Raw genomic sequence first — 55,601 nt, 5'->3', positions numbered from 1 at the left:
GGTGCGGCCGAACCCCTCCTGCGACTGCCCCGGCAGCCCGTAGATCAGGTCCACGTTGACCGAGCGCATGCCGTGGTCGCGGCACGCCTGCAGGATGTCCAGCGTCTGCGCCACCCCCTGGATGCGGTTGATCGACGCCTGTACCTGCGGATCGAAATCCTGCACGCCCAGGCTCGCGCGGTTGAAACCCAGTGCCGCCAGTCCGGCCACATCGTCGCGGCTGACAAACCGCGGATCCAGCTCGATGGAGAAATCCCGGGCCGCGGAGGCGCTGAAGGTGAAGCGCTGGCGCAACCCCTCGACCAGCGCGGTCATGGCCTCGAGGGTGAGGAAATTGGGCGTGCCACCGCCCAGATGCAGCTGGATCACCTGCCGCCGCCCGTCCACGTGCGAAGCGAGCAGGTCCGCTTCGGCCAGCACGCGCGCCACATAGCTCGCGCCGCGGCTGTGATCGCGCGTGATCACGCGGTTGCAGCCGCAGTAGAAACAGGGGCTGCTGCAGAACGGCACATGGACATACAGCGACAGCGCGCGGCCGCTGCGGTTGCTCGCCGCCAGCGCCTGGATCAGATCCCCCTGGCCAAAGCCTTCGTGGAAGTGGGGCGCGGTGGGATACGAGGTGTACCGGGGGCCGGGCGTGTCGTGGCGACGCAGGGTTTCGGCATCGAAGCACCAGGCCAGGCCGCCCTGCAGGGGAGAGAAGGTGTCCATGCGGCCAGCGTGGCGGTTGCCTGCGGGATCCGCCTTGACCGAGATCAAATCAGCCGGCGGACCCGATGACCGGCAACGCGACGGTGGGCCAGCGCAGCATCTGGTAGCGCTTCCAGAAGGTCCCGGCGATGCGCACGGCGATATCGTCGGCCAACCGCTGCATCTCCGTGTTACCGCACTCGGCGGTGGTCAGCAGGAACAGCGCCAGCCAGCGATCGAACAGATCGCGGTCCATCGCATCGATGGCCATGTGCTTGGACATCGGCGAGCCCTGGAAACGCCGCGTGCCGCGCAGCAGCGCGGACCAGAAATCGACCAGCTGGGCCAGGTGCCCGGGCCAGTCCGCCACATGTTCGGTGAAAACCGGACCGAGCCGTGAATCCTCGCGCACGCGGGCGTAGAAATCGTGTACCAGGCGCATCACCTCGTCCTCGCTGCACAGCGACGGTGAGGCCTGCGGCAGCGGCGTTGCAGGGGGGACAGGCAGGGATGACATGGCGTGATTATCCGCGGTCGCGTTGCAACCGTCGCTTGATCCAGATCAATGTCCGGGCCAGCCGCGCTGCCTAGATTGAACCTCCGCCACCGCGCGCGAGTGCGGCGGTGCCTCCGTCCCCCCTGCCCGGACCGGCCATGCTCCCGCCTCCCGCCGATGCCCTCGACAAACGCCTGCGACAACTCGAGCCATGGGGCGTGATCCTGTGGCCGAGCTTCCTCATCGCCGGCCTGGCCAGCGTGATCTTTTTCGCCTTCGTGGACCCGCTGCGCCTGCGCGATATCAGCTTCGCCGACATCGCACTGAGCCGCGGACTGGGCTACACGCTCGGCTTCTTCCTGTTCTGGGCGATCACCGCCGTCTCCAGCGCGGTGACCTGGTACCTGTTGCGCCCGCTGGCGCCCAGCGATGATGAGGAGCCACTTGGATGAGCCCCCACCCGGTATCTGCGGCCTCCGCGCGCCCCACCCTGCGCACCGTCACCACGCTGGGGCTGCTGCTTGGCTTCCACCTGCTGCCCTGGCTGCGCTGGGACGGCCGGCAGGCCCTGCTGCTGGACCTGTCGGCACGCCGTTTCGACCTGTTCGGCCTGACGCTGTGGCCGCAGGATGTCGGCCTCCTGCTCGGGCTGCTGGCCACCCTCGGCGCGGGCCTGGCGCTGTTCACCCACCTGTGTGGACGGCTGTGGTGTGGGCACGGCTGCCCGCAGACCCTGTGGAGCACGGCGTTCGGCTGGATCGAGCGGGCCACCCGCCGGCACCTGCCATGGCCGCCACTGGAGCGTGCCGTGCGCTGGCTGCTCTGGGGTGCGCTATCGGTGTGGACGGCGATCACCTTCGTGGGCCTGTTCGTGCCGGTCAGCGATCTGGTCGCGCGCGCCACCACCCTGCACTGGACGGCCTGGGAAGGCTTCTGGGTGCTGTTCTACAGCGTTGCCACATGGGGCAACGCGGGGTTCCTGCGCCGCCAGGTCTGCCGCGTCCTTTGCCCGTTCGCGCGCGTGCAACCCTGGCTGACCGACGGCCACACCCCCCGGGTGCTCTACGTGGCGCCGCGCGGTGAACCCCGCGGTCCGCGCGCTTCTGGACAGGGCAGCGTAGCCACCCGGGGCCGCGGGCTGCTCGACGCCACCACCGCACAGGATTACGTGTTCCGCGCCGCCCATCCTGCGCTCGCCGGCCCGCTGCCACGCTTCAGCGCCGACCGCCTGGGCGACTGCACGGACTGTGCGGCCTGTGTCCGTGCCTGTCCCCTGCAGCTGGACGTGCGCTGCGGGCCCCATGCGGACTGCGTGGCCTGCGGCGACTGCATCGTGGCCTGCGACCGGGCCCAGCACGCGGCCGGCTTCGAGCCCGGGCTGCTGCGCTACGGCTCGCCGCAACGCGCGATGGGGGCGCGCGGACGCCTGCTCCGTCCGCGCACGCTGGTGCTGCTCGGCCTGTTCGGCGGGCTGCTGCTGGGGGGATGGTGGATGCTCTGACTCAGCGGTCCGTGGCGGTGTCCGCTGGCACCAGCTGCGCCTGGCGCACGATACCGAGTGACTGGATCATCATCGCCATGTCATTGGCCACCTGCGCCCGTTCCTGTCCCTCGGGGACGAGCCGTGCCAGCACGCGCTGGTACGTGTTCCAGAATTCCGCACCACATCCATGCTTGTGATAACTGTCCTCCAGTTCATCCCGAACCTGATCAGCCAAGCCATACGCGCCGTATTCCATACGACCTCCCTCAGACTTGTTATGAACCGTCGTGGTGCCGATGCCCCTTCATCGGGTGGGATTGCTCCTACACGAGGGTGATTACGCACCTTTGTGAATGACACGTCAATGACACCGCGGCGTTTTTTTCACACCGGCCCCCGCAGCACCGCCATTACGGTGTCCTCATCCCCTGTTCCATAGGCTGGAAACGACACGACACGGAGACCGACCATGGCCCTCACCGCCGACCAGCGCCGCATTCTCGATGACATCAACGCCACACGACCGGTCACCGAGCAGGAGGCCGCGTGGGCCGTTGAAGCGGGCTATGCCGCGCAGGCCGAGGACGGCGACATCGACCTGACCCAGCAGGGACGGCAGCTGGTGGATAGCACCACCCTGTAAGCCGCCCTACGGCCCTGCGCAGCGGGCCTTTCCTGCGGCAAGCGCCCGTTTCTCCCATGCGTCACCGCACCGGGCCGGGCGCGAGGCGCCGGGCCCGGGAAACGGCCGGCGCCACGACGAGATCTCGACACCGAAACCTTCAGTGGGCTGCGATCGCGTCTCCGACCTGGGCCACCACATCGGCAATTTCGTAGGGCTTGCTCACGAAGGGTGCCTTCTGGTGCAGCCGCGGCACGACCTGCTGGTACACCGCCGAAACGAATACGTACGGGACGTGGCGGTCCTTGAGCAGGTCGGCCACCGGGAACACGACACCATCGCCCAATTCCACATCGAGGACGGCGGCATCGAACGCCCCCTCCTCAAGACTGGAGAAGGCATCGGAGACCGAATAAGCACGGTCCACCGTATAACCTGCGTCGGCAAGAACCTCGGCGAGCAGGGTGGACAATTCCATGTCGTCCTCGACCAGCAGGACGCGGGGAACAGGGGCGGATGAGGCCATTGCTTGGCTGATCATGTCGATCCAGTTATGGAAATAAGGCTCACTGTGCCGCGCCGCGAGTGAAAATCCGGCATGTTTTGATGAAGGCGGGCCACGAAGCGGATGTCCAGGCGGGACAATGAACGCTTCATTCATCTGGCGGCCATGGATGTACCGGTGGTGAAAAACCACATTCCGTGCATGGACTCCCCCTTAACATTGGGCAAAAGGACTGCCAGACCGCCAATGCCCCAGACCCTCCAGGTCGCCGAAAGAATGACCACCGTCAGCAGCCTGCAGGCGCTCGATGCGCACGCCGGTGCCTCGCTGGACCGGATCACGCGGCTGGTCGCTTTCTCGATGCGCACGCCGGTAGCGTTCGTCTCCATCGTCGGCGTCGAGAACCAGCGATTCGTCTCACGCGTCGGGCTCGAGATGGGGAGCACGGACATCCGCTATTCGATCTGCTCCTACGCGATGGAGAGCCGCGATGTCTTCGTGGTGCCCGATCTTGCCGCCGACGCGCGCTTCAGCCAGCATCCGCTGCTCACCGGCACCACCCGCCTGCGCTCCTATGCAGGCGCCCCGCTGATCGCCAAGAACGGGGTACCCATCGGCGCGGTATGCGTGATGGACAAGGTGCCGCGCGAGTTCGATGCCAATGAGCGCGAGCAACTGCGCACGCTGGCCGAAATGGTGATGAACCAGCTTGAGCTGCGCACCATGGCCGGGCGCCAGGATCCGGTGTCCGGCCTGCCCAACCGCCACCAGTTCCACATCGATTACGAAGGCCACGTGGGCCGGATGAGCGGCCAGGCGCGCCTGTATGCGGTGATGCTCGACGTGCTGGACGTGCCCCGCTTCACCGAGGCCGGCCAGGCGCTGGGCATGCCACCGCTGGAGGCGATGATCCACCGTTGCAGCGTGCGCGTGCGCATGGCGCTGGAAGGCATCGCCGAGCTGTACCAGGTGGGCGTGAGCCGCTTCGCGTTCATGGCCGAGTTCGCCTCCGACGAGGACGTCAGCCGGCTGATGGCCGAGCTCAAGCGCCGTGTCGTACGCCCGATCATGGCCGCTGCCATCCCGATGTCGCCGCAGTTCCATGCCGGGGTGTGCATCGTGGACCCGGCTGAGGATGCCGGCGACGATATCATCCGCAAGCTGCTGGTGGGCCTGCAGGCCTCGATCAGCGCGCGCTCGGATTTCTGCTGGTATTCCGAGCGCCGTGACGAGCGCCTGCGGCGCGGTTATCGCCTCGCCGCCGACGCCGAACGTGCCCTGTTCCGCCAGGAGTTCAGCCTGCAGTTCCAGCCGCGCTTCGATGCGCGCACGCGCCGGGCGGTTGGCGCCGAAGCGCTGATCCGCTGGACCCACCCGCGCCTGGGCCCGGTAGGCCCCGGCGAATTCATCCCGATTTTCGAACGCACCGCGGTAATGCCCCTGGTCACCTCCTGGGTACTGGACCAGGCGCTGGACCAGCTGGCGCTGTGGCGCGGGCAGGCGCTGGACCTGCAGCTGTCGATCAACCTCAGCCCGTCCGACCTGGACCGGCCCGATGCGGCGCTGGAGATCCTGCAGCGCCTGGCCGACCGCGGATTGCCGACGGCCCTGCTGGAAGTGGAAGTCACCGAAGGCGAATGGGTGCGCGAAAATTCGCCCGGCACCGAGCAGCTGCGGCAACTGGCAGCGGCCGGCGTGCGCGTGGCCATTGATGACTTCGGCAGCGGGTACAGCAACTTCGGCTACCTCTCCAAGCTGCCTATTTCCATCATCAAGATCGACAAGTCCCTGATCGACGGCGTTGCCACGCATCCGCACGCGGTGCTCAAGATCAAGGCCATCGTGCAGCTGGCGGCGGGATTGGGTTATCGCACCGTCGCCGAAGGCGTGGAAACCGAAGCGCAGGCCGATGTGCTGACCGGACTGGGCTGCGATGAGCTGCAGGGTTACTTCCTGGCCCGTCCGATGGGCGGCGATGACATCGAGCGCTCGGTGCGGGACGCGGCCGGTTGAATGGTGCGTGGGTGGCGCTGCGGAAATGGCAGGCCTAAAAAATCCTGCGACATGCGCTGTTGCCATGCGCGGCCGCTTCTTCCATCTTCCCGTTGCCGGCTCCGACCCGCCCGACCTGGCTGAACTCGCCCCGGGCTTGGCCGAAATCCAGCCAAGCTTCAATTTAGCCCCCACCCAGCGCGCGGCGGTCATCTTGAACCGCGGCGAAGGCCGGCAGGTCACGCGGCTGGCCTGGGGCCTGCTGCCGTTCTGGGCCAAGGCCAAGGGGCTGCAGGGGTCCACCATCAACGCCCGCATCGAGACGGTGACCACAAAGCCGGCATTCCGCGCCGCGTTCAAGCGGCGCCGCTGCGTGGTGCCGATGGCCGGGTACTACGAGTGGTCGGTGAGCCCGGAAGACGGCAAGAAGGATCCGTGGTTCATCCACGCGGCGGAGCCGCTGCTGGCCGCCGGCCTGTGGGAGGACGCCAGCGCCCTTCTGCCTGACGGAAACCTGGGCACCTTCACCGTGATCACCGGCGACAGCAGCGGCGTGTCGGCCGACATCCACGACCGCATGCCCGTGTGGATCCCGGCCAGCCTCTTGGATGACTGGCTCGCGGCCGATCCGGACGAGGCCATGGCCATGTTGCTGGCGTCGCAGCCGCCGGCGATGGAGGCCTACCGCGTCAGCCGGGCGGTGAACGCGCCGCGCAACAACGCCTCAGAGTTGGTCCTGCCTCTCTAATCTCTGCGGAAGGTATGCTGTCGCTGACTGATAAGGCCACTGCAATGCATGACCAAACCATCGCGCTGCTAATCGAGCGCATAGAACGCTGTGAGATGGAGCTGCAGTCCGCCCGCGCTTACATCAAGGCGCTAGAGCAGGGTCTACACGCCGCGATCGTGACCCACAGTGACCCGCTCAGGATGGGGGAGTTGTGGGGCGACGTGCTGTTTGAAATCGCTGGGGGCCAAACTGACGGCCCGGAGACTGGTCCTGTTCCATTTCGAGCTTGTGTAATAGCCTGTTGCTCGAGGCAGCCGAGCGACGTAGGGCGATTGGCCACGCTGACCATGTACGCGCAGGCCTTGTAATGTCGTTCAACTTCTTCTAATGGGTTCCGGTCGAGCCGAGGCATGACCAGAAGTGGTATCAATGATGCTCAAAAATCAGCAGTCCGCTTATGATCGCGCCTTCGCATGACATCGTTGCTGGCCAGTTGTTAATTGCGAGCTGGTTTATCGCGTTCGCTCTTTCGATGCTGGACTGGACCCGTAGAGTTCCGAGGTATCCAGGGCGCGCCACTAAGTACGGGTCGATAGGAAGCCTGGTGGTCGGACTGGCGCTGGCATGCTTTCTACCGTCGTCTGGCTATATTTTGAAAATAACTGTCATGCTCGCACTATCGATCGGCCTAATCGCGTTAGGCCGGAAGTACGGGCTCGGCGGGAGTCTGTGGCGAGGGTTGGCACTATCGATCTTGGGCTACGCCGCCGTGGCATCCCAGTATGTACTGATGGAAATGGCCAGATAACCGTACCGCACTAGGCTCGAATTGCTCGTGCGCCGGGTCCGAGCCGCGCGTGAGCTTCGGGCGTCGCAGCCGGCAGCGCTGATTACCGCGGCCAGCGAGAGGGCCTGAATGGGTTTTTAGGCCCACATCGGCAGCTGGTCGTCCTCACACGACTTGATGATCAGCTCTCCCGACTCCCTCCCCGTGTGCTGACGGGCCATCGAGTATTCCAGCTGCAGCGGCACCAGCGGCAGGCTATGGAAGACGCGGCGGATATCGGGGTGGTCGTTGATCGACAGGACCGCCCTGCCCTTCATCGAGCGCATGAGGTCGGCCATCTGCTCGTACTGCTCGATGGCGAACGCCACCCCGTAGCCTTCCGTCTGCCAGTACGGCGGATCCAGGTAGAACAGGGCGCCGGTGCGGTCGTACCGCTGTAGGCATTCCTGCCACGGCAGGTGCTCGATCACCACGTTGGCGAGCCGGATGTGCACCGCGCTCAGCTCTTCCTCGATCCGCAGCAGGTTCAGCCGCGGGCCGCCGCTGGCCACAAGGCCGAAGGACTGCCCCTGCACCTTGCCGCCGAAAGCGAGCTTCTGCAGGTAGTAGAAGCGCGCTGCGCGCTGGATGTCGGTCAGGGTCTCCGGGCACTCCATCTGCGCCCACTCGAACATCTGGCGCGACACCGGCGACCAGCGGAACATGCGGATGAACTCGTCCAAGTGGTGCCACACGCACCGGTAGAGGTTCACCAAGTCCCCATTGATGTCGTCGAGGACTTCCATCCTGGCGGGGTGTGGGCGCATCAGCAGCGCAGCGCCGCCGCCGGCGAAGGCCTCGACGTAGGCGTCGTGGGCCGGGAAGTGGGGGTAGAGGTGTTTCACCAGGCGTCGCTTACCGCCCGGCCAAACAGTGATGGGTGCGGTCAGTTCTCAGAGTTTGCGATAGGTGCGGCCGACAATCGCCCTGCTCTCGCGAGAGCGGCGGGGCTTCGGCCAAGGCCAGGTGCCGAGACCACCTGTGTTGCGGCGGGAGCGGGATGCCTGCAAGCATCCTGCTCCCGCCCTGCTTCTGGCGGCGGTGCGGCCGTGGTTATTGCCGGTGTGCGATGTTCAGCGATTCACTGCCAGGGAGCGGTGCAGGCGCCGATGGCGGCTGAGCGACTACCGCCTCGGCATTCCACACGCGCTCGGTGGCCGCCTTGATCAGCACCCTCAGGTTCCAGCCAGGCTGGGTCAGCTGCTCGCCGGTGAACGGATCGGTGATGACGTACTGCCAATGTCCCAGCGCACCGTCCCCGATCAACCGATGCCTCCACGCGACGCACGTACTCACGTTGCACAACAGACGCGGCTACGATCTTCCACTGAGACAGTGGATCGAGTACTCGATCGCATCCAACAGGCATAAAAAAACCCTGACAGGGTCAGGGTTTTCAGATGGAGGCCTGGGTCGGAATTGAACCGGCGTACGCGGCTTTGCAGGCCGCTGCATAACCACTCTGCCACCAGGCCGGTGTACAGCAATCAGGAATGCGGATCCTGATCAAGACGGAACCCATGAGGACCCGTCTGGATTTGGAGCGGGAAACGAGACTCGAACTCGCGACCTCAACCTTGGCAAGGTTGCGCTCTACCAACTGAGCTATTCCCGCGTGAGCTCGACATACTACCGGATCGCCCGGAACCACGCCAGCGCTTTTCACGCTTGTGAACGCGTTTTTCTGCTGCCCTGCCATCGCCTGACGGCCGTGCCCCGCACTGCCGGTGCGGGAGAAAAACAAAGCCCCTTCCGGGGCCCGGTGACACTGGAGCGGGAAACGAGACTCGAACTCGCGACCTCAACCTTGGCAAGGTTGCGCTCTACCAACTGAGCTATTCCCGCATGCCCTTCGACCTGCGCCGAAGAAGCGATATTGTGTAGAAAAACCTTCATCCCGTCAAGCCTGTTCATGTCCGCGAAGACACTCTATGCGCAGCGCGCAGGGTACCTGGCGGGCAAAAAAAAAGAGACCCGCAAGGATCTCTTTTCTTCGACCTGGAGCGGGAAACGAGACTCGAACTCGCGACCTCAACCTTGGCAAGGTTGCGCTCTACCAACTGAGCTATTCCCGCTTGGGAGGCGGCATTCTACACGCTCGGCGGGCGCTGTCAAGCCCGCCCCTTGCGCACCAACCCGCCGCACATGAAAAAAAAGAGGCCCGAAGGCCTCTTTTTCAAATGCTGGAGCGGGAAACGAGACTCGAACTCGCGACCTCAACCTTGGCAAGGTTGCGCTCTACCAACTGAGCTATTCCCGCTTGGGAGGCGGCATTCTACCGCTCCGGATGACAGAGTCAATGCCTCAGCCGCCCTTTTTCAGCTGCGAACGCGCGCGCGCGGCGCGCTCGTCCTCGCGCAGGCTGGGCCATGCTGCGTGCAGATACTGCAGGCCGGACCACAAGGTCAGCACCGCGGCGATCGCCAGCGTCCAGTCGCCGATATGGAAGACCTCCAGGCCCATCCAGATCTCATCCACGCGCATGTTCGGCGCCACCGAATACAGCAGGCACAGCAACGCCACCATCTGCGCGGTGGTCTTCACCTTGCCGATCACCGCCACGCGCACCTTGGCGCGCTGGCCCAGCTCGGCCATCCATTCACGCAGCGCGGAGACCGCGATCTCGCGCCCGACGATGACCGCCGCCCAGAACGCCATCCAGGGCGTGGGATGCCCCTGCACGATCAGGAACAGCGCCACGGCGACCATCAGCTTGTCCGCGACTGGATCCAGGAAGGCGCCGAAGGCGGATTCCAGCTGGTAGCGCCGCGCGATCCAGCCATCGAGCCAGTCAGTGATCGCCGCCAGACCGAAGATGGCCGCCGATGCGAAATTGGTCCAGGTGTAGGGCAGATAGAACACCAGCACCAGCACCGGGATCATCATGATCCGCAGCAGGGTCAGCCAGGTGGGGACGGTCAACTTCATCGTTTCTCTTGCTCTCCGCTCGCGTGGGTGTCGGGCAGTCCGTGCAGGTTAGCGTAGATGCGCGCGGCAAGGGCATCGTTGATGCCTTCGACCTTGGCGATTTCCGCCTCGCCCGCAGCCTTCAGGCCGATCAGACCGCCGAAATGCTTCAACAGGCTGGCGCGACGGCGCGGACCGATGCCCGCGATATCCTCCAGCTTGCTGGTCATGCGTGCTTTCTGGCGGCGCCCACGGTGGCCGGTGATCGCAAACCGGTGCGCTTCATCGCGCACCTGCTGGATGAACTGCAGGGCTGGCGAGGCCGCGCCCGGGCGCAGTTCGCGGCCATCGGGCATCACCAGCGCCTCGTGCCCGGCCCGGCGCTCGGCACCCTTGGCCACCCCGACCAGCAGCACGCCTTCCACGCCGAGGTCGGCCAGGGCCGCCTGTGCCTGCGACAACTGTCCGGCACCGCCATCGATCAGCAGCACATCAGGCAGTACGCCCTGCTCTTCCACGGCGCGGCGGAAGCGCCGTTCGATGGCCTGACGCATGGCGGCGTAATCGTCGCCGGGTTCGATGCCGCTGATGTTGAAACGCCGGTACTGCGCGCGCACCGGGCCGGCGGCATCGAACACCACGCACGAGGCCACCGTCGCCTCCCCCATCGTGTGGCTGATATCAAAACACTCCACGCGTTTGACCGGTTCGGCCAGCCCGAGCATCTCGCGCAGGCCTTCGCTGCGGGCACGTTGCGAATCCCGGCTGCTCAGCTCGCTGGCAAGGGTCAGCTGCGCATTGCGGCTGGCCAGTTCCAGGTAACCGGCACGTTCGCCGCGCACGTTCCATTTCAGCTGCACCTTGCGTTCGGCCGATGCCGAGAACGCGGTCTCCAGCAGGGCGACGTCCGGAATCTCACGGTCCAGCAGGATCTCGCGCGGCGGTTCGAACTCCACGTAATACTGCGATACGAAGGCGCCCAGCACTTCTTCCGGGCTTTCTTCGCCGTTGGTGCGCGGGAAGAACGGTCGCGTACCCAGGTTGCGCCCATCGCGGAACGCCAGCAGCATCACACAGGCCTGGGCGCCCTGCGTGGCCACCGCCAGCACATCCAGGTCCGCCGCACGACCATCGACATACTGCCGCGTCTGCATGCTCCGCAGTGATTTGACCAGATCGCGCAGGCGTGCGGCCTGTTCGAACTCCAGCGCCTCGCTGGCGGCCTGCATCTGTTCGCCGAGTTCCCGAGTCAGCTCATCGCTCTTGCCTTCAAGGAACAGCGAGGCGCGGCGCACCGACTCGGCATAATCGGCCGCGTCCACCAGCTCCACGCACGGCGCGCTGCAGCGACCGATCTGGTACTGCAGGCACGGCCGGGAGCGATTGCGGAACACGCTGTCCTCGCAGCTGCGCAGTTTGAACAGCTTGTGCATGAGGTTGAGCGTTTCGCGCACGGCGGTAACGCCCGGATACGGCCCGAAATAACGTCCCGGCACCGCGCGCGGACCGCGGTGCAGCGCGATCCGGGGCCACTGCTCCCGGGTCAGCAGCACGTGCGGATAGGTCTTGTCGTCGCGCAACGACACGTTGTAGCGCGGCGACAGCGATTTGATCAGCTGGTTTTCCAGCAGCAGCGCTTCGGCCTCCGAGCGGGTGACGGTGACATCCATCCGCGTGATCTGCGAAAGCATCGACATGATGCGCGCGTTCTTCGGGCTGCCGTTGAAGTAGCTGCCCACGCGGTTGCGCAGTGCACGCGCCTTGCCGACATACAACAGCGTGTCATCGCCGGCATACATGCGGTAGACGCCCGGAGCGGTGCTCAGGCGCGCCGCGAAAGCCTTTCCATCAAAAACAGCTGCGTCGTTCATTCGGTGATCGGTACGTCGCTCAGGACGCCACTGGTGGGGTCGAAACGCAGCACCGCGTGTGCGTCGGTCTCGGCAATCCAGACCGCGCCGGCGCCCACGGCCAGGCCGGCAGGCCCCTGCAGTCGGCGCGGGAGGGCCTGGGTCGTCAGCTCGCCACCGCCCAGGCGCAGGGTGCGCAGGCGGCCATTGCCCGCGTCGGCAATCCACAGCACCGGCGCATCAGGGCTCAGTGCGATCGCCTGCGGATACTGCAGGCGCGCCTGCGCACGGGGTCCATCTTCGTCGCCGGACTGCCACATGCCATGGCCGAGCAGCGTCTGCACCAGGTCGCCGCGCAGCTGTACGGCGCGCACTGACGACCCCAGTGCGTCGGCCACGTACAGCACCTGCTGCACGGCCGCCAGCGAGGTGGGCTGCGCGAACGCTGCCACGTGCGTTCCACCGTCGCGCTCGTCCAGCGTGCCGTTGCCCGCGCGCCAGCGCAGCGTGCGCTGGCCGAGGTGATAGCTCCAGATGCGGTTGTCGCCTGCCATGGCGATATGCAGCTGGTTGTCGCCGAGCGCGAGCCCGGTAGGATGGTCCAGCGAGACTGCGCCTGCCTGGGCCACCTCGCCTTCCTGCGGCTCGCCGCAGCGGCCGTTGCCGCACAGCGTGTCCACCTGGCCGGTCGTCAGGTTGATCCGCCGCAGCGCATGGTTGCCGGTGTCGGCCACGTACAGCCCGTCACGCTCCACCACCAGCGCGTGCGGCCGGTTGAACGCTGCTTCGGCGATGCCCCCGTCCATCAGGTCCGGCGTGCCCTGCCCGAACTGCCGCAGGACGCGGCCGTGATGGGTGCACTCGAGGATACGGTGATGGCCGGTATCGGCGATATACAGTCGGTCGGCCGTCACCGCCAGCCCGGTCGGGAAGCACAGCGTGCGACGCGGTTCGGGCGAACGATCAGTGGGCGCGGTGACGCTGCCCGGCTGCGAGCCCTCGCAGGCCGCCTCCAGGGCGCGCTCCAGCTCCCCCGGCGCGCCCAGTCCGACCAGTCGCTGGCTTTCACGGCCGTGCGCATCGAGCAGGACCACGGTGGGCCATGTGGAGACCCCGAATCGGCGCCATCCGTCCCAGTCCGCGTCCAGCAGCGCAGGCGCCGAGAGGCCCTGGCGGCGCAGCAGTTTCAGCGCCGCGGCCGGCTCCCGTTCGAAATCGAACCGGGGCACCTGCAGGACGACCACCTGCAACCGCCCCGGCCGCCGCGACTGCCACTGCGACAGCTCCTGGAGGCGCTGCGCGCACCACTGCGACGCCGCGTTGACGAACAGCAGCGCCACGGGACGGCCACGCAGCTCGGCAAGCGTGGTCGGCGCGGCATTGAGCCACGTGACGAACTCCGGCAGATCCTGGACAGGCTGAGCATTCATGGCCCGATTATGCCGGACTCGGCGTCATGCCACCGTTGTGCCGCGCCGCATGCCCTGCCCGGGTTACTGGCGGGCGTGTGCCTGCAGCCACTGCGCCGCGCGTTCCAGGTCTTCGGGGGTGTCGATACCGGGCGGGAACGGTTCGGGTGACAGCGCGACACTGATCGGATAGCCCGCCTCCAGCACCCGCAGCTGCTCCAGCGATTCCATCTGCTCCAGCCTGCCCGGTGGCATCGCGGCGAACTGCTGCAGGAACCCGGCACGGTAGCCATAGATGCCGATATGCCGCAGCCAGCCCGCGCCCGCCGGCAGCGTGTCGCGGCTTTGGGCGAACCCATCGCGATGCCAGGCGATCGGTGCGCGGCTGAAATACATCGCCTCGTTGCGCACGTTGCGCACCAGCTTCACCACGTTGGGGTCGAACAATGTGTGCGCATCCTCCACCGGCGTGGCCAGCGTGGACATCGGCGCCTGGCCGTCGCGCAGTGCCGCCGCCACCGCGCGGATGCCCGCCGCCGGCGCGAAGGGCTCATCGCCCTGCAGGTTCACCACCACGGTGTCATCGGACCACCCCGCGATCCGCGCGCACTCGGCCAGGCGGTCAGTGCCGGAGGCATGGGCGCTGGCGGTCATCGCCACGTTCACGTTCTGCAGTCCGTCCAGCGCGGTGGCGATGCGCTCATCGTCGGTGGCGACCCACACCTCTTCCGCGCCCGCTTCAAGGGCACGCTGCGCAACGTGTAGCACCAGCGGCGTACCGCCGAGCAGGCGCAGCGGTTTGCCCGGCAGGCGCGACGCCGCATAGCGGGACGGAATGGCAACAACGAATCCGGTCATGACAACTCCAGAGGCAGGGGGACGGCGGGCTCAGCGGCCGCGCAGCTTGGCCAGCCGGTCGGTCAACGCGACCCAGAAGGCGGCAGGCAGATCGGCCTGCAGGGGGACGGAGAAATGCCAGTCGTTGACGAATGCGCGGCACTTCACCGCGTCCTTTTCGGTCATCAGCACCGGCAGTTCGCTGCCAAAGCGCAGGTCCTGCGCCTGGTAGGCATGGTGGTCGGCGAACGCATGCGGAACGACGCCGATGCCAGCGGCACGCAGCATCCCGAAGAAGCGCTGCGGGTGCGCGATCCCGGCCACGGCATGCACACGCTGGCCGGCGAAGGTCGCCAGCGATCGGCTGCGCCCCCCGGCCAGCGGCTGCGCGGTGTTGATGCGCAGACGCATCGCCCACTGCCCGAAGCCGCAGTCCATCACGTCGTCGGCGCTTGCCGCGCCCTGGTTCACCACGCGGAAATCGCACTCCTGCGCGCGCTCGACCGGCTCGCGCAACGGACCGGCCGGCAGCAGCAGGCCGTTGCCGTAGCGACGCGCGGCGTCGACGACCTCGATCTCGATATCGCGCGCCAGCCGGTAATGCTGCAGGCCGTCATCGCAGATGACCACATCACAGCCGGCTTCGATCAGGGCCTTGCCCGCCGCAACGCGGTCGGCGTCCACCCGCACCGGAACGCCGGTCTTCCAGGCGATCAGCACCGGCTCATCGCCGCCGAGCGCGGGCGGCGTATCGGCCTGCACCCAGCGCGCGGTGTCGGCCTGTGCGCGCCCGTAGCCACGGCTGGCCACGCCGGGCTTCCAGCCGGCCGCACGCAGCTTCTCCACCAGGGCGATCGTCAATGGCGTCTTGCCGGTGCCGCCGGCGGTGATGTTGCCCACCACGATCACCGGCACCGACAGGCTGTGGCGCTTGAACCAGCCACGCCGGTACAGCCGGCGACGCAGTGCGGTCACGCCGGCATACAGCGGGCTCAGCAGGCGCAAGCCGAACGGGATGGCCGAGCCGTCGTACCAGTAGGCCGGTGTCTGTTTTGCGTTGCCGGACATCAAGCCTGCCTTTCGCGGAACTGCATGTTGTACAGGCGCTCGTAGAGCCCCCCCAGCGCCAGCAGTTCGGCATGCGTGCCGCGCTCGACGATGCGGCCCTGGTCCATCACCAGCACCTGGTCGGCATGTTCGATCGTGGACAGGCGGTGTGCGATGACCAGCGTCGTGCGGTCGGGCATCAGGCGCTGCAGGGCGTCCTGCACCAGCCGCTCGGATTCGTTGTCGAGCGCGGCGGTGGCCTCGTCCAGGATCAGGACCGGGGCATCGCGCAGGATCGCGCGGGCGATCGCCAGGCGCTGGCGCTGGCCACCGGACAGCAGCGCCCCGTTCTCGCCCACCCGCGTCTGCAGCTGGTCCGGCAGGCGCTCGATGAACTCCCAGGCGTTGGCGGCTTCGGCGGCGGCGCGCACCTGCGCATCGCTGGCCTGCATGCCGTAGGCGATGTTGGCGGCGATGGTGTCATCGAACAGCACCACTTTCTGCCCGACCATCGCCACCTGCCGGCGCAGATCGGCGAGCGGGTAGTCATCCAGCGCCACGCCATCAAGGGTGATGCGGCCCCCGTTGGGTTCATAGAAGCGCGGCACCAGCCGGATCAGGCTGGTTTTGCCGCTGCCCGAGCGCCCAACCACCGCCGTCACCGTGCCGGGCCGGGCGACGAAACTGATGTCATCCAGTGCGACGCCCGCGTCTTCGCGGTACCGCAGCATGACGTGGTCGAAGGCCAGCTCCCCGCGCACGCGCTCGACCCGGCGTTTGCCCTGGTCACGTTCCACCGGCATGTCGAGGATGGAGAACAGGCGCTCGGCTGCGGCCACGCCGCGCGAGATCGAGGTCTGCACGCTGGTCAGCCGGCGCAGCGAGGGGATGATCGCCATCATCGAGGTCATCAGGCCCATGAACTGGCCCGCGTTGAGCCGCCCGACGAGGGCCTCGCGCGTGGCCACCCACACGATCACCGCCAGCGCCAGCGCCGCCAGGAACTGCACCGTGCTGGAGGCGAACGCGCGCGTGGTCTCCACCTTCATGTTCAGTCCAAGCATGCGGTTGGCGAGCCGCGAATACCGCTCGATCTCCAGCTGCTGGGTGCCGTGCACCTTGACTTCCTGCTGTGCGGCGAGCGATTGCTCGGCCGTGGCGGCCATGGTGCCCATGCCATCCTGGATGCCGCGGCTGATGCGGCGGTAACGCTTGCCCACGTAGGACACGATCAGACCGATCAGCGGCACCACCACCAGCATCGCCAGGGTGACCTTGACGCTCATCTGCAGCATCACCACCAGCATCGCGATGATGGTCAGCGTGTCGGCGACGAGCGTCTTCAGGGCGTCCGCGCTGGCCTGGGTGACCTGCTCGGTGTCGAAGTTGAGGCGGCTGACCATCACCGGCGTGGCTTCGGTATCGAAATGCGCCGAAGGCAGGTGCAGGTACTTTTCCAGCACCTGCTCACGCAGGTCGCGCACCACGCTGCGGCCGGTGCGCGCGAGGGCGTAGTCGCTGACCAGCGTGGCCAGGCTGCGCATCAGGAACAGGCCGAGGATGGTGACCGGCAGGATCACCGCCATGCGCGGTTCCGGGTTGACGAAACCGCGGTTGACCAGCGGCTCCATCAAGCGGGTGAACGCATAGCCGGCCAGCGCTTCGACCACCATCGCGATGATCGCCGCGACAAGGAAGACCCAGTACGTGCGGGTATAGCCGAGCAGTCGTTTGTAGATCGGCCAGGTAGGCGCGTGTGCAGCTTTCATGGACGCACCTCGGGAGCGGTTGCGATGGCGATACGGCGGAAGCCCAGCTGGCCCAGCGCATCCTGCGCGGTGACCACGGCCTGGTACGGCGTGCGGGCGTCGGCACGCAGCAGGACGGTCTGCTCACGGTCCGCACCGGCCACGGCGGCGATGGTCTGCTTGACCGACTCGACATCGGTGCGCAGCACTTGCTGGTCGTTGACGAAGTAACGTCCGTCGGCATTGACCAGGATGCTCAGCGCGCGCGGCGGCTCGGCGTTGGCCTGCTGGCTCGCCTGCGGCAGCTGCACCTGCAGCGTGGAGCGCGCATCGAAGGTCGTGGTGACCACGAAGAAGATGATCAGCACGAGGATGACGTCGATCAGCGGCACCAGGTCGATGTGCGGCTCATCGCCGGCACGGTCGTTGCGGATGCGCATCGCTCAGCCCCTGGCCGGCGAAGCAGCGGGGGCTGCCGCAGCCGGACGCCCCGCGCCGGTGGTCACGCTGGGACGGCTGTCGAGCGCATCCAGCAGGGCCGTGGCCTCCTGCTCCATGTCGATGACGTAGCCGTTGATGCGGCCCTTGAAGAAGCGGTGGAACATCAGCGCGGGAATCGCCACGATCATGCCGGCCGCGGTGCACACCAGCGCCTTGCCGATACCACCGGCAAGCTGGTTCACATCGCCGATGCCGTGATCGAGGATGCCGAGGAACATCTGGATCATGCCGACCACGGTGCCCAGCAGGCCCAGCAGCGGCCCGGCCGAGGCGATGGTGCCGAGCGCGTTGAGGAAGCGCTCCATGCGGTGCACCAGATGCCGGCCGGTGTCCTCGATGCGCTCACGGATCTGGTCGCGCGGACGGTTGCGCGCTTCCAGTGCCGCGGCCAGCAGCGCGCCCAGTGGCGAATTGGCCCGCAGCGTGGCCAGGTGGGCCGGGTCCAGCTTGCCGCGCGCCGCCCAGTTGCGCACTTCCTGCCCGAGCCCGGGCGGCAGCACCTCATTGCGGCGCAGGGACCAGAAACGCTCCAGGACGATCGCCAAAGCCAGCACCCCCAACAGCAGCAGCGGCACCATCGGCCAGCCACCGGCCTTGACCAGTTCCCACACGTTTCAACCCTCCGGCCTCGCGGCCCACTGTCAGTCCGGCACTAGGATAGCAGCCGCCCGCGCCCGGCCCGCAGCATCCCACCAACGGCGCGCGTGCATGCGCTCCTCGCGCAGCTGCAGACCGTCAGCGCCGAGCCACACCCGCAGCGCACCGGACTCGGCCGTGCCGACCACCTCGGCACCCGCGGCCTGCCAACGCCGGACCACCTCCGGGCGCGGATGACGGAAGCGGTTGCGGTGCCCGGCGGAGACCAGCGCCAGCTGCGGTGACACCGCCGCTACCCAGGCAGCACTGGAGGACCCGGCGCTGCCGTGATGCGGCACGAGCACGGCCAGCGCGCCAAGTGCTTCACTGTCCGCGCTGGCGCGCAGCATCCGGGCCTCGGTGGCATGACCGATGTCGCCGGCAAGCAGCAGCGCCCCGTGGGCGGTGGCCACGCGCAGCACACAGCTGCCCTCGTTGCCACGCAGCGAATGCCCCGGCGCCGGCTGCAGCACTTCGAAACTCACCCCGTCCCAGTCCCAGCGCTGACCGCGATGGCAGCGCTGCGCCCCGGCCACGCCCGAGCCGGCCGGGGCCCACACCGGCACCGTCGGCCACGCCGCGCGCACGCCGGGCAGGCCGCCGGCGTGGTCGGCGTCACCGTGGCTGAGCATCACCCGCTGCGGGGCGGGAATGCCCAGCGCGCGCAGCGTGGGCACCACGATCCGCGATCCGCTGTCGCTGCCGGTACCGCCCGGGCCCAGGTCATAGAGCAGCGCGTGGTGGCGCGTGCGCACCAGCGCCGCCGTGCCCTGCCCCACGTCCATGACCACCAGTTCGACGCTGCCCGCGGACGGCGCTGCACGGTCCGGCCAGAGCAGCGGCAGGCACAGCAGCGGGGCCGCCAGGGCGCCACCGCGGCCGCGCGGGAGCAGCCACCAGAACACGCCCGCCAGGGCAAGCGGCAGGGCCCAGCGCGGTGCCTGCGGCAGCCACCAGACCGCCACGCTCCATTCGGCCATGGGCTGCACCACCCGCCAGCTGAGATCGAATGTCCAGCCGGCGAGCTGCCAGAGCCAGCGCCCCGCGCCGGCATGCAGCGCCTCCAGCGCGGTACCGGCCAGAGCCAGCGGCACCACCACCAGGCTCCACCACGGCACGATGGGCAGGTTGACCAGCGGCCCGATGCGTGAGGCCTGCCCGAACAGGCTCACGCCCAGCGGCAGCAGCGCAACGCTGGCCACGCCCTGTGCCGCGAGGAAGGGTTTGAGCAGCCCCTTCCAGCCGCCTGTGCCGCCGTCACCGCTGTCGCCGCCGGGCAGGCACCACAGCAACCACAGCACGCCGCCGAAGCTGAGCCAAAACCCGGCCGAAAGCACCGACAGCGGTGCCACGGCCAGCATCGCCACCGCTGCCAGCGCCAGCGACTGGCCCCACGCGATGCGTCGCCGTGAACTGCGCGCCAGCGCGACCACCACGATCATCAACGCCGTGCGGACCGTGGGTAGCGCGAGCCCGGCGACCACCGCATAGCCGCACGCGCCGAGTGCGGCCGCGAGCGCCGCCGCCGTCGGGCGCGGCAGCCACAGCGGCAACAGGCTGCAGCACCGCCAGAGCAGGCCGGCCAGCAGCGCGACAGCGCCTGCCGCAAGCCCTACGTGGAATCCTGAAATCGCGATGAGGTGGGTCAGCCCCAGCGCGCGCAGCTGTTCCCAGTCGGCATCGCGCAGCGCGCGGGTGTCGCCGAGGGCCAGCGCGCGGACGAAGCGCGCCAGACCCGCGTCGACGCCCGCCTCGATCCTTGCCGCCATTTTCTCGCGCCACGCCGCCATGCCCCGCGGAGGAACCAGTTCCCGCGCGTTCGGTCCCTCGCGCACGCTGGCGGTCGCGGCCACGCCCTGCAGCAGCGCATGGCGTTCCGCATCAAACCCACCGGGATTGATCCGGCTGCGGGGTGGCCTCAGGCGCAGGGGAAGCTGCCAGCGCGCGCCCCCTGCCACCGTGTAGCGGCGCGCACCCGCTGGCCCGATGGCCGGGTGGCCCGCTCGACGGATGCCGCCATCGCGAGCGGCGAAGGGCGCACTCCAATGCACCTGCACGCGGCGGCCACGCAATGCCTCGGGAAGTGCCGGCACATCATCGATGCGGAACAGGAAGCGGCTGCCGTGCGGCTGATGGTCGGGAAGATCGAGCACCGTGCCACTGACGATGGCGTCCACCGGTGCGCTGCCCGCCGGCAACTGCTGCTGCAGAGCCCAATGACCGTGCAGCGCCGTCCAGCACAGCCCGACCAGCAGCAGTCCCATCCAGCGGTGGCGCCAGCGCATCAGCCACGTTGCGAGCCCTGCACTCATTCCCACCCAGGCCACCGCCTGCACCGGCAGCGCGGGCAGCTGCACGCAGGCCGTCGCCCCGAGCACCAGCGCGGCGGCACAGGGCGGGCCAAGCAGATCGGCGGGCGGGGGCGACGGCTGCGGGGTGGGCGTAGGCATGCCCCCACCGTGGCAGCCCGTGCGCGTTCAGAGCAGTGCCGGCACGCCGTGCCGTCTGCTCGGGCGCCCCCTCAGCGCCGCGTCGGGGGCTGCTGGAACTGGATCCGGAACCGTGCGCCGCCGCCGCGCGCTTCATCCACACTCACCGTGCCGCCATGGTGCTGCACGATTTCCTTGACCAGATGCAGGCCCAGCCCACTGCCGGACCCGGCCGCACGCAGACGCAGGAACGGCTCGAAAATCGCCTCGCGGTCGTTTTCCGGTACGCCATCGCCCTGGTCGCTGACCTCCAGCGTCCCATCGGCATCGAGTGCGACACGGATCGTGCCTTGCCCACCGCCGTGCACAATCGCGTTGTGCACCAGGTTGGCCAGCACGCGGCCCAGCGCGATGCCGTCACCGACGATCCAGACCGGCTGCTCCGGTGCATCCACTTCAAAGCCGTAGCCCGCACCGATCACCAGCGGCGCCAGCTCCGCGGCCGCGCTGCGCGCCAGTTCGGCCAGGTCAAGCGGCGTGCGGTTGTCGACACTGCGGTCCAGCCGCTGCAGGTCGAGCAGGTGCTCGGCCACGTTGCCCAGGCGCGCCACGTCGGTGAGCAGCTGCGATTTCAGTGCGCCCTGTGGAAGCTGTGAGAGCCGGGCCTGCACCACGGCGATCGGCACGCGCAGCTCGTGCGCGGCGTCGGCCAGGAATTTGTCACGGGCGGCATACCCCTCCTGCACCTTGACGATGGCGTCGTTGAAGGCGCCGACCAGCGGCGCGACCTCGCTGCTGACCAGCTGCGTGTCCAGCCGCGCACCGGGCCGGGCGATGTCCATGCCGCGGGCCTCCTGCGCCAGGCGCCGCACACCGCGCATGGCACGGTGGATCACCAGCGGCATCACCAGCAGCGTCACCACGATCAGCGGCAGGAAGAACCACGGACCGATCAGCCGCAGCACGGCCAGCATGCTCTCCCACATCCCCGCCCTGGGCAGGCCGCCGACCATGACGGTGATGCGCTGTCCGCCCTTCTTGCTGACCACCACGCGCGCCGCGTCGAGATACGGCGGAGTGAGCGAACCGAGCTCGCTGTAACCCACCGTCGCCAACCGCGAGAGCAGCTCGCGGTGCACGGCGGGCACGCGGCCTTCGCTGAGCCGGTCGCCGCGTTCGTCCACGGCCACGAACCACAGCGTGCCGCCGGCCTTGGTGTCGAGCGCATGCCAGCGCGCGGCATCCAGCTGCAAGCGCCCATCGGCGCGGTGCAGCGCGGCCGCCACGTCCTCGGCCACGAACATGTCCATGTTCACCGACTCCTGGTCACCCCAGGTCAGGATCAGCGCGGTCACTGCGATCAACACGGTGAACACCTGGGCCAGGCACACCCGCCATGCCAGGCCCAGCGACAGCGAGCGGGTTTCGGTGCGCATGCTCACGCCTCGCTCAACAGATAGCCAACGCCACGGATGACGTGGATCTCCACCCCCGCCTCGGCCAGTTGCAACGCTTTGCGCAGCTTTGAAATATGGGCGTCCAGGGCGTTGGACTGGATCTCGTCGTCGAAGCCGTACACCGCTTCCTCCAGTGCGCTGCGGGTGACCGTGCGGCCCTGGCGCACCGCGAGCGCCTGCAGCACCAGCAGCTGCCGGCGCGGCAACGCCAACGGCTGGCCAGCCACCGCTGCCTGCAGCGCCTGGAAATCGAACTGCAGCCGGCCCAGTTGCAGCATCGGCGTGCTGATTTCGCTCGGCCGGCGCGACACCGCGCGGATGCGCGCCATCAGTTCTTCGATCGCCACCGGCTTGACCAGATAATCGTCCGCGCCCACATCCAGCCCCTCCACTTTGTCACTGAGGCTGCCCTTGGCAGTGAGCATGATCACCGGCAGGTTCGGACGCAGCGCACGGGCCACCGCCACGAACCGCACGCCATCGCCATCGGGCAACTGACGGTCAAGCAGCAGCAGCTGGTGGACCGGTTCGCGCAGCGCGGCGGCCGCATCGGCCAGCGTGCCGACCACATCGGCCACCACGCCTTGCCGCTCCAGCCCGGACTGCAGGGCGCGTGACAGATCGGGATCGTCTTCGACAAGGAGAATGCGCATGGGGACACGGGGGCCATCGGCGGGGCCCACGATGATAAGCCGAGCGTCGCGCAGGCAATGTTCCGACAATGTTGCGCCGTCACCCTAGCCACACTGCTTCTGTACCGAGCCGAAAGACGCCATGGACCGCACCCCCGCCCCGGCCAGCCCAGCGCCCGCCCCGCTCGCCCCGATGTACTCGCCCTTGTCCGTACTGGATGCACCCGATCTGGCCAGCGCCGAGCAGGCTTACCTCGGCCTGCTGCCGGACCATGCCCATGTGGATGCGTTTGCGCGCCGTACGCTCATTGATGCGCGGCAGCAGACGGACACCCGCTACGCGCTGTCGTTGACCCTGGTCGGCCTGCGCCTGCAGGAGCTGAAGATGGGCGAGGACTGCGCAAGGACGTGTCGGCGCGATTCGCTCGACAGCCTGCGGCAGGCGTTCGCCGCAGGCTGAGGCAGGCGCAGCAGATGACGCGCTGCGATCAGCGCGCCTGCTCGTCGAAGTATTTGAAGGTATAGCCGATCAGGGTCCAGCTGCCGCCGCCGTTCGCACCCGCCCGCCATCGGTAGGTCCAGGATTCCATCCCCCCAGAACGCTCGCTGCTGAAGCTGATCACCTCGCCTGGCTTACCGCTTGCGGGAAGGGGAACGGGCGGGCTGTCCCCTGGCGAACGGTGGGTCTCACCCGGCCCGAAAACCATGGTCCTGCTTACTTCCAGCCGCTCGGCCTGCAGGCGTGGCGGAAAATGGGGCGAATTCTGTTCAATCCAGGCCCGCACGGCGGCGCCGTCCACGGATCGGGGATCGACCACGATCGTTCTCGTGCGGGTGGTCAGATCCTCGCCTGCTCTGGCGCTCTGGGTCACCGCCAGCAGCGCAGCGGCCAACAGCATCGGCACGACGGCCTTGTTGAAATAAAGCATCGCATAGCTCCATCGCCGGCAATCCCGGCCACCTCATCCCAGCGCAGCGGACGTGGCCCTGCAACGGAACCGCGGTAAACCTGTCCGCGACGCCAGCAATGGACGTCGGCACAGCGCCGGGCTCGCCCTCACCGATGCGGATCAGGACGTCGCCGCGCAACGCAAACCCCGGATTCCGGGCAACAAAAAAGCCAGCGCATGGCTGGCTTTTTTCGTCTTTCCACTTCGTTCGAAGTGGTGGGCGGTACAGGGTTCGAACCTGTGACCCCTACCATGTCAAGGTAGTGCTCTACCGCTGAGCTAACCGCCCGTTTCACGCGTCCTGCCGCGTTGCGATTGCGTCGGGGCAGGCCGCGTATATTACGGACGAGGCGCCGCTTGTGCAACACTTTTGTGAAGAAACTTCGCAACGTGCCGCACGGCCGCCGGCTCAGCCCAGGCTGGCCTCCTTCAGCACGCGGATCTGGTCGCGGATCCGCCCTGCCTCCTCGAACTCCAGGTCCTTGGCGTGCTGGTACATCTGCTGTTCCAGCGCCTTCAAGCGGCTGGCCAGCTGGGCCGGAGTCATCGAACGGTAGCTGGCCGGGTCCTCCGCCACCCCCGCACCGCCCTGCCCCGCCTTGCCCTTGCCACGTCCCTTGCGCGACTCCTTCTCGGCGGCATCCGACCGCGCGCCTTCCAGCACGTCCACGATCGGCCGGGCCACGGACTTCGGCTCGATGCCGTGCTCGGTATTGAACTCGACCTGCTTCTCGCGGCGGCGGTCGGTTTCGTCGATCGCCGCCTGCATCGAGCGCGTCACCTTGTCGGCGTAGAGGATCGCCTTGCCGCGCACGTTTCGGGCCGCACGGCCGATGGTCTGGATCAGCGAGCCGGTGGAACGCAGGAACCCTTCCTTGTCGGCGTCCAGGATGGCCACCAGCGAAACCTCGGGCATGTCCAGGCCTTCGCGCAGCAGGTTGATGCCTACCAGCACGTCGAACTTGCCCAGGCGCAGATCGCGGATAATCTCCACGCGCTCGACCGTGTCGATATCCGAGTGCAGGTAGCGCACACGGATGCCGTGCTCGCCCAGGTACTCGGTGAGGTTTTCGGCCATGCGCTTGGTCAACGTGGTCACCAGCACGCGGTCACCCATCTTGATGCGTTCGTTGGCCTCGCTCATCAGGTCATCGACCTGCGTGCCGACCGGACGGATCTCCACCACCGGATCGATCAGGCCGGTGGGACGCACCACCAGCTCGGCCATGTCATCACCGGCCTCACGGTACTCGTACGGTCCCGGGGTCGCCGACACATAGATCGCGCGCGGGCAGCGCTGCTCCCACTCCTCGAAACGCAGCGGCCGGTTATCCAGCGCCGATGGCAGGCGGAACCCGAACTCGACCAGCGTTTCCTTGCGCGAACGGTCGCCCTTGTACATCGCGCCGATCTGCGGAATGGTCACGTGTGACTCGTCGATCACCAGCAGCGCATCGGCCGGCAGATAATCAAACAGCGTCGGGGGAGGCGAACCGGCCGGCTTGCCGGTCAGGTGCCGGGAATAGTTTTCGATGCCGTTGCAGAACCCCACCTCGGCCATCATCTCGATATCGAACTGGGTACGCTGCGCCAACCGCTGCGCTTCCACCAGCTTGTTCTCCGCATACAGCTGTTCCAGGCGCTCCTTCAGTTCCACTTTGATCGTTTCCACAGCCGCCAACACGCGCTCGCGGGTGGTGGCGTAGTGGGTCTTCGGGTAGACGGTGAAGCGCTGCATGTTGCGGATGGTTTCGCCGGTCAGCGGATCGAACAGCGTGATCTTCTCGACCTCGCCATCGAACAGCTCGATGCGCAGCGCTTCACTGTCCGACTCGGCCGGAAACACATCGATCACCTCGCCGCGCACGCGGAACGTGCCGCGCGCGAGCTCGTACTCGTTGCGCGTGTACTGCAGCTGGGTCAGGTGATTGATCAGGTCGCGCTGGTCGATGCGTTCGCCCTTGGACAGGATCAGGCGCAGCGACAGGTAATCTTCCGGCGCGCCCAGGCCGTAGATTGCCGACACGGTCGCCACCACCAGTGCGTCCGGGCGCGAAAGCAGGGTCTTGGTGGCCGCCAGGCGCATCTGCTCGATGTGCTCGTTGATGGAACTGTCCTTCTCGATGAAGGTGTCCGACGACGGCACATAGGCCTCAGGCTGGTAGTAATCGTAGTAACTGACGAAATACTCGACGGCGTTGTTGGGGAAGAACGCCTTGAACTCGCCGTACAGCTGTGCAGCCAGCGTCTTGTTCGGCGCCATGATCAGCGTCGGTTTCTGCACGCGCTCGATCACATTGGCAATGGTGTAGGTCTTGCCCGAACCCGTCACGCCGAGCAGGGTCTGCTTGGCAATGCCGGCCTCGAAGTTGCTGGTCAGTTTCTCGATCGCCAGCGGCTGGTCACCGGCCGGTGAATAGGGCGAAACGAGTTCAAAACGGTCGCTCATGGTGCTGCCAGGGCCCGGGCGCGCCAGTATACCGGGGGGGGCGGTGACGATCGGCTGAGGGCATTCCTGACCAATCCGTTCCAGCCCGCCGGACGGTCTGCCGCCGGGCTCCGGGAGACAGTGGGACCGATCTCTCCAGGGTTCCGCCATGTCCTCCTGCCGTTTTCGACTCTATGGCTATACGCTGCTCGAGCTGAGCGCCGTGCTCGCCCTCATCATCGTGCTGGCCGGCGTCACCCTGCCCGCTCTGGGCGAGGCGGTGCGTCGACAGCGTGCCCGACTGGTACGGCAGCAGCTGCATGCGGCCCTGTCGATGGCGCGGCTCACCGCCGTCTCACGAAGGCAGCTGATCGGCGTGTGCCCCAGTGAAGACGGCCGGACGTGCTCACAGGACTGGAGCCGAGGATGGCTCATCTACACCGCTCACCGCGCAGGCGGTCCGCCGGCAACCACCGCCAGCATCCTGCGCAGCGACCTGTACGCACCAGCGGCGGGACTGCATGCCCGCATCGCACGGGGACGAAAGCAGCTGTTCTTCCATCCGTCCGGCTTCAGCGAAGGCGCCCTCATGACCATCACCTTCTGCCTGGACGGCACACAGGAAGGGCAGATCATCATCAACCGGGGAGGCCGGGCCCGCGCCAAGTCCATCCGGAAACCCAAACCGTGCTGAACGCCGTCACGACGGTGGCACCTGCTCCCGCCTGCCTTGCCGCAACAAAAAAGCCACGATTTCTCGTGGCTTCTGCTTGATCTGGCGCCCGAAGTTGGACTCGAACCAACGACCCCCTGATTAACAGTCAAGTGCTCTAACCGGCTGAGCTATTCGGGCGGGGAGGCGTATTCTACTCACCCCGCCCCCCCCCTTGCAACAGCATCCGGTTATCGCACTACCAGCACTCGGACAGTGTGATTCCGGCCGTCTTGACATTGGCCTGATTGACAGAGAGATCGCCGCACTTGTCCTTGGACTGCGCGGTACCCGCGCGTGCGGTCAACACGAAGGTAGACTGGCCGAGCTCCGGAGTGATGGTGTAGGCGGCCGTACCCCCTTCGCGGGGCGAGTCGATCGATTGCGCGCCGTTCGGGAACACGAACCCCTCGTACGTGTTGTTGACCGTGTGGAACCGTTCGGCCAAGGCCGCATACTCCACGAGGTCTGCCTTGGCCTGCGCGCGTCGCGAGGTCCGCACATGTTCCGCGTAGCTGGGAATCGCAATCGCGGCGAGGACCGCGATGACAGCCACAACGATCATCAGTTCAATCAGCGTGAAGCCGAGGGCCCTTCTGGACACGAACGGGCGTCTGCGGAAGGCGCCTGACAAGCGGAAGCAGTGAAGGCTCATTGGATCTGTCTCCAGGATTGTCGGCCGCAGGGGTACGGGAGATACATTGGCGGCGCACCGGCCACGCTGATCTGCATCCTGCAGACCTCGTCCGGCGGATCAGGCGGCAGCTCGTCGTCTTCCTGTTTCACCGGGAGACCCAGCCGGGGTACCACGGCGGTGGTCACATCGCGCACCGGCGCATTGCCGCCCGTGCTGAGCGGCACCGCTGCCGCCCCGGCACCGGCTGTCTGTCCGTCAGGGGTATTGAAGCGGACCCGTCCCAGGGCAGCGGCGCCGGTGCTCGCCTGCAGCCCGAAGAGGTAATTGGAACCGTCCACGGAACAGCCGACTGCCTGGTTGGGCACATAGGTCGGCATGAACACCACCCCTGCGGTCACGGCCGGCGTGCCCACCATCCGTTCACCTGCCGGAAGCGCTACGGTCCAGCCCCGACTGTTGTCCGGCGGCGTGTCCATGGTCAGTGTGCGTACGCCATCAATCTCCGTCACGGCAATGGACCGCAGGTTCGCCGCCGTCAGCGTCGTGGTGGGCTCGCCCAGCTCGATGTCATTGACGCCGTAGAGAGACTGGACACTGGTATCCCGACCATCTTCGGTATACGCGAAGCTTCCGGTACCGAACAGCAGCAGTACCCCACCCGATGCACCCGTGGTCGCCGTCAGCCCGCCCATGATGGGCTGCCGGTAATTCAGCGTGTCGCTGTCGCGATGTACCTGGGTTGTGAACAGCGGCCGGGACGGTGCGCTGGTCCCGCGCAGATCGAACTTCCAGACTGCCCCCCTCTGATCGGCGGCGTAGACAGTATCGGCGAATCCATCGCGGCCACGCGTTTCCTGTGTCGAGCCGGTCCAGCGGTCCACCACGACGACGTTGCCAAGGCCATTGCGACCGGCCGGCAGGCCGTCGCCCGTTTCTTCGGCCACCTGCATCGAAATTGTCGGCGTCCGTCCGGCCACCATGTCCACGATGAACAGCACCGCCCTTCCGCTCGCGCTCTCGTAGCCGTTTCCGAAGATCGCCTTGAAGCTGACGCTTCCATCGTTGTTCTTGGTCGGCACGATGACCGGCTTGCCGAGCACATGGCCGATGTTGCGCCGCACCGCTTCACTGAGCTGGGCATCGAAATCGTTGATTTCCCACAGCAGGCGCGACTGATCGAATGCTGCGGGATTGCTCACATCGAGTGCGAAAACGCTGCGTCCGCCAGCGCCGGCGGTACCCACCAGCGAAGTGGTCCACGCCGTTCCATCGTAGGTGTCGCCCACGACGATCGGGCCATCCACGAAATACCGGTGCTCGAAACTCTGGTCATTCTCTTTGCGTGAATCGTAGGGCACCAGCAGGTTGCCCATATGGCCGATCGACGTGGAGGGAATGTACCCGAACAGCTCCTTGCCGCCATCGGCGTCCATGCTCCCTTCGGCACCGCGGCCACCGTCGAAGGCGTGCAGCATGCCGTCGTTGGCCGCCGCGTAGACCATGTAGCGGCGGTCTGCGCGCTTGGTCGCCAGATAGGTTGCGTAGCGGCTGCCAAGCACGCCTGGCAGGGCGCGGTAACCGTGGTCATCGGTAGGGGCGCTGAGCACGGGCGTGGAGTTGATGATGTCACCGAGCACGGTTGTACGGTCCCTCAAGCGACCGTTGTTGCGCACCTCACCCGCCGTGTTGCCCAGCAGGTAGGACACCGCTGCGGTGTTGGTCCCGGCCAGCGCGGTCAGATCGGCATTGTTGCAGCGCAGCTGCCCCGCATAGAGGCCGGCGGGTTTGCTGCAGAGGTTGGCCAGCGACACGTTGGTGGCATTGAACCGCAGCGCCGCACCGTTGCGCCAGAACCAGACGTTGCGCGTGGCCGCTGAAGGGAACTTGCTGGAGGCCTCCCAGGCAAGCGTGGACACCACGCCACGTGAATCCGGATCGACCCCCAGGGTGTAGGCGCTCAGGCGGCCGTACCAGTCGGTACCATTGTTGGTCGCTTCGTAGAACGGCTCCACGGACAAAGAACCGTCACCAATGCGGGCGCCGGTCAGCGAGCGCGTGCCGGACGGCGTTGCGCCTCGGGAAACATTGCTGATGATGCGACGCATCGCCGCGGTGATGTCCGTGGCATTGGTGGCATTGACCATCTCGCCACGGGTATAGAGCGTTGCCTGCCACATTTCGTCCACCGCAGCCGGCACCAGATCCTGCGTGGCGGTGTCGAACCGGGGTACGGTGGCGTAAGGATCGGGGTTGAGGATCCAGGGCTTGCTCGCGGTGGGCTGGTAGGTCACACCGAACTGTGCGCCCTTGGTTCCCAGCGTCACACCGTAGAAGTTCATGTGCAGGTGTTTCTTGCAGTCCAGTGCCGGATCCGGGCTGGCGCTGCTGCATTCGGACGGCACCGGCACGGAATTGGTCTCGATGCTCGGGACGAGCGAACCATCGTAGAACGGGGCTACGCCCAGCACCATGCGCTGCTTGTTGTCGGTCTCATTGATGTAGCCATCGGTGAACAGCATGCCGGCGTTCTTCTGGCACGACAGCAGTACCGGCGGATTGTTGTCGGAACTGCTGCGCACCCGCTTGAACTGGTTGCCCAGGTGCACCGCAGCCGAACGGTTGGGCGTACTGCCGCTGGCGGCCATGTAGCGCTGGATGTCGTAAAGCAACGCCCGCTTCTGCGTTTCGTCGTCCATGCTGTACATCACCGCATTGGTGCGGCTGTTGATGCGGAACCAGCCCACGCGCAGGTTGGTGGTTTCCTGTAGCGCATTGCTCGCCGCACCGATCAGTGCCTCGCGCCGGGTGCGATAGAAACTGAACCAGTTCGCGAAATTCTGCATGGCGGCGTTGTACTTCGCCGTGCTGGAGAAGTTGGCCGAGCGAATCTCGTACTTGTACAGCGTGCCCGGGCGCCCATGCGTCGGATTGGTGACGGCCAACGGTGTCGCACTGTAGCCATAATCGGCCGGCAGGCGCTCGGTCGTGAAGAAAGTCGCAGGGTAGAAGCCGACGGCGGCCTGGCAGCCATTGTTGGCATTGTCGATCGTGAATCCGCTCGCCTTCACCCGCCAGAAACCGTCAGGCGCATTGCCGGAGGTGTCGCTGTTGCTCAGGCCGCATCGATCCGCTTCGATCAACGTACCGCCAGGAATGAACATGCCTCGGCGGAAGGTGAAACGCCAGTTGGCGCCGGTCTGGGCAAAATCCTTGGTCAGGTTGATTGTATTGGTCTTCAGGCCCGGACTACCGTTCGGCCTCGGATCCACGGGTGCGGACTCCGGATTGATGGTCTTGTAATCCCGCAACGCAGGATCGCTGCGTCCGTTTTTCCAGGTCGGATAGGTGTCGCGCGGATCGAAATAGGCCGAATTGATTTCCGCCGCTCTGGCGAAGCCATAGGCGTCGAAGGGCGGCATCGCGGCATCACCGCTGCGGCCATAGGGCGGCGTCAGATAATAGTAGTTGAGCCCGGTCCCCTCGCCGAATGGCCAGGGGTTTCGCGTGGTGGTGTTGTAGAAACCAGTGGAGCGGGTGGTGCTGCCGGCATCCACCCACCGGTAGACGCCGTCGCGGGTGTTGTTCAGCACTTCCCAGAGCATGGAGCCGGAGTCATCCAGCGCCATGAGGAATGCCGGCGCTGTCGGCGACTGGATGTTCAGCGGCTGCTGCGCCAACGTCCCCTGCCCCTGCTTTGCCATCAGGCTGTAAGCCAGCCAGCCACCTGCCACCAGGGTGCCCACGGCCGCTGCGGTAAACCACCGATTTCTACGCGAAGCCATCGCCGGCGTCCTCAAAGTTTGAACACGGTATCGATCACCACGGCGGACGTCGGCGCACCGCTGTCATCGGTGGCGAAGCCTGTGATCTGGTAGATGGGTGTCGCTTCATCCAAGGGTGCGCCCATGTCCAGAGCCGCCTCCCCGACAATGCAGCTGTCGATCTGGCGCACGTTGACGCTCGAATCGGCATCGTCAGCCCGCTCCGAGGCCCAGATCATCGGATCGTAGCCGTCATCGCAGGTCCGTTTGATGTCGTCGGCCGCCACCAGTGCGTCAGCGGAGACCTCGGTGCGGTTGGCGATCGATTCCACGGCGCGTTCGGCGCTGCGCACAACGCCCTCGCTGTTCTGGAACGCGCGGTTCGCGGCGCGGTAGTTCGAGGCCATACGCTCCTGCATGCCGGCGACCTGCATGCCGGCAATGCCGAGCAGGGCCAGGAGGATCAGCATGATCAGCGCGACGTACAGCACCGCACCGCGCTGGGCGCGGGGGATGCCGGTTCGCAGGGGTCTCGGAGTCGGTTTCATGTCAGTTCCCGAACAGCCTGTTGCGCAGGGCGATGGAGACTTCGTAGGTGCTGCGGAACCGACGATCATTGCTGGCGCCAGGTTCAAACTGCACGCCCAGGGCGGCCGGAGCGATCTCCGGCACCACTGAGGAAGACGGTTGCGGACTGGCCATCAGCAGGCCGGCCTTGACCAGCCCCACACGCAGCCACTGGTTTGCCGCGTCGGCGTCGGTCCCGGTGCTGACGTCGCTGGCGATGGCCAGGCGGGTCACGTGTCCCACCGGCGGCGTGTCCATGCTGATGCCCGGGGTGGCATCGAGCCCGTACATCAGCTGCAGGCTTTCCACCCCCTCCACGACCTCTTCATTGGACGTGTATGTGCCGGTGGCATCGGCACGTGCGCGGCGCAGCCCACGCTGTCCCGTCTCAGAGCTCACGGCCACGTAGTACACCAGCGATTCGGCGCGGTAGAGCATGGTCTGGCCAATCGGCTGAGCCGTGTAGCGCGTGAGGTCCACGCCGGCGGCGGTGACGCGGCCGTTGGCCAGCACGCCCTCGAAGATATCCGCATGACCACAGTCGGCGATGCCGAACAAGCTCGGCGCAGCGACGCCGTTGTTGGTCAGCCGCGCCATCCGCGCGGCTTCGCCCTCGACGGTGGATGTCCCGTCGGAAAGGCTGATGCCATTGACAGGCGCGCCCTCGGCGCCGAGGAAACGGAGGACCAGGATATCGCTGCCACCGGCAGGGGCCGGTGCCAGCCCCGCGACGCCTGTCGGAAGATCCGCCGGCGCCTCCCAGTTCTGCCCGATCGTCAGCGTGTCGTCCGGCGCAGTGCCCGGCGCTTCATAGCCCTGGATCGAGACGCCAAAATCCAGCGGCGATCCGCCGCCCCGCGCCGCAACCAGGTGATTCACCGGATCCCCCATGTTCTTGACCACGTGCGCCTGGTCGTTGACGCACCCCATGTGACCAGCCATGCGCACGTCGCGTTCGATGAAATCGAGAGCGAAGCGTGCATTTTCCTGCACCCGGGCCGCGCCCTCGGACAGGCGCGAGGCGGCCTGCGAGGCCATGAAGACCTGTACGACGGCAAACATGATGATCAGACCGATCACCATGGCGACCATCAGCTCCACCAGCGACAGGCCGGTGACCGAGCGGGAGGATGCGGGAAAGCGCTTCATAGCTCGGTCGCCAGTGAGAAGGTGGTGGCCTTGTCAGGGTCGGCCGGATCCCATCGCTGGTCACCCCAGGTGACGGCGACATCCACCACGCCCCCGTCTACCGACACGGTAGCCCCGGCGTCGCTTCCCAGGGCCTTGATCACCTGGCACTGCCACTGGGTGATGTTGTCCTGGACTCCCACCTCCCCTGTGGGAGGCACGCAGACCGTCTCGGTGTCCAGGGTGCCCGGTTCGAAACTGGCCGCTTCGTACCAGTCGACCTGGATCCGGTTCGCACGCATCTGCTCGATCAGATCGTAGGCGAGGTTGGTCGCCTGGGTGCGGTAGTTCGAGCTCTGCACGAAACGCACGTTCATGGTCTGAAGCAGCGCAAAGCCGAGCAGGCCGAACCCGAGCACGAGCACGGTGATCAGGACTTCGAGCAGGCTGAAGCCCGTCTGCCGGCGCGGGGAATGGAAGGGTTTCATGAACACTCTGCCTTGCTGCTGCGCAGCTGCCCGGAGGCATTGATGACCAGCTCGCGCTGCTGGGCCATGTTTTCCGTGCAGGTGCGGGGACGCAGCGAAATGACCTGGTCGGCGCTGGCCCGGCGTCGGCCACGCCCATCAAAGGCGATCTCCTCGTCCGGACCCGTGATCTGCGTGTCGGGATTGACGGCCATGAAGCGCAGCGCGGTTCCTGCATCCCCCAGCGTGCCCTCCCCCTCCGGGTCGGTGAAGGCGAGCAGCCCCTGCCCCCAGGCGCCATCGCAGGCGCCGCCGTTCGTACTCCCGCACACGCCACCGCCGCGACCGCTGCGGATGGCCTCGCTGCGTGCCAGGTTGACCAGGCCGAGGATCTCGTTGTTCGCCGTAGCCACCCGGTTGCTGCGCAGCGTGGTCTGGAAACTCGGAAACGCGATGGCCGCCAGGATCGCGACCACCGCGACGGTGACCATCAGTTCGACGAGCGTGAAGCCAGCGGGCCGACGCAAAGACATGGAACGCTCCCCAGCGTTGATGGCCGCACGATGGCCCAGCGGCGCGCTGGCGGCAAGGGGCCGCAGGACGAACGGTCGATCCGGGACGACGGGCGTCAAAAGCCCGACGCCACGCCTCCCCGACGGGCCCGTCCTGCCCCGACCCTGCACGGATGCCGCGTTACGCCAGCACTTCGTAGCAGGGCTGGTACTCGCCGGAGATCTTCATCCGGCGCTGCTCCACGAAGGCGCGCAGCAGGGCGTCCAGGGCCTGCATCATGTCCGGATCGCCATGGATCTGGAACGGACCGAACGCCTCGATGCGGCGCATGCCGTCTTCCTTCACGTTGCCGGCCACGATGCCTGAGAAGGCCCGGCGCAGGTCGGCGGCCAGCGCATGCGGCGCGCGGCCGTGGTGCAGGTCCAGCGCGGCCATCGCCTCGTGGGTGGGCACGAACGGCTGCTGGTACTCCCACGGGATGTGCAGCGACCAGTTGAAGAAGAACGAATCCTTCTGCGCCAGCCGGTGCTCGCGGACCTGCCTGATGCCGGCGGTCATGCGCCGCGCCACGGCGGCCGGGTCGCCGATGATGATCTCGTAGCGCTCGGCCGCCGCCTCGCCCAGGGTCAGCCGGATGAAGCGGTCGATCTGCTCGAAATACGGTGCCGCCACGGTCGGGCCGGTCAGGATCAGCGGGAACGGCAGGTCCTTGTTCTCTTCGCGCAGCAGGATGCCGAGCAGGTACAGGATCTCCTCGGCCGTGCCTACGCCGCCGGCGAACACGATGATGCCGTGGCCGATGCGTACGAAGGCTTCCAGCCGCTTCTCGATGTCCGGAGTGATCACCAGGTGGTTGACGATCGGGTTCGGCGACTCGGCGGCGATGATGCCCGGCTCGGTCAGGCCGATATACCGCGTGGCGGTGCGGCGCTGCTTGGCGTGGGCGATGGTGGCCCCCTTCATCGGCCCCTTCATGGCGCCCGGGCCGCAGCCGGTGCAGATGTCCAGGCCACGCAGGCCCAGCTCGTACCCGACCTGCTTGGTGTACAGATACTCGTCACGGCCGATCGAGTGACCTCCCCAGCACACCACCAGGTTCGGCTCGCCGGGATTGAGGATGTGCGCGTTGCGCAGCAGCCCGAACACCGCGTTGGTGATGCCTTCGGAGGATTCCAGTTCGGCCGCGTAGGCCGGGCCCATCTCGATCGCCATGTAGGCCAGGTCACGCACCACGGCGAACAGCAGTTCGGCCACGCCGCGGATGATCTCCCCGTCGACGAACGCCATCGCCGGCGCATTGGCCAGGTCGATGCGCACACCACGGTCCTGCTGCGCCACCTGGATGTCGAAATCCGGGTACAGATCGCGTGCCGCGCGCGGATCGTCGGAGGCGCTGCCGCTGGTCAGCACGGCCAGCGCGCAGCGGCGCAGCAGCTCATGCATGCCGCCACCGGAGGCATCGCGCAGGCGCGCCACTTCGGCACGCGAGAGCACATCCAGCCCACCGCGCGGGTAGATCCGCGCGTCCTGTACCGGCAACAGGCGTGCCGGCTTTTCAATCGTCGTGATCATGTCCAACGTTTCGCTTCCTTCAAGGTTTTCGACTGTACTGCCGCCCCCTTAAAAAGCAAAACGGCCGGGAAACCCGACCGTTGGATAGGTATCGCCGGCGGCCCTGAAGGTCGCGGCCACGGCGTGGTGCCGTGTGCGCAGCGATGCTACGCCTGTCCGGGGGCCGCGACAAGCCACGCGGTGTGAACGAAAAAAGACGGCCGGGTTGCCCCAGCCGTCTTCAGGTCAGACTACACGTTCCTGGGAAATCAGAACTTGTACTTCAGCGTCAGCTGCATCGACCAGCGAGACACGCCGGTGTTGCCCTTGTCGTTGTTGTTTTCCTGGATCTGCGGAGCATCGGCCGAGGTGAAGTTGTAGATGTACTTGCCGGTGGCCGGATCGATACCTGCATAGCTGGCCACGCGGGCGGTCGAATTGAAGCCGTAATCGTTGATGCGGCCCCACTTCTTGTTGAGCAGGTTGCCGACATTCATGATGTCCAGCGCCAGCTCACCCTTGTGCTCCTTCATGAAGCCCGGGAACTCCTGCGAGATGCGCATATCGAAGGTGTTGATGAAGCCGGTGCGGAACTCGTTGGCCGGGGCGATCTGGCCCTGGTAACGCGACAGCTGCGGGTTCTTGGCCAGCCAATCGAAGAAGGCCTGCTCCATGGCCGCACCGCCGGTCCACTTCACATCGCCCGGGCCGTTCGGTACGTAGAACAGGTCGTTGAAGTAGCCTGCACCCGAGGTCGACGCGGCGTCGCCGTTCAGATCGTTGTAGTAGATGTAGCTGAACGGACGACCCGAACGACCTTCGTAGAACAGGCCCACGCTGGTGTTGTAGTCACCGAAGAACGCCTTCTTCCAGTTGATGGAAGCGGTCACGCGGTCCTTGATCGCATAGCGCGAGTTGTAGGCCACGTTCTCGTTGGCGTTGCCGATCAGGGTGCTGCCCCAGTTCGAGGTGTTCTGCGAGCTGGTCAGCGGGCTGACTTCGCTTGCCTCGGTATAGGTGTAGGCCAGCGACCAGCCCCAGTTTTCCATCAGCGGCTTGTTCAGGCCCACGGTGAACTGGCGGCCGTCACCCTTGTCGGTATTGCGCATGAGCATCACATCGCCCATGTCGGTGGGACGGTTGGCCTTGCCGCCAACCTGGCCAAGTGCCGTGTTCTGGCCCTGCTGGACCGAATAACGGTTGGCCGGAGTGGCCGGCAGGTAGCCCGCAGCGTTCCAGAACAGATCACGCCCATCCTGGCCAACGCGCGTCGCGCCCGCACCGGCGGCGTTGTACAGGTCCAGACGCTCGAAGTAGATGCCGTCGTTGACCTTGGTGTACAGGAACTCCGCCGAAGCCACGATGCCGTACCACGGCAGCTCGTGATCGAAGGCCAGGTTGCTCTTCCAGACCGACGGCAGCTTCAGGCCCGGCTCGGCGATGTCCACGTTCTGGCGGGCACCCGCACCGGAGGCCGGGATGAACGGCGGATCGACGTTCGGGGTGAAGAAGTTGGCCGACGGACTGTTGACCGTGTACTCGGTGTAGTTCAGGCCGGTGTTCTGGTAGGCGCCAGCCAGCCAGACGTTGGGGGCCGCACCGCCGAACAGGCCCACGCCGCCGCGCAGCTGGGTCGGACGATCGCTGTCGAAGGTGTAGTTGAAGCCGAAGCGCGGCTGCACCAGCTTGTCATCCGGCAGCACGGTGTTGTCATACCCGTACAGGTCCATGATGCGCTGGTTGTACAGCTTCTGATCGTCGAAGTCCGGCATGTCCACGCGGACGCCGAACTGCAGGGTCAGGTTGCTGTTGACCGCCCAGCTGTCCTGCACGAACAGGCCGGTGTTCTTCAGGTGGTACTTGGCCGGGATATCGGCGTAGCTGCCGCCCTCGCGCGGGGCGCGGACGATGTACTGGTTGATGCGGCCGGCTTCGAAGTCGGCGAGATTGTTGAACACATACACGCCGTTGAGGTTGCGGCCGTAGTAGTTCAGCAGGTCGTTATCGGAGTAATCGAAGCCGAACTTCACGGTGTGGTCGCCGACATACCAGGTACCGGCACCGAAGGCGCTCAGTTCCTTGGACTCCACGGCGTTCACGTGCGAGTTCTGCTCGGTGCCGAAGTACAGCGAGTTGTTGGCGCTGCCACCGAACCCGCGCACCTGGATCTGCGGCAGGTTGGAGTATGGCGTGCGGATCGCCGAGTAGTCCTTGTGCGACAGCTTGAACTCGGTCGAGAAGTTCTCGGTCCAGTCGCTGAACAGTTCGCCCATCCAGGACTCGTAGGTCTTCGGCAGGTCGTACCAGAAGCTGCTCAGCGAGACCGCGCTGTTGCTGATCTGCGGGAAGCGCGCGACGGTCTGCTCCATCTTGTTGTAACGCACGGCCGCGCGGTGGTTGTCGCTGATGTTCCAGTCGATCTTCAGCGCGTACTCTTCGATCTCGGTATCGTTCGACGGCGCGCTCAGCGAGCCCGCATCGAAGCCATAGCCGGTCGCGATCCGCTGCGCCCGCGCGATGTCGGCATCGGTGATGGTGCCGCGGCCGTAGGGCGTGTCGGTCAGGCTGGTGCCCGGCGCCGAACGCTCCATCTTCTCGTAGTTGGCGAAGAAGAACAGCTTGTCCTTGACGATCGGGCCGCCCAGGGTCATGCCGTAGGTCTTCTCGTCATCGAAGCCGTTGAAGCGGACGCCGTCCAGCTCCTTGCGCACCAGGTCCTTGTCGCGGTACGCGTAGTACACGGTGCCGCCGAAGTTGTTGGTGCCGGACTTGGTCACCGCGTTGATCACCGCGCCGGTACCGCCAGCGATGGTGGTGTCGTAGTTGGCCACATCGATGTTGATTTCTTCGATGGCATCCATCGACACCGGCTGACGCTCGGTCGGCAGGTTGTTCGACTCCAGACCAAACGGGTCGCCCGCGCCGATGCCGTCGATGCGGATCGCGTTGTAGCGGGTGTTCTGGCCACCCACGGAGATCGCGCCATCGGCCTTGCTGACCTGCGAGATACGCGGATCGAGGCGGATGTAGTCCTGGATGTTGCGGTTGGCCGACGGCAGCGATTCGATCGTTTCGCGGTTGACGTTGGAACCGGTGCCCATCTTGTAGGCGCTGAAGATTTCCGAACCACCCGCCACTGCCATGACCTGCACTGCTTCCAGGGTCGTCGCCGCAACGTCACCGGTCAGGTTGGCGTTGACGGTGTTGACCTGGTTCAGGTTCAGGAAGACGCCTTCTTCGGTCTTCGTACCTTCACCCGACTTGGTGATGGTGATGGTGTACGGACCACCCACGCGCAGGCCACGGGCGTTGTAGCGGCCCGACGCATCGGTCGTGGCGCGGCTGACGGTGCCGGACTCGGTGTGGGTGATGGTGACTTCGGCGCCTGCAACAGGCGCGCCCGCGGCGGACACCACCTGGCCGCCGACACCGGCAGAGGTGCTCTGGGCAAAGGCGGGAGCGGCTGCAAGCGCAGCCACGAGACCAAGAGCAAGCTTGGACATCCGGAGTGGGTGGTTCATCTTAGGGTAGCCTCGATGCGAGTTGGCGATGGCGGAAAAAAAACGCAGCCTTGCAGCCCGGCGGGCAACTGCAAGGGTATTTATCTGGGGTTCCCAACCGTGAACGGTTACTGCCGCAACGGTTAACAATAGATTAACACGGTACGATCTGATTGTGACGGTAGTGCGACAAACGGGTCGCAATCGACACTGTTCCTTGACGCCACCTTCATCTCCGTCGGCTCGACACGCCACCGGAAAATCACATTCCTGAACGGAAATGCGCCCCTCGCGGGTAGATCAGACGGCTACTACCCTGCCCCGCGCTGCCACGCCGGCCGCAGACAGCAGCACAACCGCCTCGGCGGCGGCCTTGCCCGGATCCCCTGCCCGGTCGTCCTGGTCCAGCGACCACGCCCGCGCCCGCAGCGCGGTGCGCATCGGCCCGGGCTGCAGGCCGCTCACCCGCACCGGGCCCGTGCGCAGTTCGTCGTGCAGGCTGGCCATCAGACCCCGCAGACCGTGCTGCGCCACCCCATAGCCTCCCCAGTAAGCCGCGCCCACGCGTGCCGGATCATCCAGGCAGAGCACGATGGCGGCATCGGATTGGCGCCTCAGCAACGGCAGGCAGGCCTGCAGCAGCCAGGCCGGGCTGGTCAATGTGACGTGCAGGGCGCGCGCGAACACGGCCGGGTCGGCCTGCTCGAAAGGCGTCAGCCCCGGGAAATCCGCGGCACAGACCAGTACGCCATCCAGCCGCCCGAGCACGTGCGCCACGCGCGTGGCCAGCTCGGCGTAGTCATCGGGGCCGGCGCCCTCCAGGTCCAGCGGATACAGCAGCGGCTCCGGGCCCACCGCCTGCACCTGGTCATAGACCCGCTCCAGCCGGCGCGGCCTGCGGCCCAGCAGGACCGTCGTGGCCCCCGCCCGTGCACAGGCCACGGCCGCCGCACTGCCCAGCCCACCCCCGGCACCGACGATCAGGATCACGCGGCCGTCGAGCGCCCCGGCAGGCCCCTGCTCCGGCGGCCCTTCGCTCATGCGGCGGACGCTTCTTCGACGATGCGGCGCAGTTCGCCGGCTTCGAAGAGCTCGAGCACGATGTCACAACCGCCGATCAGCTCGCCATGCATGAACAGCTGGGGAAAGGTGGGCAGGTTGGAGAAGCGCGGCAGGTTGGCGCGGATCTCCGGCTCTTCAAGCACGTTGACGGTCCGCAGGTCCACGGCACCGGCGGCCATAAGCGCCTGCAGGGCACGGCTGGAGAAGCCGCACATCGGGTACTGCGGGGTGCCCTTCATGAACAGCACAAGAGGGTATCGATCCACTTCGGCCTGGATTTGCTGCATCACCGCCACAACCACGCTGCCTCCTGGATGGGACATGCCGACCGCGCTGGCCGACTGGGCGTCCCACGTTACCGGCCATTGTAAGCCGATGGAACCTGCGCCCGCCGCCGTTATGCCATTCTTTCGCCATGACGATAGAACTCAACGCCCTTCCCTACCTGTCCAGTTCACTGCAGCCGCATCTTTCCGCACGCAGCGTCGAACTGCTGCATGGCCAGCACCAGCGTGGCTGGCTGGATGTCGTGAACGCGCGCACGGCCGACACCGAACTGGCCGAGGCGCCGCTGGAAAAGATCGTGCGCGAGAGCCAGGGCGCGCTGCACGAAGCCGCGGCGCAGGCCTGGAGCCTGGACTTCCAGTGGCAGTGCCTGCGGCCCCGGGGCGGTGGGGAACCGGACGGTGCGCTGGGCGAGCGGATCGCCCGCCAGTTCGGCGACGTGGCGCGGCTGCGCACGCTGTTCAACGAGGCCGCGCTGGGCCTGTTCGGCTCGGGCTGGGCGTGGCTGGTGCAGCAGCCCGACGGCCATCTCGCGGTCCAGGTGACACGAAACGCGGGCACCCCGCTGACCGGCGAGGCCACGCCGCTGCTGGCCTGCTGCCTGTGGGAACAGGCGTATTACCTGGATTACCAGAACGACCGCGCCCGCTGGCTGGAGGCGTGGTGGAACCTGGTGAACTGGGAGTTCGCCGGCGCACGGATGCGTTGATCCGTCCACCGCCAGGTCGCGCCGGGGCAGGACCGGCGCCCGGGATCACGACCCGCGCAGGGTCGCGATGAGCGGAGCCACCTGATCCTCGCGGCCCAGCGCAGCGCCGACCGCCACGAGCCCGTCGGCCAGTGCGGTGGTGCTGTCGTCGCGCAGCGTCGCATGGCCAACCTTGCGGCCTTCGCGCGGCTGCTTCCCATAGTCGTGCCAATGCCCGCCGGAGCGCGCGAGCACAGGGCCCGCATCGGGCATGTCACCGAGCCAGTTGAGCATGCAGGCCACGCCCCGCATCTTCGTATCGCCCAGTGGCAGCCCCAGCACGGCGCGCAGATGGTTCTCGAACTGCGAAGTCTCGCTGCCTTCGATCGTCCAGTGCCCGGAATTGTGCACGCGCGGCGCCATTTCGTTGGCCAGCAGGTCGCCGTCGCGGCAGAACAGCTCCAGTGCGAACACGCCGACATACTGCAGGTGCTCGGCCAGCCGCTGCGCATAGCCCACCGCTGCCGCGTGCTCGGACGGCGCCAACGCGGCCGGCGCCAGGCTGGCCGACAGCACGCCGTCCACGTGCCAGTTGCCTGTGACCGGCCATGCACGGAAGCTGCCATCGCGTCCGCGCACCGCCACCACGCTGACCTCGCGCTGGAACGCCACGAAGCCCTCCAGGATCAACCCGGTACGCTCGACCTGCGCGCCCAGCGCCTGCCACGCGGCGTCGATGTCGGCCGCGGTGCGCAGGCGGAACTGCCCCTTGCCGTCGTAGCCGAGGCGCCGGGTCTTGAGGATGCAGGGCAGACCGAACTCGGCCGCCTTCGCCGCCAGTTCATCGCGGCTGCGGATATCGGCGAACGGCGGCAGCGGAATGCCCAGCTGCTGGAACAGGGTCTTCTCGCTGAGGCGATCCTGCGCCACGGCCAACGCCGCCGGCGGCGGATACACCGGCACGCGCTCGGCCAGCCAATGCGCGCTGGCCGCGGGCACGTTCTCGAAATCGAAGGTCACCACGTCCACCTTCGCCGCGAACGCAGCCAGTGCATCGCGGTCGTCGAAGGCGCCCTGCGTGAGCGGTGCCAGCGAGGCACCGCACGCATCCGCTGCCGGATCGAACAGCTCGAAACGCAGGCCGAGCGGTGCGCCGGCCAGGACCATCATGCGGGCCAGCTGTCCCCCGCCGAGAATGCCGACCGTGCGGCTCATCGGCGTGGATCGTCGTGGGCCATCACCTCGTCGGTCTGGCGCGTGCGGAAGGCCTCCAGCGCCGTTCCGATGGCGGGCTGCTCGGCGGCGAGCATGGCTGCGGCGAACAGCGCGGCATTGGCCGCGCCCGCGTTGCCGATGGCGAACGTGGCGACCGGAATACCCGCGGGCATCTGCACGATCGACAGCAATGAATCCATGCCGTTGAGCGCCTTGGACTGCACCGGCACGCCGAGCACCGGGACGGCGGTCTTCGCTGCGAGCATGCCCGGCAGGTGCGCTGCACCGCCAGCCCCGGCGATGATCGCGCGCAGGCCGCGGGCCTGTGCCTGGTCGGCATAGGTGAACAGCACATCGGGCGTGCGGTGCGCGGACACCACCTTGACTTCAAACGGAACGCCCAGCGCTTCAAGCTTCTGGGCGGCGTGCTGCATGGTTTCCCAGTCGGAACGGGAACCCATGACGATGCCGACAAGCGGCGCGGATTGGTTGGGGGTCATTGGCCGTCACCTGCCTCAAAGGCGTATTCTAGCCATCTTCCACGCTCGACGAAGAATCCATGGACCGCAAGCTGCTTGATCTGCTGGTATCGCCGGACACCCGCCAGTCCCTGTCCCTGCTCGATGGCAAGGGCCTGGACGCGCTCAACCAGGCCATCAGCGCCGGCACCGTCAGCAAGGCCGATGGCAGCACGCTGACCCAGCCCCTGCGCGAAGCGCTGATCACGCGCGACCGCCAGCAGCTGTTCCGCATCGACGACGGCATTCCCGTCCTTCTGGCCGAAGAGGCGATCGCCACGCGCCAGATCGACGGCTTCCCCGGCGCATGACCGCTGTGGCGCGACCTGATCCGGCGCAGGTCGCCGAGGACGTCGCACGTGCGCTGGCCGAAGATATCGGCAGTGGCGACGTCACCGCGGCCCTGCTCCCGGACCAGCCGGACGTGGCCTACCTGCTGTGCAAGCAGGAGGCGGTGATCGCCGGGCGCCCGTGGTTCGATGCCACCCATCAGGCCCTGGACCCGGACGTGCGCATTGCCTGGCAGGTGGAGGAAGGCCAGCCGGTCAGCGCCGGCACCGTGCTGGCCCTGCTGCAGGGCCGCAGCCGCTCGCTGGTCAGCGCCGAGCGCACCTCGCTGAACTTCCTGCAGACGCTCTCCGGCACCGCCACCACCACCGCGCGGTACGTAGCCGCCGTAGCCGGCACCGGCACGCGCATCCTCGACACCCGCAAGACCCTGCCCGGCCTGCGCCTGGCACAGAAGTACGCCGTGCGCTGCGGCGGCGGTGACAACCACCGTTTCGGCCTGTACGACACGGTGATGCTGAAGGAAAACCACATCCGTGCGGCCGGCTCGCTGCCCGCCGCGGTGGCCGCCGCGCGGGCGCGCTGGCCCGCCCTGCCGCTGGTGGTGGAGGTCGAGGATCTGGACCAGCTGCAGCAGGCGTTGCAGGCCGGTTGCGAGCGCATCCTGCTGGACGACTTCGAGCCTGCGCTGCGCCGGGCGGCCGTGCAGCTCACCGCCGGGCGCATCCCGCTGGAAGTTTCGGGCAGTGTCGGGCTGGACGGGCTGCGCGCGATCGCGCTCGATGGCGTGGACTGCATCTCCATCGGCGGCTTGACCAAACACGTGCAGGCCATCGATCTTTCGCTGAAACTGGGGCCGCCGCCGGTCAACTGACGCTCGGCGCGACCGGGCCGGGCGCATCTTGCGCAGCCCCCTGCCCGACGCCCGGTGACTGTCCCCGCCGGCTCTACCGCACGTTCACGGTCGCGTTGCCACGCTCCGCCCACCCCCTGTCGGATCGCCGCATGCGCCTGCTCCTTTCCCTGACCTGCCTGCTTGCCGCGCAGGCACTGCCATTCGCCGCCTCCGCGCAGGTCACCGCAGAAGCCTGCGATGTGCCACCACGGTTCGGGCTAAGCCCGCTTGCGGTGACCATCAGCCGCACCGCCTGCAACGAACACCGCCTCTGGTTCCGCCCCTTCATCGATCGCGACGGACGTGCGGCAAGCCTGTCGGTCACCGAAGCAGAGAACGAGAACCTCGCCGACCATGGCCTGATCGCCTGGCAGCGCGTGGCCGGCTACTGGCGCGAAAGCGGCACCTTGAGCGCGCTCGGCAGCCAGCCGGGGGCCAGCAGCTGCATCGCTCCGCTGGGCTCGCGGTATACCGAGAGTGACTGCCGCGCCTTCCTGATCGACCATCCGTGGTCGGCCGCCTTCATCTCCTGGGTGATGGTGCGTGCCGGCGTGCCGGGCTTCAACGCCTCGCCACGGCATATCGACTACATCCGCCGCGCCTACACCGACGCCGGCAACGGCCCGTACCGCCTGGCTGATCCGGCCAGTGAAAAGCCTGCGCCCGGTGACATGCTGTGCTTCCTGCGCGACCGCCGCGAGTCACTCAGCCACGCCGGCCTGGTGCAGGCGCTGGCCTCCGGATCGGTCGGTCACTGGAAGTCGCACTGCGAGATCGTGGTGTCAGCGAACATGGGCGGCGACCAGACGCTGTACCTGATCGGCGGCAACGTGATGAACACCGTGGCCATGCGACTGCTGCCGCTGGATCGCAGCGGGCGCATCACCCTGCCGCCACCGCGCACCGGCGAGGCCGATGGCGTGGCCTCGACCTGCACGCCCGGGCGCGAGGAGGAATGCAGTTTCAACCGGCAGGACTGGGCAGCGCTGCTGAAGCTCACTGCCACGGCCGCCGCACCGGCCCCGGTTCCGGCGTCATCGCTGTAGGGCGGTGGAGGCAGATTGCCGGGCGCGGCGTGGCGCGTTCGTGTTCGATGCGGCTTGAACTGTGCGGACGGCACCGCCATCTTGTGCGTTCCCTCCTGCTCGCGCGCCGCCCATGCCCACCCTGATCCTGCTGATGATCGCCGGCGCCCTCGGCTATGCCTTCTGGAACGCCTCGCGTGCCGCCGCCGAGCGCGCCGGGGCACTGGGACGCAATGCCTGCGCCGCCGCTGACGTGCAATGGCTGGACCAGAGCGTGCACGCCATCGCCCTGCGCATCGTGCGCGGCGACGATGGCAAGCTCTGTTTCGAGCGCACCTTCAAGTTCGAGTACTCCTACGACGGACTGGACCGCCACGTCGGCCGCATGGTGCTGCGCGGGGACCAGCTCATTTCCTTCAGCGGACCGGGCGCAGCCCGGATCAGCCGGATCAGGCCCGACGTCGAGGACGCCGAGGACGTCTGAACCGCGTGGCGGTATCAGGACGCACCGGCCCATGGCCGGTACACCCCGGGGCGCGGCGCGTTACTTGACCACGCGCAGCTGCGGACGGCCGGCCGGACGCGGCGGCGCATCCTCCGGCGGTGACGGCGTATCGTCAGGGGGCAGATCGTCTTCCGGCGGCGGCTCGCTGCCGGGGATGTCATCCGGCAGCGCCATGCCCTGTCCCGTCTCGCGTGCATAGACCGCCAGCACCGCGCTGATCGGCACTTTCACTGCATGGCTCACGCCGGAGAAGCGCGCAGAGAAACTCACCGCCTCGTTGTCCAGCAGCAGGTGCATCACGGCGCGCTCGGCGATGTTGAGCACCACCCGGCCATCCTTGACGGCGGTGGACGGTACCTGCACGCCTGCCACCCCTGCATCCACGAGCAGATGCGGCGTCAGTCCGTTGTCGTTGATCCATTCCACCAACGCACGCAGCAGGTACGGACGGTGGCTGGTCATGTGGAAGAGTTCTTCAGTCATTCGGGAAGTGTACGCGTCCGCAGCAGGTGAGCGCGACGGGCGCGATGGGGCGATTCGGCTTCCAGCCGGTTACCGCGTGCGGTCAACCGGGCAGATCGCGCAGCTTGCGTTCCTGATCGGTGAGGCTGCGGATGAAACCCGGATGGCGGAAGATGCGGTTGCCGTAATCCTCGATCGACTTGCCATCCTTCGGCAGCGGCACATCCAGCGCGTCGAGCCGCCAGATGATCGGGGCCATGGCGCAGTCTGCCAGGCTCATCTCCGCATTGAGGAAGAACCGGCTGGCCTTGAACAGGGGCACCGAGGCGGTGAGCAGTTCCTTGAGGCGCTTGCGGCCCGCTTCGGCCTGCGTCTTGTTGCCCAGCTGGATGGCCTGCACCTGCGGCACCCAGTCGTGCTCGATGCGCAGCATGGCCAGGCGGATGCGCGCGCGCGAGAGGGGGTCAACCGGCATCAGCGGCGGATGCGGGTAGCGTTCGTCCAGATACTCGCTGACCACCGAAGCGGCATAGAGCACCAGGTCACGCTCCACCAGCGTCGGCACGGAATGGTAAGGGTTGAGATCGATCAGATCTTCGGGTGGATTCTGGGGATCCACGGCGACGTAGTCGTAGGTCACGCCTTTGGCTGCAAGCACCAGGCGGACCCGGTGGCACAGCACATCGTCGTTAGAAGAAAACAGCGTCAGGGTGTTACGCATGCGGATGCTGGCCCCCATCAAAGACTCTCCAACGACAGGGCTGCCTGCCGCCTCGGCGCTGCCGGACCGTTTCCGACAGTCGACTCCCCACTGAGTGTGCAACCGGTCGTCACAAAAGCCAATAGGTCAAGCACTCACAACGTCATCCGATGTCGCCTGACCCCACCTGCCTGCCGCCCCCCGGCCGGCCCCGCACCCCGCCTCCGTTCAATGCACGTCCCGCCAGTATTCCTTCTTCAACAGCCAGGTGAGGAAGGTCAGCAACGCCAGGAACAGCACCACCCAGACGCCGAGCTTCTGGCGTTTCAGCGCGGCGGGCTCACCGGCGTAGGCCAGGAAGTTGGTGATGTCGCGCACTGCCTGATCGTATTGGCCCGGGTCCACGTTGCCCGGCGTGCGCACTTCCAGGCCGATCACCGGCGCGTCCAGTCCCGCCGCCTCGGCCTTGCCGTGCACGGCATGCTGCAGACCCTGCATCTGCCACAGCGGGTTGGGCATGGAGGCATTGGGGAACAGCGCGTTGTTCCAGCCGAGCGGGCGGCTGGTGTCCAGGTAGAACGATTTCAGATAGGTGTAGATCCAGTCCGGCCCGCGCACGCGCGAGATCAGGCTCAGATCCGGCGGCATCTTGCCGAACCATTTCTCCGCGTCCGCCGCGGCCAGCGTCACCGGTACCGGATCGCCGATGGGAACGCCGGTGAAGTTGAGGTGGGTCATCACCTCTTCCTCGGTCAGGCCAAGATCTTCGCCCATGCGCGAATAACGCAGGTATTTCAGCGCGTGGCAGCTGGAGCAATAGTTCATGTACAGCGCGGCGCCACGCTGCAGCGACGCCCGATCATTGAGGTCATTGCCCGCCTGCAGCAGCTTGGCCGAGCCTTCCGCCGCACCGGCCACGGCACTTGCAAGCAGCAGCGCCGCCGTCAGCATCCATCGCATCATCGAGCGCTCAGTCATGGGTCGTCACCCGCTCCGGAACCGGCTTGGTCCTGTCCAGCCGCGTCCATATGGGCATGGTGATGAAGAACGCGAAGTACAGGAAGGTCAGCACCCGGCCCACCCAGGTCTCCCAGACGGCCGTACCCGGGCCCGAACCGATCACGCCGAGCCAGATGAAGCACACCACCAGCACGCCCAGCATCACTTTGGTCAACGGACCGCGGTACCGCACCGAGCGCACCTTCGAACGGTCCAGCCACGGTACGAGGAACAGGATCGCGATGGCCGAGAACATCACCAGCACGCCGCCCAGCTTGTCCGGCACCACGCGCAGCATCGCGTAGTACGGGGTGTAGTACCAGACCGGCTTGATGTGCTCCGGGGTGACCAGTCGATTGGCTTCGGTGAAGTTGTCGTGTTCCAGGAACTGCCCGCCGAAGGCCGGCGCGAAGAAGATGATGAACGCGGCAATGACCAGCAGGAACCCTGCCCCGACTGCGTCCTTGAGCGTGTAATACGGATGGAAGGGAATGCCGTCGGCGGGTGCGTGCGCCGACCAGCGGTTGCCCTTCGGACCCTTCTTGATCTCCACGCCGTCGGGATTGTTGGAGCCCACTTCGTGCAGTGCCCCCAGGTGCAGCACCACCAGCAGCAGCAGCACCAGCGGCAGCGCGATCACGTGCAGCGCGAAGAACCGGTTGAGCGTGGCGTCACTGGGCAGGTAATCGCCCATGATCCATTCGGTCAGGCCGTTGCCGATCACCGGGATCGCGCCAAACAGCGAGATGATCACTTTCGCGCCCCAGAACGACATCTGCCCCCAGGGCAGCACGTAGCCCATGAAGGCTTCGGCCATCAGCACCAGGTAGATCAGCATGCCGAGGATCCAGACCAGTTCGCGCGGCTTCTGGTAACTGCCGTAGAGCAGGCCGCGGAACATGTGCAGGTACACCACGATGAAGAACAGCGACGCGCCGGTGGAGTGCATGTAGCGGATCAGCCAGCCCCACTCCACGTCGCGCATGATGTATTCGACCGAGGCGAACGCTTCGGCTGCGCTGGTCTTGTAGTGCATCGTCAGGAAGATGCCGGTGACGATCTGGTTGACCAGGATCAGCATCGCCAGCGAGCCGAAGTAGTACCAGAAGTTGAAGTTCTTCGGCGCGTAATACTCGGTGACGTGCTTGCGATAGACCGGCATCAGCCCGGGAGCACGGGCGTTGACCCACTCGGCGATGCCGCCGGCGGTGCGGGCGAGGATGTTGGCCATCAGGCGGCTCCCTCCGGATCGACGCCGATGACCAGCGTGGTGTCATCCTGGTAGTGGTGCGGCGGCACCAGCAGGTTGGTCGGCGCGGGCACATCGTTGAACACGCGCCCGGACATGTCGAAGCGCGATTTGTGGCACGGGCAGAAATAGCCGCCCTTCCACTCCGCGTCGTAAGGCTCCGGGCGGATCTCGGCGACCATTTCCGGCGAGCAGCCCAGGTGCGTGCACAGGCCGACCAGCACGGACACATCCGGTTTGATCGATCGCAGTTCGGGATTCTTCTGCAGCACGTAGGCCGGCTGCTGGTCAGCGACCTCTGAGCCGGGGTCCTTCAGGCGCCCATCGAGGCTGGGCAAGGCCTCCAGCACCGCCTTGGACCGCTTGACGATCCAGATCGGCTGGCCGCGCCACTCCAGGGTCAGCCGCTGGCCTTCCTGCAGCGCACTGATGTCGGCCACGACCGGCGCGCCGGCCAGCTTCGCCCGTGCACTGGGATTCCATGACTTGATGAAAGGAACAGCGACGAAGCCGGCACCCACTGCGCCGATGACGGCCGTGGTGGCGGACAGGAATCGTCGACGTCCCTGGTTGACTGGCTCGTACACCCCATCGTTGGCCATCCGGCACTCCGATATTGATCAGGTAGCTTCTAGGCTGCCAACCGTCTGGTGGGGGCCAGGCGGCGATGATTCCACGGCGAGTGTAGCTGAACCTCCGCACCGGTCAATGCAATGGGCATCGCGCAGGTGATCGGCCTCCACGCGCGGCGCTTCCATGCCCTGCCGGAGGACGCTAGTGGTTGCCGGCCAGCGCACCCCGGTACCGGTCCGCCAGTTGCCCGACCCGCTGCACGTAATAGCGCGTTTCACTGTAGGGCGGCACCCCGCCGTGGCGCGCCACTGCACCTTCGCCGGCGTTGTAACCGGCAGCGGCGAGCGTCAGGTCACCGTTGAACCGCTTCAACAGCCAGGACAGGTACTGCACACCGCCGCGGATGTTCTGCGTTGCATCGTAGGAATCGGCCACACCAAAGCGTGCGGCGGTGGGCGGCATCAGCTGCATCAGTCCCTGCGCGCCGGCACGGCTGAGCGCCGTGGGATTGAAGGCGGATTCGGCATGGATGATCGCCCGCACGATGGCCTCCTCGACGCCGAATTCGCGCGCGGCGGCGGTGATCTCGCTCTGGTAGGCCGTGGTGTTCAGACGCACCGAGCCGAAGTTGACGCCCGGCCGTGCGCCGCAGGCGAAGCAGCGTTCGATGAAGCTGTAGCGGATCGTTCGCACGGTGCCCAGGCTGGCCACCTGGGTCGGCTTGGCACTGGTGTAATGGCGCACGCCGTCCTGCATGTACGCGTAGACCTGGCCGCTGACCACGCGACCGGCGCGCGAGGCAGCGGGCGCGGCTGGCGTTACGCCTGATGATGCAGGCGCGGCGGCCGGCGGCGCCAGCGGCTGCCCTGCGGCGACGGCCGTAGACGCCGGCGATTCGCCAGGCGCCCCCTGGCGCGGCGCGCGGGCCGCAACGGCAGCAGCGGCGGGCGCGGGCGTGGCAGGCGCAACGGACGGCATTGGGCGGCGGCCGGCATCGCGCGCGTAGCTGAGCGCGCTGCAGCGAGCACCGGCGATGCGTTTGCTGACGTAACTGGTGACGTCATCGCTGCCGACGCACTTGTACAGCGTGCCGGCGCTGGCGGGCACGGCCGTCAGCGCAGCGATGATGATCGCCGTCGTCCCCACAATCCCCTTCATGGCGGCGAGTGTCCCAGCTTCACCGCGCCTTGCCAAGGGCTTCACGCGCGGTCCGGCTCCGGCGGGGGCGCCAGCACCTCCAGCACCTGCGTCAGGGCGTCCTGCAGCGCGCGCGCAAGGCCTGGCGGCGTGGTGGCGATGGCGATCACAGGGCGGCCGAGGCTGAGGATCTGACCGGCCAGCATGGCGGCGCTGTCAGCGCCCATCTGCAGCACGCACTGCCCGGGCCCGTCCTCACGCAGGACCCCGCACCACGGCGGCAACTGCGGCGCGATCACGGCGGCGCTGCCCTGCAGGGTGACGTCAGCCTGCAGCTCGAACGGTGCGCGGCTGACAGCATGCCGGACCATCGCCGCCGGCGGCTGCGGCGTGCGCCGCTGCACCCCGTGTGCCGCCTCCTCCTCCAGCCCCGTCAGACGGTCCACGCGCAGGGTGCGCCAGTCCTGCCGCTCGCAGTCCCAGGCCAGCAGGTACCACCGCCGCAAGTACGTCACCAGGTGCTGGGCCTCGACCCGCCGATGGGTCAGCGCACCGTCGTGGCTGCGGTAGTCGAAGGCAAGCCGAGCTCGGGTCCGGCACGCATGGGCCAGGCGCCCCAGCAGGGCCATGTCGACCGCAGGCACCTCTGAGAGGGTGGAGGTCGCCGCATGGAGGTCGCCGGCCTCGTGCCTGCGCCGCACCGGCACCAGCGGCGCGAGCTTGGACAGCACCCGTCGCGCGGTGTCTTCCATGCCACCCACGCTGGCCGTGGCCGCCCGCAGCGACAGCGCGATCGTGGTCGCTTCGTCTTCATCCAGCAGCAGCGGCAGCACCGGCGCGCCCCCGCCAAGACGGTACCCGCCCCCGACCCCGGCCGAGGCCTGTACCGGATAGCCCAGCTCGCGCAGCCGCTCGATATCGCGGCGGATGCTGCGGCGGTCCACGCCCAGCCGCTCGGACAGCGCCGCGCCGGACCAGTGTCCGCGCGCCTGCAGCAGGGAAATCAAGCGCAGCAGGCGTTTCGCGGGGCTGGCCATGGCGCGCTCATCAAGGACAGAAGATGTCCGCAATAGTGCGTCACGATGGCCGCCCATTCAAACCGATACCGCCGCCATGAGCGCAACGCCACTGATCCTTTTCCATGCCGCCCCGTCCCGCTCGGCCGGCGTACTGGCCCTGCTTGAAGCCCTTGGCGCGGACTACCGGCTGGAGGTGCTGGACCTGAAGGCGGGCGACAACCTGGCGCCGGGCTATCTCGCCCTCAATCCCATGGGCAAGGTGCCGGCGGTGCTGCACCAGGGGGTGCTGGTGACCGAGCAGGTCGCGCTGTACCAGTACCTGGCTGAGCTCTACCCCGAAGCCGGCCTGGTGCCGGCGATCGGGGATCCGGCGCGCGGGCCGTTCCTGCGCTGGCTGGCCTTCCATGGCGCCTGCTTCGAGCCGGCGATGATCGATCTGGCGATGAAGCGCGAACCCGCGCCGCGCGGCATGTCGCCGTACGTGGATGCGGCCACCGTGCTGCAGACCATGGAGGCGCAGCTGGCCCAGGGCGACTACGTGCTGGGCGCACGGCTGAGCGCGGTGGATTTCCTGTGGGGCAGTGCGCTGGGCTGGCTGACGGCGTTCAACCTGGTACAGCCGGGCCCGGCAACGGCGGCCTACATCGCGCGCATGGCCGCCCACCCCGCCGTGGCGCGGGCACGCGCGATCGATGCGGCGCTGATGGGCTGAAGGCGCCCGCGCGGGCGGGCGCGGGACGGAGCAGGTAGACTTGCCGGCTTTCCCGCCACCCGCCTGGAATGATCGCCATGACCGGGACGCCAGACGTCGTCACCCCCATCGCCGCAGGCGATGCTCCGCTGATTCCCCTGCCCGTGGGCCCGCGCAAGCCGGAGACGGTGCGCGGCAAGCTGTACATCAAGACCCACGGTTGCCAGATGAACGAGTACGACTCGGCCAAGATGGCGGACGTGCTGGCCGCCAGCGATGGCCTCGAACTGACCGGCAATCCCGAAGAGGCCGATGTCATCCTGGTCAACACCTGTTCCATCCGCGAAAAGGCGCAGGAGAAGGTGTTCAGCCAGCTCGGCACCTGGAAGGCGCTGAAGAACAGGGGGCGCGAGGTGATCATCGGTGTGGGCGGCTGCGTGGCTTCGCAGGAGGGCGAGGCCATCATCAAGCGCGCGCCGTATGTCGACCTGGTGTTCGGGCCGCAGACCCTGCACCGGCTGCCGGAGCTGATCCGCGCACGGCGCGCGCAGAACCGCCCCCAGGTGGACATCAGCTTCCCGGAGATCGAGAAGTTCGACCGCCTGCCCGAACCGCGTGCCGAGGGGCCCTCGGCCTTCGTCTCGATCATGGAAGGCTGCTCCAAATACTGCTCGTTCTGCGTGGTGCCCTATACGCGCGGCACGGAGGTGAGCCGCCCGTTCGAGGACGTGGTGGTGGAGGTGGCGACGCTGGCCGCGCAGGGCGTGCGCGAGATCAACCTGCTGGGACAGAATGTCAATGCGTACCGTGGGCCGTACGGTGAGCCCGACGACCTGCAGTACGCCGACCTCGGCCTGCTGATCCGCACCATCGCCGAGATCGACGGCGTCGGGCGGATCCGCTTCACCACCTCGCATCCGCTGGAGTTCAGCGATTCGCTGGTGGATGCCTTCCGCGATGTGCCACAGCTGGCGAACTTCCTGCACCTGCCGGTGCAGGCCGGCAGCGACCGCGTGCTGAGCGCGATGAAGCGCGGCTACACGGCGCTGGAGTTCAAATCGAAGATCCGCAAGCTGCGCGCCGTGCGGCCGGACATCTCGATCAGTTCCGATTTCATCGTCGGCTTCCCCGGTGAGACAGAGGCTGATTTCGAAAAGACGATGAAGCTGATCGAGGACATCGGTTTCGACCAGAGTTTCTCCTTCATCTATTCGCGCCGCCCGGGCACACCGGCGGCGGACCTGCAGGACACCCTCACCGATGCCGAGAAGCACGCGCGCCTGTCACGCCTGCAGGCGCGCATCAACCAGCATGCCGCGGAAATTTCCGCCGCGATGGTGGGTACCGTGCAGTCGGTCCTGGTGGAAGGCCCTTCGCGCAAGGACCCGAACGAACTGAGCGGCAAGACCGAGAACATGCGCACGGTGAACTTCGCCGCGCCGCCGCGGCTGGTCGGGCAGTTCGTCGATGTGTTGATCACCGAGGCCTACGCGAACTCGCTGCGCGGGCGTATCGTGGCGGACTGAAACGTGGCACATTTTTCGCCACGCCTCAGCACAGCCTGCCGCACAAGCCTCATCGCGGCTTATCCACAAGTTCATCGCGGGCCTACCCCCACCCTGTGTGGAAACAACTGCAGCGGCAACGGATAAATGAAGACCATCGAACACCGTGATTTCGCCCTTTCCCCGGAAGACAACGAGCGGCTGGCCAATCTCTCGGGCCCGTTCGACGGCCACCTGCGCCAGATCGAGTTGAAGCTCGGGGTGGAGATCGCCAACCGCGGCCACGTGTTCCGCATCAGCGGGCCGGCCGAGGCGGCGGCGGAAGCGCAGAAGGTCATCGAGGCGCTGTACGAGGAGGCGGCGGAAACCACCTTCGACACGCAGGGCATCCACCTGCGCCTGAATGAAGCGAACGTGGAGCAGATCGCCGAACGCGCCTATCAAGCCCAGGATGTGGCGATCAAGGTCAAGCGCGGCACCGTGCGCGGACGCGGTGCCAACCAGGCCCGCTACCTGCACCAGATCACCACCCATGACATCAATTTCGGCATCGGGCCGGCCGGCACCGGCAAGACCTTCCTGGCCGTGGCCAGCGCTGTGGAGGCCCTGAACGAATCACGCGTGCAGCGGCTGATCCTGGTGCGGCCGGCGGTCGAAGCAGGTGAGAAACTCGGCTTCCTGCCCGGCGACCTGAGCCAGAAAGTCGACCCCTACCTGCGGCCGCTGTACGACGCCCTGTACGAGATGCTGGGCGTGGAGAAGGTGATCAAGCTGCTGGAAAAGAACGTCATTGAAATCGCGCCGCTGGCCTACATGCGCGGACGCACGCTCAACGATGCCTTCGTGATCCTCGACGAGGCGCAGAACACCACCGTGGAGCAGATGAAGATGTTCCTGACCCGCCTGGGCTTCGGCTCCACGGCGGTGGTCACCGGCGACCTCACCCAGACCGACCTGCCCAAGCACGTGAAATCCGGCCTGCGCGACGCCATCGACGTGCTGCGGGGCGTGGAAGGCGTAAGCTTCAGCTTCTTCGAAGCCCGCGACGTGGTGCGTCACCCGCTGGTGGCGCGGATCGTCAACGCGTACGATCGTCGCGATCTGCAGCAGGTCAAGCCGGGCGCCGAATGACGGGGCCGGTAGCGCCTGTGCTTTCGTGAACCTTGCCACCTGCAATGCCGGACCACCGCACATGACCAAAGGCCCCATCCGTCTTGATGTTGCTGTCAGCTACGCCCTGCCCCGCACCGGGCTGCCGTCGGCGGTCAGCTTCCGCCGCTGGGTGGCGGCCGCGCTCAAGGGCCGCATCCGCGAGGCTGACCTGGCGATCCGCCTGGTCGATGCCAAGGAAGGGCAGTCGCTGAACCGGCATTACCGGGGCAAGGACTACGCCACCAACGTGCTGAGCTTTCCCGCCGACGTGCCGGAAGGCCTGCCCAAGGGGGTGAAATTTCCGCTGCTTGGCGACCTGGTGATCTGCGCCCCGGTCGTGGCGCAGGAGGCGGCCGATCAGCACAAGGCCCTCAACGCGCATTACGCGCACCTGACCGTGCACGGTGTGCTGCACCTGCTTGGGTGGGATCACGAGGACGACAAGGAGGCCGACGCGATGGAGCAGCTCGAGCGCGAAATCCTCGCCGAACTCGGTATCGAAGATCCCTACGCCGGCGAGCGCTGACGGCAGGACCCGGGCGGCTGCGCAGACGCCTGGACGATCACGCAACAGCGCACCCCTGCGCCGCCGGGGGTGTTCCCCTGCGCGGGCTGGACGCCC

54 protein-coding genes, 7 tRNA genes and 1 pseudogene (1 of these 62 only partly in view) are annotated in these 55,601 nt (G+C 67.0%); 17 read left to right on the top strand and 45 right to left on the bottom strand.

The features are described 5' to 3' along the window. Together hemN and FHY09_RS10195 are read right to left on the bottom strand one after the other, a co-directional pair. Positions 1-711 carry the 5' portion of an oxygen-independent coproporphyrinogen III oxidase gene (gene hemN, locus FHY09_RS10200; protein WP_166926766.1) on the bottom strand. Its footprint begins 699 nt before the window's first position, so 711 of the gene's 1,410 nt are visible here — the first part of the coding sequence; it begins with the start codon at positions 709-711; its stop codon lies off the left edge, out of view. A 49-nt stretch (positions 712-760) separates the two neighbouring features. Then, positions 761-1,207 carry a group III truncated hemoglobin gene (locus tag FHY09_RS10195; protein ID WP_166926765.1) on the bottom strand — a complete coding sequence of 149 codons (447 nt, stop codon included), beginning with the start codon at positions 1,205-1,207 and terminating at the stop codon, positions 761-763. 137 nt (positions 1,208-1,344) lie between these two features. Between FHY09_RS10195 and FHY09_RS10190 the strand changes: the two genes are divergently transcribed. Both FHY09_RS10190 and FHY09_RS10185 read left to right on the top strand, forming a co-directional pair. Continuing rightward, positions 1,345-1,638 carry a hypothetical protein gene (locus tag FHY09_RS10190; protein WP_166926764.1) on the top strand — a complete coding sequence of 98 codons (294 nt, stop codon included), beginning with the start codon at positions 1,345-1,347 and terminating at the stop codon, positions 1,636-1,638. Further along, on the top strand, positions 1,635-2,687 hold the full coding sequence (locus tag FHY09_RS10185; RefSeq protein WP_166926763.1) for a 4Fe-4S dicluster domain-containing protein: 1,053 nt from the start codon (positions 1,635-1,637) through the stop codon (positions 2,685-2,687). The genes FHY09_RS10190 and FHY09_RS10185 overlap by 4 nt, the downstream gene beginning before the upstream one ends. Before the next feature lies 1 nt (position 2,688). On the opposite strand, the gene FHY09_RS10180 is transcribed toward FHY09_RS10185, so the two are convergent. Continuing rightward, a complete protein-coding gene (locus tag FHY09_RS10180) occupies positions 2,689-2,925 on the bottom strand; it encodes a hypothetical protein (RefSeq protein WP_166926762.1) in 237 nt (78 codons plus the stop codon). Between the two features lie 213 nt (positions 2,926-3,138). On the opposite strand from FHY09_RS10180, the gene FHY09_RS10175 reads away from it, so the two are divergent. Continuing rightward, the gene (locus tag FHY09_RS10175; RefSeq protein ID WP_166926761.1) at positions 3,139-3,312 is read left to right on the top strand and encodes a hypothetical protein; all 174 of its coding nucleotides are present in this window, start codon (positions 3,139-3,141) and stop codon (positions 3,310-3,312) included. 139 nt (positions 3,313-3,451) lie between these two features. Here the strand turns inward: FHY09_RS10175 and FHY09_RS10170 are convergent, their stop codons facing one another. Then, complete coding sequence (locus FHY09_RS10170; protein WP_456362774.1) at positions 3,452-3,952, bottom strand: response regulator transcription factor; 501 nt, start codon at positions 3,950-3,952, stop codon at positions 3,452-3,454. Between the two features lie 120 nt (positions 3,953-4,072). Between FHY09_RS10170 and FHY09_RS10165 the strand changes: the two genes are divergently transcribed. Continuing rightward, positions 4,073-5,809, top strand: a complete 1,737-nt coding sequence (locus FHY09_RS10165) for a putative bifunctional diguanylate cyclase/phosphodiesterase (protein ID WP_456362773.1) — start codon at positions 4,073-4,075, stop codon at positions 5,807-5,809. Positions 5,810-5,873: 64 nt separating this feature from the next. Beyond that, positions 5,874-6,536: an SOS response-associated peptidase gene (locus FHY09_RS10160; protein WP_166926760.1), complete on the top strand. Its 663-nt coding sequence runs from the start codon at positions 5,874-5,876 to the stop codon at positions 6,534-6,536. 906 nt (positions 6,537-7,442) lie between these two features. Here FHY09_RS10160 and FHY09_RS10155 read toward each other — a convergent pair. The 18 genes from FHY09_RS10155 to FHY09_RS10070 form a co-directional block, all read right to left on the bottom strand. After that, positions 7,443-8,234 (bottom strand): DNA adenine methylase, encoded by a 792-nt coding sequence (locus FHY09_RS10155; protein ID WP_166926973.1) that lies wholly within the window; start codon positions 8,232-8,234, stop codon positions 7,443-7,445. A gap of 163 nt (positions 8,235-8,397) precedes the next feature. After that, positions 8,398-8,610, bottom strand: a complete 213-nt coding sequence (locus FHY09_RS10150) for a hypothetical protein (RefSeq protein WP_166926759.1) — start codon at positions 8,608-8,610, stop codon at positions 8,398-8,400. Between the two features lie 135 nt (positions 8,611-8,745). Beyond that, positions 8,746-8,819, bottom strand: a tRNA-Cys gene (locus FHY09_RS10145). Between the two features lie 64 nt (positions 8,820-8,883). Beyond that, positions 8,884-8,959 (bottom strand) — tRNA-Gly (locus FHY09_RS10140). A gap of 154 nt (positions 8,960-9,113) precedes the next feature. Then, positions 9,114-9,189 (bottom strand) — tRNA-Gly (locus tag FHY09_RS10135). A gap of 154 nt (positions 9,190-9,343) precedes the next feature. After that, positions 9,344-9,419 (bottom strand) — tRNA-Gly (locus tag FHY09_RS10130). 109 nt (positions 9,420-9,528) lie between these two features. After that, positions 9,529-9,604: transfer RNA gene (locus FHY09_RS10125), tRNA-Gly, on the bottom strand. A 44-nt stretch (positions 9,605-9,648) separates the two neighbouring features. Next, positions 9,649-10,272, bottom strand: a complete 624-nt coding sequence (gene pgsA, locus FHY09_RS10120) for a CDP-diacylglycerol--glycerol-3-phosphate 3-phosphatidyltransferase (RefSeq protein WP_166926758.1) — start codon at positions 10,270-10,272, stop codon at positions 9,649-9,651. Further along, positions 10,269-12,122 (bottom strand): excinuclease ABC subunit UvrC, encoded by a 1,854-nt coding sequence (uvrC, locus tag FHY09_RS10115; RefSeq protein ID WP_166926757.1) that lies wholly within the window; start codon positions 12,120-12,122, stop codon positions 10,269-10,271. Before uvrC ends, pgsA begins: the two co-directional genes overlap by 4 nt. After that, positions 12,119-13,531: a hypothetical protein gene (locus tag FHY09_RS10110; RefSeq protein WP_166926756.1), complete on the bottom strand. Its 1,413-nt coding sequence runs from the start codon at positions 13,529-13,531 to the stop codon at positions 12,119-12,121. The genes uvrC and FHY09_RS10110 overlap by 4 nt, the downstream gene beginning before the upstream one ends. A 63-nt stretch (positions 13,532-13,594) precedes the next feature. Continuing rightward, the gene (kdsB, locus tag FHY09_RS10105; protein WP_166926755.1) at positions 13,595-14,368 is read right to left on the bottom strand and encodes a 3-deoxy-manno-octulosonate cytidylyltransferase; all 774 of its coding nucleotides are present in this window, start codon (positions 14,366-14,368) and stop codon (positions 13,595-13,597) included. A 30-nt stretch (positions 14,369-14,398) separates the two neighbouring features. Further along, positions 14,399-15,415 (bottom strand): tetraacyldisaccharide 4'-kinase, encoded by a 1,017-nt coding sequence (lpxK, locus tag FHY09_RS10100; RefSeq protein WP_166926754.1) that lies wholly within the window; start codon positions 15,413-15,415, stop codon positions 14,399-14,401. Then, complete coding sequence (gene msbA, locus FHY09_RS10095; RefSeq protein ID WP_166926753.1) at positions 15,415-17,163, bottom strand: lipid A export permease/ATP-binding protein MsbA; 1,749 nt, start codon at positions 17,161-17,163, stop codon at positions 15,415-15,417. Before msbA ends, lpxK begins: the two co-directional genes overlap by 1 nt. After that, entirely contained in the window at positions 17,160-17,582 is a 423-nt protein-coding gene (locus FHY09_RS10090; RefSeq protein ID WP_166926752.1) for an ExbD/TolR family protein, read from the bottom strand. Before FHY09_RS10090 ends, msbA begins: the two co-directional genes overlap by 4 nt. A 3-nt stretch (positions 17,583-17,585) precedes the next feature. Next, the gene (locus tag FHY09_RS10085; protein ID WP_166926751.1) at positions 17,586-18,254 is read right to left on the bottom strand and encodes a MotA/TolQ/ExbB proton channel family protein; all 669 of its coding nucleotides are present in this window, start codon (positions 18,252-18,254) and stop codon (positions 17,586-17,588) included. A 30-nt stretch (positions 18,255-18,284) separates the two neighbouring features. Further along, complete coding sequence (locus FHY09_RS10080; protein WP_166926750.1) at positions 18,285-20,729, bottom strand: DNA internalization-related competence protein ComEC/Rec2; 2,445 nt, start codon at positions 20,727-20,729, stop codon at positions 18,285-18,287. A gap of 71 nt (positions 20,730-20,800) precedes the next feature. Then, entirely contained in the window at positions 20,801-22,144 is a 1,344-nt protein-coding gene (locus FHY09_RS10075) for a sensor histidine kinase (RefSeq protein WP_166926749.1), read from the bottom strand. 2 nt (positions 22,145-22,146) lie between these two features. Next, positions 22,147-22,818: a response regulator transcription factor gene (locus FHY09_RS10070; protein ID WP_166926748.1), complete on the bottom strand. Its 672-nt coding sequence runs from the start codon at positions 22,816-22,818 to the stop codon at positions 22,147-22,149. A gap of 121 nt (positions 22,819-22,939) precedes the next feature. Between FHY09_RS10070 and FHY09_RS10065 the strand changes: the two genes are divergently transcribed. Further along, positions 22,940-23,257, top strand: coding sequence for a hypothetical protein (locus FHY09_RS10065; RefSeq protein ID WP_456362772.1), 318 nt, complete (start codon positions 22,940-22,942; stop codon positions 23,255-23,257). A gap of 28 nt (positions 23,258-23,285) precedes the next feature. On the opposite strand, the gene FHY09_RS10060 is transcribed toward FHY09_RS10065, so the two are convergent. Next, positions 23,286-23,726, bottom strand: coding sequence for a hypothetical protein (locus tag FHY09_RS10060; protein WP_166926747.1), 441 nt, complete (start codon positions 23,724-23,726; stop codon positions 23,286-23,288). 52 nt (positions 23,727-23,778) lie between these two features. Here FHY09_RS10060 and FHY09_RS10055 point away from each other — a divergent pair, with 52 nt between their 5' ends. Then, positions 23,779-23,991, top strand: a complete 213-nt coding sequence (locus FHY09_RS10055; RefSeq protein ID WP_166926746.1) for a hypothetical protein — start codon at positions 23,779-23,781, stop codon at positions 23,989-23,991. On the opposite strand, the gene FHY09_RS10050 is transcribed toward FHY09_RS10055, so the two are convergent. Together FHY09_RS10050 and uvrB are read right to left on the bottom strand one after the other, a co-directional pair. After that, positions 23,962-24,036: transfer RNA gene (locus FHY09_RS10050), tRNA-Val, on the bottom strand. The two genes, FHY09_RS10055 and FHY09_RS10050, sit on opposite strands and share 30 nt — an antisense overlap. Positions 24,037-24,156: 120 nt before the next feature. Beyond that, a complete protein-coding gene (gene uvrB / locus FHY09_RS10045) occupies positions 24,157-26,196 on the bottom strand; it encodes an excinuclease ABC subunit UvrB (protein WP_166926745.1) in 2,040 nt (679 codons plus the stop codon). A 148-nt stretch (positions 26,197-26,344) separates the two neighbouring features. Between uvrB and FHY09_RS10040 the strand changes: the two genes are divergently transcribed. Continuing rightward, positions 26,345-26,869, top strand: coding sequence for a GspH/FimT family pseudopilin (locus FHY09_RS10040; protein ID WP_166926744.1), 525 nt, complete (start codon positions 26,345-26,347; stop codon positions 26,867-26,869). An 82-nt stretch (positions 26,870-26,951) separates the two neighbouring features. Here the strand turns inward: FHY09_RS10040 and FHY09_RS10035 are convergent. The 11 genes from FHY09_RS10035 to grxD all read right to left on the bottom strand — a co-directional run bounded on the left by FHY09_RS10035 (position 26,952) and on the right by grxD (position 40,396). Next, positions 26,952-27,028, bottom strand: a tRNA-Asn gene (locus FHY09_RS10035). A gap of 58 nt (positions 27,029-27,086) precedes the next feature. After that, the gene (locus tag FHY09_RS10030; protein ID WP_456362789.1) at positions 27,087-27,452 is read right to left on the bottom strand and encodes a type IV pilin protein; all 366 of its coding nucleotides are present in this window, start codon (positions 27,450-27,452) and stop codon (positions 27,087-27,089) included. Between the two features lie 86 nt (positions 27,453-27,538). After that, positions 27,539-31,306 (bottom strand): PilC/PilY family type IV pilus protein, encoded by a 3,768-nt coding sequence (locus FHY09_RS10025; RefSeq protein ID WP_166926742.1) that lies wholly within the window; start codon positions 31,304-31,306, stop codon positions 27,539-27,541. 11 nt (positions 31,307-31,317) lie between these two features. Beyond that, on the bottom strand, positions 31,318-31,833 hold the full coding sequence (locus FHY09_RS10020) for a PilX N-terminal domain-containing pilus assembly protein (RefSeq protein ID WP_166926741.1): 516 nt from the start codon (positions 31,831-31,833) through the stop codon (positions 31,318-31,320). 1 nt (position 31,834) lies between these two features. Then, a complete protein-coding gene (locus tag FHY09_RS10015) occupies positions 31,835-33,001 on the bottom strand; it encodes a PilW family protein (protein WP_166926740.1) in 1,167 nt (388 codons plus the stop codon). Then, a complete protein-coding gene (gene pilV, locus FHY09_RS10010) occupies positions 32,998-33,468 on the bottom strand; it encodes a type IV pilus modification protein PilV (protein ID WP_166926739.1) in 471 nt (156 codons plus the stop codon). The genes FHY09_RS10015 and pilV overlap by 4 nt, the downstream gene beginning before the upstream one ends. Continuing rightward, positions 33,465-33,980 carry a GspH/FimT family pseudopilin gene (locus FHY09_RS10005; RefSeq protein WP_166926738.1) on the bottom strand — a complete coding sequence of 172 codons (516 nt, stop codon included), beginning with the start codon at positions 33,978-33,980 and terminating at the stop codon, positions 33,465-33,467. Before FHY09_RS10005 ends, pilV begins: the two co-directional genes overlap by 4 nt. Before the next feature lie 160 nt (positions 33,981-34,140). After that, positions 34,141-35,532 (bottom strand): nucleotide 5'-monophosphate nucleosidase PpnN, encoded by a 1,392-nt coding sequence (gene ppnN / locus FHY09_RS10000; protein ID WP_166926737.1) that lies wholly within the window; start codon positions 35,530-35,532, stop codon positions 34,141-34,143. Between the two features lie 248 nt (positions 35,533-35,780). After that, the gene (locus FHY09_RS09995; protein ID WP_456362771.1) at positions 35,781-39,014 is read right to left on the bottom strand and encodes a TonB-dependent receptor; all 3,234 of its coding nucleotides are present in this window, start codon (positions 39,012-39,014) and stop codon (positions 35,781-35,783) included. A gap of 297 nt (positions 39,015-39,311) precedes the next feature. Then, the gene (locus tag FHY09_RS09990; RefSeq protein WP_166926735.1) at positions 39,312-40,052 is read right to left on the bottom strand and encodes an SDR family NAD(P)-dependent oxidoreductase; all 741 of its coding nucleotides are present in this window, start codon (positions 40,050-40,052) and stop codon (positions 39,312-39,314) included. Then, positions 40,049-40,396: a Grx4 family monothiol glutaredoxin gene (grxD, locus tag FHY09_RS09985; RefSeq protein WP_208407756.1), complete on the bottom strand. Its 348-nt coding sequence runs from the start codon at positions 40,394-40,396 to the stop codon at positions 40,049-40,051. Before grxD ends, FHY09_RS09990 begins: the two co-directional genes overlap by 4 nt. Positions 40,397-40,488: 92 nt before the next feature. Between grxD and FHY09_RS09980 the strand changes: the two genes are divergently transcribed. Beyond that, positions 40,489-41,067, top strand: a complete 579-nt coding sequence (locus tag FHY09_RS09980; protein WP_166926734.1) for a Fe-Mn family superoxide dismutase — start codon at positions 40,489-40,491, stop codon at positions 41,065-41,067. Positions 41,068-41,112: 45 nt separating this feature from the next. Here the strand turns inward: FHY09_RS09980 and FHY09_RS09975 are convergent, their stop codons facing one another. Both FHY09_RS09975 and purE read right to left on the bottom strand, forming a co-directional pair. Next, positions 41,113-42,261 carry a 5-(carboxyamino)imidazole ribonucleotide synthase gene (locus FHY09_RS09975; protein WP_166926733.1) on the bottom strand — a complete coding sequence of 383 codons (1,149 nt, stop codon included), beginning with the start codon at positions 42,259-42,261 and terminating at the stop codon, positions 41,113-41,115. Continuing rightward, on the bottom strand, positions 42,258-42,761 hold the full coding sequence (purE, locus tag FHY09_RS09970) for a 5-(carboxyamino)imidazole ribonucleotide mutase (RefSeq protein ID WP_166926732.1): 504 nt from the start codon (positions 42,759-42,761) through the stop codon (positions 42,258-42,260). Before purE ends, FHY09_RS09975 begins: the two co-directional genes overlap by 4 nt. A gap of 59 nt (positions 42,762-42,820) precedes the next feature. On the opposite strand from purE, the gene FHY09_RS09965 reads away from it, so the two are divergent. From FHY09_RS09965 to FHY09_RS09950, 4 genes and pseudogenes are all read left to right on the top strand, one after another. Continuing rightward, complete coding sequence (locus tag FHY09_RS09965) at positions 42,821-43,090, top strand: Trm112 family protein (protein WP_166926731.1); 270 nt, start codon at positions 42,821-42,823, stop codon at positions 43,088-43,090. Next, positions 43,087-43,941 carry a carboxylating nicotinate-nucleotide diphosphorylase gene (gene nadC, locus FHY09_RS09960; RefSeq protein ID WP_166926730.1) on the top strand — a complete coding sequence of 285 codons (855 nt, stop codon included), beginning with the start codon at positions 43,087-43,089 and terminating at the stop codon, positions 43,939-43,941. The genes FHY09_RS09965 and nadC overlap by 4 nt, the downstream gene beginning before the upstream one ends. 131 nt (positions 43,942-44,072) lie before the next feature. After that, positions 44,073-45,005, top strand: a pseudogene (locus tag FHY09_RS09955) (DUF2272 domain-containing protein); the annotation flags it as partial. Positions 45,006-45,120: 115 nt separating this feature from the next. Beyond that, a complete protein-coding gene (locus tag FHY09_RS09950; protein WP_166926728.1) occupies positions 45,121-45,471 on the top strand; it encodes a DUF3301 domain-containing protein in 351 nt (116 codons plus the stop codon). Positions 45,472-45,531: 60 nt separating this feature from the next. Here FHY09_RS09950 and FHY09_RS09945 read toward each other — a convergent pair whose 3' ends face one another. From FHY09_RS09945 to FHY09_RS09915, 7 genes are all read right to left on the bottom strand, one after another. Next, entirely contained in the window at positions 45,532-45,975 is a 444-nt protein-coding gene (locus tag FHY09_RS09945; protein WP_166926727.1) for a ClpXP protease specificity-enhancing factor, read from the bottom strand. 82 nt (positions 45,976-46,057) lie between these two features. Next, a complete protein-coding gene (locus FHY09_RS09940) occupies positions 46,058-46,693 on the bottom strand; it encodes a glutathione S-transferase N-terminal domain-containing protein (RefSeq protein WP_166926726.1) in 636 nt (211 codons plus the stop codon). A 189-nt stretch (positions 46,694-46,882) separates the two neighbouring features. Beyond that, positions 46,883-47,632, bottom strand: coding sequence for a cytochrome c1 (locus FHY09_RS09935; RefSeq protein ID WP_166926725.1), 750 nt, complete (start codon positions 47,630-47,632; stop codon positions 46,883-46,885). Continuing rightward, positions 47,625-48,884 carry a cytochrome b gene (locus tag FHY09_RS09930; RefSeq protein WP_166926724.1) on the bottom strand — a complete coding sequence of 420 codons (1,260 nt, stop codon included), beginning with the start codon at positions 48,882-48,884 and terminating at the stop codon, positions 47,625-47,627. The genes FHY09_RS09935 and FHY09_RS09930 overlap by 8 nt, the downstream gene beginning before the upstream one ends. After that, on the bottom strand, positions 48,884-49,504 hold the full coding sequence (gene petA, locus FHY09_RS09925; RefSeq protein ID WP_166926723.1) for a ubiquinol-cytochrome c reductase iron-sulfur subunit: 621 nt from the start codon (positions 49,502-49,504) through the stop codon (positions 48,884-48,886). The genes FHY09_RS09930 and petA overlap by 1 nt, the downstream gene beginning before the upstream one ends. Before the next feature lie 172 nt (positions 49,505-49,676). Continuing rightward, positions 49,677-50,633 carry a lytic transglycosylase domain-containing protein gene (locus tag FHY09_RS09920; RefSeq protein ID WP_166926722.1) on the bottom strand — a complete coding sequence of 319 codons (957 nt, stop codon included), beginning with the start codon at positions 50,631-50,633 and terminating at the stop codon, positions 49,677-49,679. 41 nt (positions 50,634-50,674) lie between these two features. Beyond that, a complete protein-coding gene (locus tag FHY09_RS09915) occupies positions 50,675-51,649 on the bottom strand; it encodes a WYL domain-containing transcriptional regulator (RefSeq protein WP_166926721.1) in 975 nt (324 codons plus the stop codon). Between the two features lie 76 nt (positions 51,650-51,725). Between FHY09_RS09915 and FHY09_RS09910 the strand changes: the two genes are divergently transcribed. From FHY09_RS09910 to ybeY, 4 genes are all read left to right on the top strand, one after another. Continuing rightward, the gene (locus tag FHY09_RS09910; RefSeq protein ID WP_166926720.1) at positions 51,726-52,343 is read left to right on the top strand and encodes a glutathione S-transferase family protein; all 618 of its coding nucleotides are present in this window, start codon (positions 51,726-51,728) and stop codon (positions 52,341-52,343) included. Positions 52,344-52,420: 77 nt separating this feature from the next. Continuing rightward, complete coding sequence (miaB, locus tag FHY09_RS09905; RefSeq protein WP_166926719.1) at positions 52,421-53,848, top strand: tRNA (N6-isopentenyl adenosine(37)-C2)-methylthiotransferase MiaB; 1,428 nt, start codon at positions 52,421-52,423, stop codon at positions 53,846-53,848. A 126-nt stretch (positions 53,849-53,974) separates the two neighbouring features. Beyond that, positions 53,975-54,958: a PhoH family protein gene (locus FHY09_RS09900; protein WP_166926717.1), complete on the top strand. Its 984-nt coding sequence runs from the start codon at positions 53,975-53,977 to the stop codon at positions 54,956-54,958. 61 nt (positions 54,959-55,019) lie between these two features. Next, on the top strand, positions 55,020-55,505 hold the full coding sequence (ybeY, locus tag FHY09_RS09895; RefSeq protein WP_166926714.1) for an rRNA maturation RNase YbeY: 486 nt from the start codon (positions 55,020-55,022) through the stop codon (positions 55,503-55,505). Positions 55,506-55,601: the final 96 nt, after the last annotated feature.

The organism is Xanthomonas sp. 60, assembly GCF_011761925.1.
The sequence above is the reverse complement of the archived record's forward strand: the minus strand, read 5'-3'. Positions and strand labels throughout refer to the sequence as shown.

Coding starts and splice junctions, on each gene's coding strand:
- purE (WP_166926732.1), bottom strand. CDS start 42,761: ATGACCCCCAACCAATCCGCGCCGCTTGTCGGCATCGTCATGGGTTCC.
- FHY09_RS10195 (WP_166926765.1), bottom strand. CDS start 1,207: ATGTCATCCCTGCCTGTCCCCCCTGCAACGCCGCTGCCGCAGGCCTCA.
- uvrC (WP_166926757.1), bottom strand. CDS start 12,122: ATGAACGACGCAGCTGTTTTTGATGGAAAGGCTTTCGCGGCGCGCCTG.
- FHY09_RS09930 (WP_166926724.1), bottom strand. CDS start 48,884: ATGGCCAACATCCTCGCCCGCACCGCCGGCGGCATCGCCGAGTGGGTC.
- pilV (WP_166926739.1), bottom strand. CDS start 33,468: ATGAAACCCTTCCATTCCCCGCGCCGGCAGACGGGCTTCAGCCTGCTC.
- FHY09_RS10175 (WP_166926761.1), top strand. CDS start 3,139: ATGGCCCTCACCGCCGACCAGCGCCGCATTCTCGATGACATCAACGCC.
- FHY09_RS10005 (WP_166926738.1), bottom strand. CDS start 33,980: ATGTCTTTGCGTCGGCCCGCTGGCTTCACGCTCGTCGAACTGATGGTC.
- ybeY (WP_166926714.1), top strand. CDS start 55,020: ATGACCAAAGGCCCCATCCGTCTTGATGTTGCTGTCAGCTACGCCCTG.
- grxD (WP_208407756.1), bottom strand. CDS start 40,396: ATGTCCCATCCAGGAGGCAGCGTGGTTGTGGCGGTGATGCAGCAAATC.
- kdsB (WP_166926755.1), bottom strand. CDS start 14,368: ATGACCGGATTCGTTGTTGCCATTCCGTCCCGCTATGCGGCGTCGCGC.
- FHY09_RS10075 (WP_166926749.1), bottom strand. CDS start 22,144: ATGCGCACCGAAACCCGCTCGCTGTCGCTGGGCCTGGCATGGCGGGTG.
- FHY09_RS10185 (WP_166926763.1), top strand. CDS start 1,635: ATGAGCCCCCACCCGGTATCTGCGGCCTCCGCGCGCCCCACCCTGCGC.
- FHY09_RS09975 (WP_166926733.1), bottom strand. CDS start 42,261: ATGAGCCGCACGGTCGGCATTCTCGGCGGGGGACAGCTGGCCCGCATG.
- msbA (WP_166926753.1), bottom strand. CDS start 17,163: ATGAAAGCTGCACACGCGCCTACCTGGCCGATCTACAAACGACTGCTC.
- FHY09_RS09990 (WP_166926735.1), bottom strand. CDS start 40,052: ATGAGCGAAGGGCCGCCGGAGCAGGGGCCTGCCGGGGCGCTCGACGGC.
- FHY09_RS10020 (WP_166926741.1), bottom strand. CDS start 31,833: ATGAAACCGACTCCGAGACCCCTGCGAACCGGCATCCCCCGCGCCCAG.
- FHY09_RS10025 (WP_166926742.1), bottom strand. CDS start 31,306: ATGGCTTCGCGTAGAAATCGGTGGTTTACCGCAGCGGCCGTGGGCACC.
- FHY09_RS09980 (WP_166926734.1), top strand. CDS start 40,489: ATGACGATAGAACTCAACGCCCTTCCCTACCTGTCCAGTTCACTGCAG.
- miaB (WP_166926719.1), top strand. CDS start 52,421: ATGACCGGGACGCCAGACGTCGTCACCCCCATCGCCGCAGGCGATGCT.
- FHY09_RS09910 (WP_166926720.1), top strand. CDS start 51,726: ATGAGCGCAACGCCACTGATCCTTTTCCATGCCGCCCCGTCCCGCTCG.
- FHY09_RS09920 (WP_166926722.1), bottom strand. CDS start 50,633: ATGAAGGGGATTGTGGGGACGACGGCGATCATCATCGCTGCGCTGACG.
- FHY09_RS10190 (WP_166926764.1), top strand. CDS start 1,345: ATGCTCCCGCCTCCCGCCGATGCCCTCGACAAACGCCTGCGACAACTC.
- FHY09_RS09945 (WP_166926727.1), bottom strand. CDS start 45,975: ATGACTGAAGAACTCTTCCACATGACCAGCCACCGTCCGTACCTGCTG.
- FHY09_RS10080 (WP_166926750.1), bottom strand. CDS start 20,729: ATGCCTACGCCCACCCCGCAGCCGTCGCCCCCGCCCGCCGATCTGCTT.
- FHY09_RS10170 (WP_456362774.1), bottom strand. CDS start 3,952: ATGAATGAAGCGTTCATTGTCCCGCCTGGACATCCGCTTCGTGGCCCG.
- FHY09_RS10090 (WP_166926752.1), bottom strand. CDS start 17,582: ATGCGCATCCGCAACGACCGTGCCGGCGATGAGCCGCACATCGACCTG.
- FHY09_RS09995 (WP_456362771.1), bottom strand. CDS start 39,014: ATGTCCAAGCTTGCTCTTGGTCTCGTGGCTGCGCTTGCAGCCGCTCCC.
- FHY09_RS09935 (WP_166926725.1), bottom strand. CDS start 47,632: ATGACTGAGCGCTCGATGATGCGATGGATGCTGACGGCGGCGCTGCTG.
- FHY09_RS10030 (WP_456362789.1), bottom strand. CDS start 27,452: ATGATCGTTGTGGCTGTCATCGCGGTCCTCGCCGCGATTGCGATTCCC.
- nadC (WP_166926730.1), top strand. CDS start 43,087: ATGACCGCTGTGGCGCGACCTGATCCGGCGCAGGTCGCCGAGGACGTC.
- FHY09_RS10160 (WP_166926760.1), top strand. CDS start 5,874: ATGCGCGGCCGCTTCTTCCATCTTCCCGTTGCCGGCTCCGACCCGCCC.
- FHY09_RS10060 (WP_166926747.1), bottom strand. CDS start 23,726: ATGCTTTATTTCAACAAGGCCGTCGTGCCGATGCTGTTGGCCGCTGCG.
- ppnN (WP_166926737.1), bottom strand. CDS start 35,532: ATGATCACGACGATTGAAAAGCCGGCACGCCTGTTGCCGGTACAGGAC.
- pgsA (WP_166926758.1), bottom strand. CDS start 10,272: ATGAAGTTGACCGTCCCCACCTGGCTGACCCTGCTGCGGATCATGATG.
- FHY09_RS09950 (WP_166926728.1), top strand. CDS start 45,121: ATGCCCACCCTGATCCTGCTGATGATCGCCGGCGCCCTCGGCTATGCC.
- FHY09_RS09940 (WP_166926726.1), bottom strand. CDS start 46,693: ATGGGGGCCAGCATCCGCATGCGTAACACCCTGACGCTGTTTTCTTCT.
- FHY09_RS09900 (WP_166926717.1), top strand. CDS start 53,975: ATGAAGACCATCGAACACCGTGATTTCGCCCTTTCCCCGGAAGACAAC.
- uvrB (WP_166926745.1), bottom strand. CDS start 26,196: ATGAGCGACCGTTTTGAACTCGTTTCGCCCTATTCACCGGCCGGTGAC.
- FHY09_RS10065 (WP_456362772.1), top strand. CDS start 22,940: ATGGACCGCACCCCCGCCCCGGCCAGCCCAGCGCCCGCCCCGCTCGCC.
- lpxK (WP_166926754.1), bottom strand. CDS start 15,415: ATGTCCGGCAACGCAAAACAGACACCGGCCTACTGGTACGACGGCTCG.
- FHY09_RS10110 (WP_166926756.1), bottom strand. CDS start 13,531: ATGAATGCTCAGCCTGTCCAGGATCTGCCGGAGTTCGTCACGTGGCTC.
- FHY09_RS09915 (WP_166926721.1), bottom strand. CDS start 51,649: ATGGCCAGCCCCGCGAAACGCCTGCTGCGCTTGATTTCCCTGCTGCAG.
- FHY09_RS10040 (WP_166926744.1), top strand. CDS start 26,345: ATGTCCTCCTGCCGTTTTCGACTCTATGGCTATACGCTGCTCGAGCTG.
- FHY09_RS10070 (WP_166926748.1), bottom strand. CDS start 22,818: ATGCGCATTCTCCTTGTCGAAGACGATCCCGATCTGTCACGCGCCCTG.
- FHY09_RS10180 (WP_166926762.1), bottom strand. CDS start 2,925: ATGGAATACGGCGCGTATGGCTTGGCTGATCAGGTTCGGGATGAACTG.
- FHY09_RS09965 (WP_166926731.1), top strand. CDS start 42,821: ATGGACCGCAAGCTGCTTGATCTGCTGGTATCGCCGGACACCCGCCAG.
- FHY09_RS10015 (WP_166926740.1), bottom strand. CDS start 33,001: ATGAAGCGCTTTCCCGCATCCTCCCGCTCGGTCACCGGCCTGTCGCTG.
- petA (WP_166926723.1), bottom strand. CDS start 49,504: ATGGCCAACGATGGGGTGTACGAGCCAGTCAACCAGGGACGTCGACGA.
- FHY09_RS10165 (WP_456362773.1), top strand. CDS start 4,073: ATGACCACCGTCAGCAGCCTGCAGGCGCTCGATGCGCACGCCGGTGCC.